This window comes from Roseibium sp. M-1 (genome assembly GCF_054515675.1).
On record NZ_JBTNQU010000002.1, the window covers coordinates 173015 to 229881 of the forward strand.

The following is a 56867-nucleotide window of genomic DNA, read 5'->3' on the forward strand; positions in this document are numbered from 1 at the left end:
TTGACGTCCAGGACTTGGAATGCAGCGCGGACCCGCTGCATCGGGTCAATGTGAGATTGATTGCGCAATACAGCTGGCACGCTCTCTTTCTTCGACATCTGCTGCGTCGACCATCACGCGACGAGCTTAAGACGTACATACCTGAGTTTACCATTGTGAATGCTCCCGGCTTTCACGCGGATCCGGAAAAGCACGGCACAAATTCGGAAACCGTAATAGCACTTTCCTTCGATCAAAAGCTCGTATTGATCGCCGGAACAGAATACGCGGGCGAAAACAAGAAGTCCGCCTTCACGATCCTCAACCACATCTTTCCGGATCGAGGAATTCTGCCGATGCATTGCTCGGCGAACCACGCGCCTGGGGATGAAAGTGACACGGCAATCTTCTTCGGTCTCTCAGGAACAGGAAAGACAACGCTTTCTACAGAGCCTTCCCGCGTTCTGATTGGTGACGATGAACATGGATGGTCCAACGACGGCGTCTTCAATTTTGAAGGAGGCTGCTATGCGAAGACAATCAATCTGTCGCGCGAAGCTGAGCCGGAAATCTGGAAGGCGACTCACGCGTTCGGCACCGTATTGGAAAACGTTGTCCTGGATCCTGAAAGTCGATCATTGGTTCTTGATGACGCTAGCCTGACGGAAAACACTCGTGCGGCCTACCCACTGACCTATATGGCGAATACCTCAAGACGGGCGACAGGAGGAACACCACGGAACGTGTTTCTCCTGACTTGCGATGCTTTTGGGGTCACTCCCCCGATTTGCCGTCTGACTCCCGCCCAAGCTGAAACGATTTTCTTGCTTGGCTTCACCTCGAAGGTCGCCGGCACAGAACGGGGTGTCACCAGCCCAACCCCAACATTTTCAACATGCTTCGCTGCTCCCTTTATTACGAGACATCCAGAAGTCTACGGAGCTATGTTCGCTGAGAGGCTCCAAGCTAGCGGCGCGAATGTATGGTTGCTCAATACAGGTTGGACTGGAGGAGACGCTTCAACAGGAAAAAGAATGCCCATAAGCATCACCCGGGCGCTGCTGCAAGCCGCGCTCGCCGGAGAACTTGATGCTGTCAGCCACCGCACCGACCCGGTTTGGGAGCTAGAAGTTCCTGCAACCGGGCCTGACGAGGCGATCGCTTACCTCGACCCCAAAGAGACTTGGCGCGATAAAGCAGGCTTTGACGCTGCTGCGGGAACACTTAGAGCTATTCTAAGCAATCAAATCAAACGTTTAGGCATAAGAAACAACCTACCTGCGTTCCGGCAGACGCAGCTGGCGGGCTAGACCCGCCTTCTTTGTCCTTTGATTTTTCGGAGACTTGAAATGGAAAAACTCGCGAATATCACCGCACAGGAAGCTCTAGATTATCACGCCTATCCCGTTCCCGGGAAAATTGACATTTCCTCGCCCAAAACACTCGCAACGTTGCGAGATCTTGCCCTCGCTTATAGCCCTGGCGTTGCTGAACCAGTGAAGAAAATCGCGGAAGATCCACTTCAGGCATATCGCTACACATCAAAGGGGAACCTGGTCGCGATCATTTCAAACGGAACTGCCATATTAGGGCTAGGGAATCTCGGCGCCCTGGCAAGCAAACCTGTGATGGAGGGAAAGTCAAACCTCTTCAAAATGTTTTCGAATATTAACGCTATCGATATCGAACTAGATACCGAAGATCCGGAAGATTTTATACGTGCTGTCAAGCTAATGGAGCCGACCTTCGGCGCCATAAAACTTGAAGATATCAAAGCACCAGAATGCTTCATAATAGAGGAGCGACTCCGGGATGAGTTGGACATCCCGGTCTTTCATGACGACCAGCACGGGACAGCGGTAATCTGTGCCGCCGGGTTGATCAACGCGCTAAAGCTGGTCGACAAGAAAATTGAAGATTGCAAGATTGTGATGAATGGAGCCGGAGCGGCTGGCATTGCTTGCATAGACCTAATCAAGTCTCTCGGTGCGAAGCCCGAGAATTGTATCGTCTGCGATAGCCGAGGGGTCATATCTAGAAATCGGAAAGAAGGCATGAACCGCTGGAAAGAGCGGCATGCAGTAGAGACTGAACTTGTGACGCTCACCGACGCACTTTCAGGCGCGGATGTCTTCCTTGGGGTTTCTGTAAAGGGCGCACTCACCGAGAAAATGCTGCGCTCCATGGCTCGCGACCCCATAATCTTCGCGATGGCAAATCCGGATCCGGAAATAACGCCTGAAGAGGCCAAACGCATTCGAGATGACGTCATAATCGCGACCGGCCGCTCGGATTACCCCAACCAAATCAACAACGTATTATGTTTTCCATATATTTTCCGCGGAGCCTTGGACATCAGAGCCCGCAAAATCAACGAGGAAATGAAACTTGCGTGTGCAATGGCATTGGCCGAGACCGCACGTCTCGAGATTCCTGAGGAAGTCAAAAGGCACTACAAGAAACCAATCGAGTTTGGTCCCCAGTACATTATTCCGTCACCTTTGGATAATCGCCTCCTCCATATTATTCCACCAAAGGTAGCAGAGGCAGGCATATCCTCAGGCATTGCCAGGGTTCCCGAATTTGATATTGATCACTATTGCGAGACGCTGAGAAGAATTTACCCTGAGAGGGACTGAAAAGACCTCGTATTTTGGGGCTCTCCGGATCGTAAGATCGATTTATTCTTCGTCATTGGCAGCCCCCAGCGTCAGCATCTCGTTCAACACGTTGCATGGAAGTAAAATCACGACGACCTGAACCGCCCCGGGTTTGCCGGAGACCATTTGGCTTAAGTTGTGCGGCCACGGTTGGTGCGTCTAGCATGGCGTAGAATCGTTCTTCGGCTTCAGCCGGAGGGATGTTTCCTATGGGCTCCAGGAGGCGCCGGTGATTGAACCAATTGACCCAATCCAAGGTGGCGAACTCAACAGCTTCGAAGCTGCGCCACGGGCCACGCCGATGAATAACCTCGGCCTTGTAAAGGCCGTTGATCGTTTCGGCGAGATCATTGTCATAGGAGTCGCCTAAGCTCCCGACCGAGGGTTCGATGCCTGCTTCTGCCAACCGCTCGGAATAGCGAATGGACACGTACTGGCCACCCCTGTCCGAGTGATGCTCGAGGCCACCGCCATGAACGGGACGTCGATCGTGAAGCGCTTGCTCCTGGGCATCAAGAACGAAGGTCGCATGCGCCGTCCGGCTAACGCGCCAGCCGTGGCCGCATTACTTAAACCAAATGGTCTCCGGGAAACCCAAGCGGTTCACGCGCAATCCTGAGACATCTCGTTTGCATAATGCCGACTATGAAGGGGGCAACGCGATTGTGCACAATCGCCATTACGTCGGCACTAAAAATAAAAATCTCGTAAGCTGAAGCCCATCGGAACTTTTTTGCCATCTTGACAGACTTCTTTGGGAGCAAAACCGATGAGAATTAATACTCTAGCGTTGCTTTTTTGGCTCCTGACTGGATGTTCGACACCACTCAGCAACATTGTTGGCGTCGACAATCCTTCAACTCCCGCATCGAAAGTAAAGGGAACTGCTTTTCAGATAGTTTACGTCGCAACAACTCGAAAAAGATCGTCTGATGAAACGCTGCTCTTTTCTTCAGAGAGAGACCCTACAGGTTTAAGCTTTGCAAAAGTTAGTGTTTCTATCCCGCCCATACGAACACCAGGGCATGTCGTCCGTCCAGCGCAACTCCCACCGGATCCGAGGCGCAATTTTCTTGTACTGAATCCCGTCGTTTTCGCGGGCAAAGAAGCATTTAAGAATGATCTGAACCGGACTCTCAACAATCGAGCAAGATCCGAGCGGGAGGTTTTGGTTTTCATTCACGGTTACAACACGGACTTGCCTGCATCTGTCATGCGGATGGCGCAAATTGTCCAGGACACCGGGTTCAAAGGCGTCCCTATCGTGTTTTCATGGCCGTCCAGAGCGAGAACTTTTCAATACGCCTATGATCTCAACAGCGCATTGCACGCCCGAGACGAGCTATCTGAAACCGTCAGACTTTTGGCATCCACAAATACCACGGGCTTGAATTTTGTAAGTCATTCGATGGGAAATATTCTGGCGGTCGAAGCAATGCGTCAGGATCAGCTCACAGGAGAATTTAACAAGTCGGGGAAGATCAGTTCCATCGTGCTTGCAGCTCCGGATATCGATGTGGAGCTCTTCGAGAAGCAGCTTAAGGCCTTTCCGAAAGGGGCTCGGAATTTCTACATCCTGGTCTCCGAGGATGACAAGGCATTGGCCTTGTCCCGACAAATTGCCGGCGGCATCGACCGTGTTGGCGACGAAGAAGGCGAGGTATTGGCAAAATTGGGGGTCACCGTGATAGATCTTACTGCAATTAGAGACCCTTCAAATCTCAATCACAGCAAGTTCGCGAGCGCTCATGAATTTGTCCAGCTAATTGGCGGATGGCTAAACGAAGAAGATGCGTATCGTGAACCGGATGCGGACGACCTTGCGCGCAAACTGCCGGTAAGTGTGCGAATAATACCCGCCATTACGGACTGATGTGCTCTTTTTGAGATTACTTGCAAAGTCGCTTGCGCGATGGCATCTGTGTTGGCTCAAACGATGTGCGATTTGAACCTAAGGATGCATCCGGTCGTCCGCAAAGCCAATATGCATTCCGCCTCATCCTCGCTCGCTCATGCGCCGGATGAATTTCTGGCTTGCGGCCAAAGTTGCCTCCATCAGGAACGTACCGAATTCTAGCGCTGCGGCGGTCGGTTTGGTCTCTGAGGGAAAGACGAGCCCGAAGACGGAGCTGTACCCCGGCTTCCAGGGACGGATCTCAAGCTTTTTCGGATCAAGAACAATGGGTTGAAGAGCGTCCACGATCGTAATGCCGAGCCCGTGAGCAACGAGATCGCAGGCAATGCCACTTCCTGGAGCTTCGCCGACAATATTCAGTTTTAACCCGGTGCGAGTGAACTCTTCTTCCAGGAGACGTCTGAGCGGGGTTGACCTGCTCAACGCGACGAAGGGCACATTGTCCAGATCCTTTATTTCGATCACGTCGTGACGGAGAAGATCATGGCGCTTGGGCAGCACCACCACGGTATCGACCACTGCAAAACCGCGCGTGCGGATTGATGGCAGTTCGAAGGGCAGCGACGCGATCCCTACATCGAAGGGTTGAAATGACATCCAGTTTCCCATGTAGTTCCGGTTGACGAGCTCCACAGCAAAACGGCGGTTGGGATAGCGTTCTCGGAAGGCGCACAGCGCTGGCGCCAGCACCGTGTTTGCAATGTAAGGCGGTGCCATAATTCGCAGGACCGCTTCCGATCCGGTACGGATCTCCTCTGCGATGCGCCTGAGATCGTCTACGCCGTTGAGCACTCTGCGGGCGTCAAAATAGAACCGCATGCCTCGTTGCGTCGGCACCAGCCTCCGCCTTTCCCTGACGAACAATTCGAAGCCAACATCGGTCTCAAGCTCGGTGATTAGTCTGCTGACCTGGGGCTGTGTTCGGCGCAGAAGTTCGGCAGCGCCGGTAACCGTCCCAACGTCGACCACGGCCACAAAGGCCTCTAAAGACAGCTGCTTCATGATTCATGCATAATAGTTATCAAGATATGAGAATTATGCATTTTTAGGATGATCTCGTCTAGGGCACTGTTTCCAAACAACCAATGAGCATCGAATGGCAGACGGTGACACATCACTGCGCAAGGAGACAAAACTATGCGTCTTTCGCTTTACCTTAACCCGCAAACACTTGCCCCCGAAACGGATTTGGCACAGATCGATTTGAGCATTGAGCAGGCACTCCGGGCAACTGAAGCAGGCTTCGATGGGGTCGCCATGACCGAACATCATGTATCTGGCTACAACACTTTTGGCGATAACATGATGATGGCGGCTTATCTCGCACCTCAGGTACGTTCGGGCACGAGACTTTCCCTCGCAATCGTTGTGCCGCAACTTCACCACCCCATTCGGTTGGCGCAACAATGCAATCTTCTCGACATTATGTGCCGCGGGGAAGTCATCATCGGAATGGGCGCTGGCGGATCACCGGTCGAATTTTTTGCACTCGGACGAAACCCGCAGAACAGGCATCCGGAGATGATGGAAGTCATCGAAGTTGTCGAAGCGGCGCTAGCTAAGAAAGCGAGCGATCCACATTACAATTGGGAAACAACATACGACAGGGGTTTCCTGTCGACACGTATTATGCCCGCTTCTTTTGACGGCGGGCCGAAATTCGCCCGCGCCGCACAGAGTGACGAAAGTGTTATCTGGACCGCGCAGCGCGGCTGGTACCTCATGACCGCAAGAGCTCCGGTCGAGGTTATACTCGATCGCATGGCATTATATAGGAAGGAGCTCGAAAAAACCTCCCTCAACCAGACCCAAAAGGACGAGTTGATTGAGTGGAGTTCGCTGACCAGGCAGGTTGTCATCGCCCAAAGTGACAAAGAGGCCGAGGTGGAGGCCCGAATTATAATCGAAAGACTTGCACAGGGAGTGCGCAGATCCTGGTCGGCGCCTCGTCCAGACGGTCAGGGCTCCCCCTCATTCACACGAGAAGTGCTAGGTGTGAGCGCAGAAGATCCGGAAGCCTTCATCAAGGGAGCAATGATCGTCGGCAGCCCTGATACTGTTTTGGCCAAATTAGAGCAGTGTAAAGCGGGTGGGATCAACCACACTCAATTGTGCTTCAACTACGGCCACATGACCCGCGAACAAGCAAATCGGCAGCTAGATCTTTTCATAGAGGAGGTAATGCCGAAACTTTCGTCCCGACAGCAGCACAAGGTTCCTGCTAATCGCCACGTTGCAGCTGCTGAATGACAACTACCTTTAGTGTCAGGCGCAGGTTGGAATAGCGTTAGGCAAGCGCCTGGCAGCCTTTTTGAAACATCTTCAGCTACCACACTACGCAATAATACGGGAACATGAAGTCGGATCCATGGGAGGAGAACGTCATGAGAAATCCCACGAACGAAGAACCAGTTACCCTGGAAAAACTCGGGGAGCGGATCACACTGAACGCTTATCCGTATTTCGCTGCAATTTCTAAGGGGATCGTCGGCGCTCTCCTCGTTATCGCAATCTATCAGCTAGTGCATTTATCCGGGCTAGTAAATGAGCGGGTTCTACCTTCCGTAACGCTCGTGCTCTCGGAAATACTTAATTTGGCACATTCCACAGACTTTCATTTGGCGGTGCTGCAATCGATTGGACCCGCCTTGTTGGGGCTGGCGATCGCCTGTCTCATCGCCATTCCCCTAGGATTGCTTCTCGGAACAAGCCCTGTCGCAAATCAGTCGACACGTGGTTTGATCGACTTGATGCGGTCGCTTCCCGCAACTGCCCTGATACCAGTCTTCATATTCACGATTGGCGTTGGATTGCAGATGCAGCTTGCTTTGGTCATCTATGTGACCACCTGGCCAATCCTGTTCAACACAATCTATGGCATTGCTTCCGTCGACAAGGTCGCGATTGAAAGCGCCCGCACTTGCCGTGTGAACGGATTCCGCCTTTGGTGGCGTGTGATGTTGCCGTCTTCAGCACCTATTGTCGTCACAGGTGTACGATACGCGCTGCCAATCTCTGTCGTCATCGTTATTGCCTCCGAGATTGTCATCGGAAGCCCGCAGGGCATTGGAGGCTATCTCCTTGTGCAGCAGGCAAATGTTGAATATCAGCCGCACGTTATCTACGCCATCTTGCTCGCAGCCGGGATCGTAGGGTTTTGCATGAACCTGATCGCGGATGCCTTCGCCGATCGCCTCGTGGGTTGGGATACGCGAAAGGGAGAGGCATCATGACAAATATCAACTCAATCGACGTTCCGGCTATTATAGGCAGTCCAGCAGGACGAGTTGCAGCATTCGTTTTCAACTTCTTGAAGGGCTTCTTCCTGAAGTTCGGGCTGATCATCGCAATCGTTGCCCTCTGGGAGCTCGCACTTCACGACAATGCGACATTCCACTTTCATCCGCCGTCTGCAATTTTCGCAAAATTCAAGGAGCTCTGGTTCTCTGGGCCCACAAGCTCCTTCTTCGTCACGCCAGCCTTTTGGGCTGACGTTGTACCAAGTGTTTCCCGAGCCCTCGGAGGATGGGCCTTGGGCGGCACGATCGGCATCATCGTGGGCCTTGTTGCCGGAAGCAACGCGGCGGCGCGAGCTTATATCGAACCGGTCGTAAGCTATCTGCGCTCCATACCCAAAGCAGCCTTGATCCCGACGTTTCTGATCGTATTTGGTGCCACCGATACGACCAGGATCCTCGCTATTTCCTTCGCGACAGTTTGGCTCGTTCTATTGAACACGATGCAGGGGGTCCGATCATTGGATCCGGTAATGCGCCAAACTGGTGAGGCGTTCAAAGTTCCACGCTGGAAACAGTTTACCCACATCGTCCTGCCTGCGGCGTCGCCGAAAATTATTGCCGGGCTGCGCGTAACCCTGTCGCTTTCGCTGATCATCATGCTCGTTTCTGAATGGGTGCTGTCGAGCAGTGGCATTGGGTATTTTTTGATTAACAGCCAGCAGAACTACGACGTTGTCGAAATGTGGGCAGCACTCCTTCTGATCGCATTGATTGGCTACGTGCTCAACACCGGCTTCCTGATGATCGAAAAACGACTTCTTGGATGGCACCGGGGTGCCCACGGACAAAGAAAGTAACGAACCCATGCAGTATCACGCAAACTGGAACATGAAAGCTGCCGTGAAAGCGGATCCGATTCTGTCAATTAAGGATCTCGGCAAGACTTATGGACAAGGCAAAAATGCCTTTGTTGCAGTCGACAACCTTTCGCTTGATGTTCGATCGGGCGAGTTCGTCTGTATTCTTGGACCGTCCGGCTGCGGAAAAAGCACGCTCTTGAAAATGATCTCCGGCCTGATGGCCCCAACAACGGGTTCCGTGGAGATGTTTGGAGTGGAAGTGAAGGGCGTTCCGGACAACCTAGGCGTAGTGCTGCAGGATTACAGCCGTTCGCTGTTTCCGTGGATGCGAGTACATTCAAACGTAGCCTTTGGCCTTCATTCCCTAAAGCTTGATGCCCGAGAGCGAAGGGAAAGGGTGGCAACTTCGCTGAAGTCTGTCGGACTGGCTGGCCACGAGCAAAAGTACCCTTGGGAACTATCCGGAGGCATGCAGCAACGGGTCGCGATCGCCCGGGCAATCGCCTATCGCCCCCAGGTCCTACTTATGGACGAGCCTTTTGCTTCGGTTGATGCACAAATGCGCGCCGAGCTCGAGGATCTGACCCTCGAAATTCATCGAACCTACGGCATGACAACCGTTTTCATAACACATGACATCGACGAGGCCATCTACCTTTCGAACCGCGTCCTAGTGCTGGGCACAAGGCCGGGAAGGTTGGTCGCAGAAATTCCGGTCGAATTGCCGGAAGAACGGGACCAAATCGCAACGAGAGAAATACCGGAGTTTGTGAAATTGAGAGCTGAGGCAGCACGTCTCGTCCGCGAAGCTTCGTTCGGTCGCGTGTGACTGCACGCTTGAGTGCAGGAAAAAAAGCCGATCAAGAGCCTATAATTTCCAACAAGTGGAGGACTTGGAATATGTACCAGTTTGCGAAAACAATAGTGAAATCTGGAGCTTTGGCACTATCAGCCACCGTTTTGGGATGCGCCGGAGCATACGCAGAAGGAGCGCCGGAAGTCACTGACATCCGCTTTGTCGGACTCCCATCTGCAGGCTCATCAATTGTCTGGATCGCCGCAGAACACGGATACTTCGAGGACGAAGGCATCAAATTTGAAGCACAACGCGACATGGCTGCGGGCTCCGTCACCGACAATCTATTGAGCGGATCGTCGGATGTTGTCTGGGCCGGTATTTCCGGTCTAATCCAAGCTGCTTCCAAAGGCGCTCCGGTGTCGCTGATCGCGAATGTCGACTACGACACCCGGTGGGAAATTCTTGTTCAGCCAGATCTCGCAATCGAAACACTTCAGGATCTGGGTGGTCATTCAATGGCAGTGATTTCTCCGAACACCTATTGCGTCATGGCTTTGAAAAAACTCGCGAGAGATCAAGGCCTGCCAGAAGATCACTTTAGCTTCGTCAAGTTGTCGCCCGCCGATCAGGTTGCCGCTTTCGGGGCAAAACGCGTCGATAGTGCATGCATCTTCGATCCGATGCGCAGTCAGATCCGCAAGGAGTTCGCCGGCAAAGTTATCTGGAGCAATCTTGACTCCGAAGACGATAACATCGCTCGCTCTATTGGTGGCGGTCTTGCCGTGACCACGGAGTTCGCGAACAAAAATCCCAACACTGTGGCAGCCATACAAAGGGCGATCACTCGCGCAGTCCAAGACGCCAAGGGAGACCCTGGGGCCGTTTATGAAGCCTTGGCCGAAGCAACCAAACAGGACGTTGAAAAGCTCCGTGAAATTGCGCTGCCGAGTTTCGCTTACCCTCCCTCCATGCCTGATGAAATCAACGAAATGGTCGACGTGATGTACGACTACGGCATCATTAAAGAGCGTCCGGACATGAAAAACTTCGACCGCACCGCTCAACCCAAAAATTGACTATTACTATAGAAGACGAGGGCCAGTCCATGACCGGCGGATATCCAGAAAAAACCGACCTGAACTCAAATTTTGACTACGAAGAGATTGACAGCTTGGTATGCCGCCTGGTCATGGAGACAAGGAAGTCTCAAGATCTCTCAAGTGAGGAAGAGCTCAATCTCAAGACGTTCGTGCGATACAGAGCCGCGCCTGTCCACGATCGTTCGAGTTTCCAGTCTGACAATTTTGTCGTTCATCGACGGGGAATTGTGCACCTGCCTGTCTGGGCCGGTGATCCGGCAGCGAAGTTGGATCATGCCGCTCTTGAAGGACGAGAGAACATTATCAAGGACGTTATCGCCAAAGGAGATCGCGTTTGGTGCATTTTCACAGTGCGTGCGCGTCACGTCGGATTGCTCTACGGAGTTCCGGGCACCGGCAAAATTATCGAAATGACCGAGGTATCGGTCATGCGGTTCGAAAGAGGAAAAATCGCCGAATGCTGGTTCATTGCAGACGAACTTAGCCTCTGCAATCAACTTGGTATCGGTCTTTCCCAGCCATTGCAATAATGAGCCAAGGATTGTTGTCCTTTAGTAGCCACCGGAGAACAGAGTTATGAGTGCATGCGCAACAGGTACAGTGACACTAGCTGGAATACCGGGAAGTCTCCGAAAAGGGTCGTTCAATGCAACGATTCTGCAAAATATTGAAGACTTCATTCCGGTGCGTGCATCCTTGAAAATTTTGTCGCTGAGCGACATACCGCTTTACGACGCCGATCTTGATACGGACAATCCGCCGGAAGCGGTAAGCCGTTTCCGAAGTGCTATTGCTGCGGCAGATGGCCTTATTATTGCGGCCCCTGAGTACAATTTTGGGATGCCCGGTGTGCTCAAAAACGCACTGGATTGGGCTTCCCGCCCGCATGGAAGCTCCGCCCTCGCCGGCCTTCCAGTCCTTGTTGTATCATCCTCAACCGGCGCACTTGGTGGCGTACGCGCGCATTCGCAGATCCGAGAAACACTTGCAGCAACGCGATCCCGAGTTATTCCTCGGCCCCCGGTTACAATTACCCATGTCCGATCAAAAATAGCTGAAGGCAAACTGAAAGATGAGGCAACAATCGCGTTCCTTTGTGACGCACTTGCCGATTTGATTGCCGAGATCGACTTGTTGCGGCGTGGATCGACATCGGACGCGTTTGCTGCGGAATGATATTTGACATCGGATCAAACCCGGAATGACAACACATCGCAACAGTGTGGAAAATAGAAGCCAATCTACTTTTGCGCTCTGCTATTGGATGGTGACTTTCCTCCCCGATACTGAACGCGTTAATAAAGAGATGACCCGCTGAATTCGTCTTGAGCGGCTAATCGAGTTACCGAGTATCTTAGCGCAGCTTATGCACATGTTGCCGAGGGTCTATCAGACGCCGATAACAAGCCAGTTAATTAAGCGTCCCCATATCCGACTTCTGTTACGTAGAGCGCGTTTCTGCGCACCGGACGTTTGATCGCCCAGAGCAATTCAGCCAGTTCCATTTCCCATGCTGTTCTACCGAATGTGAACCGCCGAAACCTGAAAACTGTCCCTGACACCGGCTGCCCTCAATGGATAGCTTTCAAACAGTTTCTCGATTGCGGCCGGGCTTTGGGCCTCCAGAAGAAAGAAGGAACCACGCATGGTGCTTTCATCGTCGGCCACCAGCGGTCTGGAAAGAAGCACCCTGACATCGTACCCAGCCGGGGCGGTGTCGAGAAAACGACGATGCGTTTCGAGCACTTCCAGCCGTTTCCGGAGCATGTCCGGCTCGTCGATTGCATAGACCACGAACTGCTTGGATGATGTTCCTACTCAAAGAGCAGACTGAGTGCTGGAATAAAGGTGAGAAGCAACGTGACAAATGCCATCATGAGCACAAACGGGAAGGTGCCGATGAAAATGTCGCCAAGTGTTGTGTTCCGGTCCGAAATCGTGGCTTTCACCACATAGACGGTCAGGCCGAAGGGTGGTGTCAACAATCCGATCTCCACCGCAATCACGGTGACAATTCCGAACCAGATCAAGTCGCCACCGAGACCGCTGACGATCGGCAGGGACAATGGCAGCATGATCAGCATGATTGACGTGCTGTCGAGGATCATGCCCATCAAGACCACTAGCAGCAGGTAGATCAGCATAAAGCCCATCAGCCCGAGACCGGCGTCGGAAAACAGCATGGTGATTTCCTGCGGAATGGTGGATAGCGTCAACATTCGGGAATACATTGAGGCTGCAATGATTAGAAGCAGGATCGAGACGGAGACAAGCCCGGTATCGACCAACACGCGCCAGAAACGGGGCCAGGTGAGACTGCCTTTGATGACCGCCACAATAATCGCGGCCGCGGCGCCTGCAGCCCCTGCCTCAGTCGGTGTGAAAAAACCCGAATAGATGCCGCCAAGAACGATAACCATCAGTGCGGTAATGGGCGCCAGCTTGACGGCGGCGGTCCCCCAGGTCTCCCCTTCGATAACGACGGGCCGATCGCTCTGCATCACCATTTTCGGCCGGTAGCGTGCCATTAGGTAGATGCCAACCCCATAAACCAGCGCAAGAAGAACACCGGGCACAATGGCGGCAAGGAACAGCGCGCCGACAGATTGCTCAGCAAGCACGCCGTAAATGATCAACAGCAAGCTCGGCGGTATCAACATACCCAGGACGGAGGACCCGGCGACCACGCCGAGCGCAAAGCGATTGTTGTAACCGTTGGCTACCATCTGCGGCACCGCCACCCGCGAGAAGACAGCGGCTGAGGCAATGGAAATCCCGGTGATCGAAGCAAAGACGGCATTTGCGGCAACTGTCGCCATTCCCAGACCGCCCCGAACCTTTTGAAGCAACCAGGCGGCAACCCTGTAAGCGTCGCGGCCGATATCCGCAGTATCGACGATCAGCCCCATGAGCACGAACAGCGGAACGACGCCGAACAGATAGCGGTTGATGGCACCGTCCGCGGCAAGGGCAAGCGAACGCATGGCGACATTCGGATTATCCCGAATGAGCCAGATACCCAGAAAACTCAAGAGGATCAGGACGACGGCAATATGCGCGCCGGAAAAGATCAGCAGCAACATGAAACCAATGGCAGCAATCCCGATTTCGATGCGGCCAAGATCTGCGATGAAGACGCCGTAACCAAGCACAAGAAGCAAGGCGAAGGCGATCAGGATGGGCAGCCCCTTGGGCGGAAGCGTGACCGAGTGCCGGACAGTGAGATGCTCAACACGTGACGCATTGAGAATATCCTTAATGTCACGCAGAACCTGGGTAGCAAAGGCCAGGCAGGTCAGGAGAGAACCGCCAAAAAGACAGGCCTTGATGGGCCAGACCGGAGCAGTAAAGACACCTTGAGCGCCGAAGAATTCATCCTCGACCCAAGCGTCAATCAGCTTCGGCCACGTTCCCCAGGCAATCAGGGCAAAGACAAAAAGGCCTGCAAGGTGAAAGAAGACGCGCATCGTTGCAGCAGCAAAAGGACGATGATCTTCGACACTGCCGATCAGAATATCGGTGCGGGTCATCCGACCGTTCATGAGCGTATGAGCAACTTGCAGGAAAACGATGGCGACGATGGAGTTTGCCACGATCTCGGCAACGCCTTGCACAGGTGCATTGAAGAAAGTTCGCCCGATAATGTCGGAACAAATCAGCAGCATCAGGCAAAAGATCCAGACCGAAGCTGCGGCACTGACGGCGCCGGTGAGCGAGGAAACCCCGCCCACCGTTCGGTCGACGCCATGACGGAATGCCCTTAGTGAATGGGTCACGGCGTCATCCTCCAATTATCGATTAGCCCAGTCGATGCGGGGAGACAGTTGGGCCTTCTGGACTTTGGCCATGTAGGCCTCGAGCACTTCACCCGCCCCTTTGTCCGCGTTTGCCGCGACCCAATCTTGCGCAAGGTTCGGTAGGCCTGCCGCCCAGGCTTCGATCTCACTTTCGGGCAAGGCACTCACAACTGCGCCGCTTTCAGGAAGCTTTTGAAGAAAATTCCGATATCTGCTGAGCACCTCTTGCGCATGCGCAACTGTGTATTCTTCCCCTAGTTCAGTCAGGACTTTGCGAACATCGTCAGAAAGCCCTTCCCAGACATCCTTGTTAATGCCGAAGCCACCTGTCATCTGTGCGCCGAGACCAACCAAGGTGACATGCGGGGCGACCTCCTGAAGTTTGTTCGGGACGGCACCGGTCACGATCACGACGACACCGTCGGCAACCCCTGTTTGGATCTGGTTGTAATAAGTCGGCAGCGCCCCGTTTACCGGCACCGCTCCGAGGGATTTGATCCAGTTTGCGGAGGGGCCTGGCGCGATGATCTTGCGGCCATCCAGGTCCTTCAGCGTGCTTATCGGGAAGTTCGTGAAAAGGTGATATGTCTCAACGCCGCTCGCGCCGAGGAAAACGACATTCTGGCTCTCCCAGGACTCTTTCAGCTGGGGCATTTCCCGGTGAAGCTCGTTCATGATCTTGAGCGTTTCCACAAGATCGTCAGACACGAACGGCGTAAAATAGGTCATGTTCTGGAGCGGCATTTTCGAGCCTTCCCAGAGTGTTCCAACCCATCCGGCATCCGTCAGACCGTCTCCGACCGCTTCCAGCGTGTCCTTGAAACCGTAAAGCGCACCGCCGTAGGATTCCGTCCACTCGATCCGGTCCGGTGATCCCATTTCCTCAAGGCGCTGATTGGATTCACCAACCACAAGCGTGGACAATTGTCCCACCCAGGGAAGCACCGTTGGATGGCTGGACGAGATGGTAAGCTTATAGGTTTCCGCCTGCACGGAACCGGCGACGGCGACCATGGCGAAGCCGACGGCAAGGGCGCGCAGCGCGCGAATTGAATATTTGTACCTGAATTCCATTTCACGTCCTCCTCAAGTGGTCTTCGCGGCTTCGTTGCATCCTCCTGCAGCGACACCGTACGGAGCCGGATCAGACCCGGCCCGGCCCGGCAAAAGCTTCGGACCAGGCCTTCCGTTCACAGCGTCTGGCAGACTTCTGCGTAGTCCATGCGTGGCAAGCGTCTGAAAATCTTCGACGTGTCGGCGTAGCCGAGATTGACGAGGAAGTTCGATTTGACCGAGGTTCCGTGAAAGAATTCCTCATCGACTTTGCCGTTGTCGAACCCAGACATCGCGCCGACATCCAGCCCGACGGCGCGGGCAGCGAGCATGAAATAGGCGCCTTGAAGCGTTCCATTGCGGAAGGCGTTCACCTGAGCTGCCGTCGCATTATTGCGGAAGATGTCCTGAGCGGACGGGTTGGGCGGAAACAGGCGCGGCAGTTCCTCCCAGAAGTTCAAATCATGAGCGATGATCGCGGTGACGGGGGCGGACCGCATCTTCGGACGGTTGCCCTCCATCAATGCCGGTTCCAGCCGGTCCTTGGCCTCGTCTGAGCGGATGAACAGAACCCGCATCGGCTGCTGGTTCATTGAGGTCGGTCCCATTTTGGCAATTTCGTAGAGGTCCTTCAGGGTCCCTTCCGGCACATCCCTGTCCTGCCAGCCGTAATGGGTTCGAGCTTCTGTGAAGAGCAGTCGTAGAGTGTCCTCGTCCGATTTGAGACCAGCCTGCTGAAGTGTTTTGGCAGACCGCCGGGCAATTTCATCCGCGGCCTGGTTGACGTCGGTCATTTGATTTCTCCGTTTGGATTTCACGAGGCTGGTGCAAGACCGAGAATGTCCCGGGCCTGAGCAGGCGTCGCGACCGGCCGCTCATGGGCCGCACAGACATCTGCCGTGCGTCTGACAAGGGCCGCGTTCGACGGAGCAAGCGTTGCCCGGTCAATGCGAATGTTGTCTTCCAATCCTGTGCGGGCATGGCCACCGGCGGCGATCGACCATTCGTTTAGAGTGAGCTGACTGGCGCCGATCCCGGCGGCGCACCACTGTGCAGTCGGCAAGAGCCGCTCCACTGTCCTGACATAAAAGTCAAAAACGTCCTTGTCGGCTGGCATGGCGTTTTTCACGCCCATCACGAACTGGATGTACATGTCACCGGGAATTCTGCCGTCCCTGTTCATGGCGGCTGCCTGCAGAATGTGGCTAAGATCGAAGGCCTCGATCTCCGGTTTGACACCGTGGCTTCTCATTTCACTGGCGAGCCAATCGACCAGATCCGGCGGGTTCTCGTAAACCCGGTTCGGAAAGTTGTTCGAACCGACGGAAAGAGACGCCATATCCGGCTTGAGTGGAAGCATTCCGCCGCGTTCCTGGCCGGCACCCGAGCGGCCACCGGTCGAGAACTGAACAATGATGCCCGGACAGTGCTTTACCAGCCCCTCCTTCAGCCGCGCGAATTTCTCCGGATCGGAAGACGGCGACTGGTCGTCGTTGCGCACGTGGGCGTGGCAGATCGTAGCTCCGGCCTCGAAGGCTTCCTGGGTGCTTTCAATCTGTTCGGAAACCGTGATCGGCACGGCAGGATTATGCTCCTTGCGCGGCAACGAGCCGGTGATCGCAACGCATATGATGCAAGGCTTTCCCATTTCACGCCTTCTTCGGTGCCAGAACGAAGTCGAATTCGACGTCCCAGTAGGATCTGCCATCGAAGCCGGCTGCTGAGATCTTGGCTGGATCTTCGATCTTCCTGAAATCCGCGATCAGGCTCTTCTTGACACCAAAGACGCTGTCGGAATCGATGTAGGGATCGTCCGGGTCGAAGATGTGCGTGGTGAGTTCGTCATAACCGATCTTGGAGACGATGTAATGCAGATGTGCCGGGCGGAACGGGTGGCGGCCGAGACGTTTCAGGAGGTCGCCGACAGGGCCATCCGCCGGGATCGAATAGTGCTTCGGTTTGACCGCTTTAAACCAGTATTTGCCGTCGGCGCCGGTGCGGAAGACGCCGCGCAGATTGAAATCCGGCTGGATGCCTTTTTGCTGGACGTCGTAAAAGCCCTCGTCATTGGCCTGCCAGACATCGATCTTGACGCCTTCAAGCGGCTTGCCGTCGACATCTGTCACCTTCCCCCAGACGAGCATGTCCTCGCCCTTTTCGTCGAGGCAGATGTTGTGACCCATCTCGTATTCCGGCGCGTCGCCAACGTGAAACGGACCGAGCACCGTGTTCTCCGATGCCCCACTTGGCCGACGAGAGTTCACTGCGTCAACGAGCATCGACACACCCAGAACGTCGGAAAGGAGAATGAATTCCTGGCGCCAGTCGTCGCATTTGTGGCCTGTCGCGGTCAGGAACTGAATCGCCTCAAACCATTCTTTCTGAGTAGGCTCGATCTCTTTGACTGCTTCGTGGAGCTTCCGGGTCAGGATCTCCATAACCTGTTGCAGGCGCGGACTATCGGAATTCCTGTTGCGGCCGGTGACGACTTCGGCGGAGTTTTCTTCGGTGAAATATCCGAGTTCGTGAGCTTCCATCATGGCCTCCTATCTGGCGAGAATGTTTTTGAAGACCCGGTGCAGATCATTTACCGGATCGCTGGTCAGGCCGGAACTGCGCCAGGCGACGTGCTGGTCCGGGCGCACCAGAATGCAGCCCTTGTCGCCGACTTCGCGGGCGCGGGCCCAATCGCCGGTGTGGTCGACGTATTTTCTGCGCGGGCCAATGACATAGACCGCCACGTCAAGCCCGAGTTCCGCGCCAACCGACTTGACGGCGTCTTCCCATGCTTCGCCGCCAATGCCTGTGAAGAGCGCGAACTTGCCGCCGCCGCTGAGATCGAGCGTCGAGTGCCTGTCGCCGGTCTCGTGATCGAACAGCCAGCAATGGGGGATTCGCGCGCCGGGCCAGGTCGTGGCCTGATAGTGCAGCTCCGCATCACGCTCGAAGGCAGGTTCAGGCTGTCCATCAGTGACAACGGCATTCGACTTGTAGCGCTGGTTCATTTCTACGCCATGGGCGTCGAATTCATATTTCTTGAACGCAATCGCTTTGCGGATGGTATCGCGCTGGGTTTCGGCGGCATCGGTGCTGTCACAGCGCGCCACCAGGTTCTTCTGCATGACGTCCGGATCGACTCCTTCGCCCATGCCCAAGGCCTCGAAAATAGGCCCGAATTCCGTTATCGACTTGTTGGCGCGCGTGACGATCTGCTTGGCGACCGGGGCCCGTTCTGTGCTGTAACTGTCCAGAAGCGTTTCGCCAGCTTGTCCCTTCAGGACTGCCGCGAGTTTCCAGGCGAGATTGAAGCTGTCCTGAATGGAGGTGTTGGAACCCAGACCGTTGGACGGCGGATGGCGATGGGCGGCGTCGCCCATGATGAAGACCCGGCCCTTTTGCATATGGGTCGCGTACATGTTGTTCACGGTCCAGGTGTTGGCGGACAGAAGCTCGATTTTCAGCTCCGGGTCACCCACAAGTTGGCGCGCAACGTCGGTCGCCATGGCTTCATCGACTTCAGGCGCCGGCTGGCTGATGTCGTAGCCCCAGACGATCAGCCATTCGTTCCAGGGACGCACCATGCGCACCAGGCCCATGCCGATACCTCCGACATCCGCGCCCGGCTGCATTATCCAGTAGAGAACGGATGGACGGTGCGCGACATGTTTCGAAAGATCTGCCCTGAACAGGATATTCATCGAACCGCCGACGCCCATTTTCCCTTCGAAAGGCAAACCCGCGTGCTCTGCAACAAGAGAATTACCGCCGTCCGCGCCGACAAGGTACTTTGACCGGATAGTGAATTCTTTGTTTGACAGACGGTCCAGGCAGGTCGTCGTGACACCTTCAGCGTCCTGTTCGTGCGACACATACTCGGTCGACATACGTGCCTGTGTGCCGCGTGAGCAAGCAGTCTTGAACAGAAGCGGTTCCATGAATGTCTGCGGGAGATCATTCATCATGGTTGGTGAAGCCAGCTGGTGTTCGGCCCTGGAGAGCGGGTGATTGCCCCAGCTTTTCATACGACCGATTTCTTCACCGGCCAGGCTCTCGCAGAAGACATTTTCGCCCATCAACTCTTGATGCGAGGCAAAGAGATAGGCTTCCTCTTCGACGTCGTGGCCGAGATCCCTCAGAACCTCCATGGTGCGTTGGTTGGTGATGTGCGCACGGGGGGTATTGGCAAGCCAGCGATAGCGATTGATCGCCATGTTTTCAATGCCATAGGTCGAAAGCAATGCCGCAGTTGCAGATCCTGCTGGACCAGTGCCAATGATCAGCACATCGGTTGTAAAATCAGCCATGAGGACCTCCCTTGGATGACTGTTTGAGGAAGCCGCCAGTAAGCCTGCGGCGAATAGGAAAGAGTTCGAAGCCTGTTCGGTCGGTGAACAGACCCCATAGCCCGCGTGGGGCGAACAGCATGATGAGTATGCCAAGCAGGCCGAGGACCAGCAGGTACCAGGAGCCGTAACCGGAAAGGGAATTCTGCAGGGCGAAGAAGATCAGGACGCCAAGGATCGGCCCCTCAATCGTGCCGATGCCGCCAATCACCACAATGAAGATCACGTAGGCGGTCCAGTCCAGGACCGAGAAGGCGGCATCCGGCGAAATCCGAGCCTTCTGTACGTAAATCAACGCACCGGCCAGTCCGGTGATGAAGGCCGCGCTGAGGTACACGATGATCTTGATGCGCTGCGCGTCGACGCCGATGGACCGGGCGGCATTCTGGTTGTCGCGAACCGCGGCAAGACCCAGTCCCTGACGCGATCTCAATAGTCGATAGACGACCCCGATCGTGATCACGGCGAGCCCCAGCGCCAGCCAGAAGGTGATCACGTCCATTGCGGCGGAGCTCTTGAAGCCGAAGGTATCTTGGAGAAAATCGAGGCCAAACATGTCGCGGGTGGCGCTGCGCGGCAACGAGGTGCCAGTGCCCCCGCCAAGAGCTTTCCACTGGGCAACGCTCAAGCGGACGATTTCCGCGACCACCCAGGTGCCGATGGCAAAATAGGCCCCTTGCAGGCGGAAGGTGAAATAGGCGGTCGGCACCGCCAGCAAGGCCGCTGCGGCACCACCCAGCAGGATCGAGAGCAGCGGGTCCAGATCAAGTAGAACCACCCCCGAGAACATCGCGTAGGCTCCAATGCCGACGAAGGCCTGCTGCCCTACCGACACAAGTCCTGCATAGCCAGCCAGCAGGTTCCAGCCCTGTGCCAGGACGAGCATGGTCAGGATAAAGAAGAGATCCTGGATAAAGCTGCGCGAGGCGTAGAAAGGTGCCAGCGCGAGCACGACGACGAGCGCCGCGGCGATCCCCAGAAAGCTTGTCGATGTCCGGGTTCTGGTTTCGACGGTCCAGGCAGTGTCTACGGGCATGATCATGATGGTTCTCCCTCAGTCCACGGCCCGCGGAAAAAGCCCGCGCGGTTTGAACAACAAGACGATGACGAAGGCGACATGCCCGGCTAGGATCTGCCATTCCGGATTGATGGCTGCGCCGAGCGTCTGGGCGAGGCCGATGATGATGCCGCCGGCGAGAGTGCCCCAGAGAGAGCCTAGCCCACCGATGATCACCGCCTCGAAAGCGTAGATCAGTCGAGCTGGTCCGATTGTCGGGTCGAAATTCGCCCGCGTGCCAAGATAGAGCGCGGCAACGGTAACGACGACCATGGCGATGCCGCTGGCGGTTGCGAAGATGGATTGAGGGCGGATGCCCATAAGGCTTGCGGTGACGGCATCGTCCGAGGTTGCCCGGAACGCCCGACCGAGCGACGTACTGTAGAACAGACGGTTGAGGGCAACGATGACCAGGATCGCGGAGAGGAAGGTCAGCAGCGGCATGACACCGACATTGACGAGCCCAAGCGCAAGGGACTCCGTTTCGAGCGGGCCGAGCGTCAGGCGTTGGCTGTCCGCTGAAAAGCCTTCCAACAGTGCGTTCTGGATGACGATCGAGAGGCCGAAGGTTACCAGCAGCGGCGGCAGGATATCCGGTCCCAGCGTCCGGTTGAACACATGCATCTGCAAAAGCCAGCCGATACCGAAGAGGAAAGGCGCTGCGATCAGAGCCGCTACGAACGGATTGATCCCGAGAAGAGAAACCAGAACCAGGATCAGATAGGCTGCCATGACAATCAGGTCGCCATGGGCCAGATTAACCAACCGCATGATGCCGAAGACCAGGCTGAGGCCCGCGGCAAACAGAGCATAGAGACCGCCCAGCAGGATGCCCTGCACGATGGTGTCGATCCAGATCATGCCGAAGCTCCGAAATAGGCGTTGTGGATGGCATCGCGGCTGAGACTGGACGGAGTGCCCTCCAATGTGATCCGGCCTTCCATCATGCAGTAGACGCGATCGGCAATTTTCAGCGCTTGTCCAGTGTCCTGTTCGACCACGATGATGGAGGTGCCCGTCTCCTTGATCCTGGGAAAGGCGGCGTAAATGTCCTTGATGATGACGGGTGCAAGGCCGAGGCTGATCTCGTCGCACAGGAGCACGCGCGGATTGGACATCAGCGCCCGGCCGATCGCGACCATCTGCTGCTGGCCACCTGAAAGTGCGGTTCCCGGATTGCTGCGCCGCTCCTTCAGAACCGGAAACATCTGGTAGATGGTATCCAGTGACCATTGCCCACGGGTTTTGCGACCATAAGCGCCAATCAGGAGATTTTCCTCGACGGTCAGTGACGGAAAAAGCTTGCGCCCCTCCGGCACCATGGCGATGCCCTTCTTAACGATATCAGCGGCATGGATGGCGCCTATCTCAGTCTTATCGAACAGAATGGCGTCCACCCGGTTGCGAAGAACCCCGGAAATAGAGCGCATCAGGGTCGTTTTGCCAGCTCCGTTGGCGCCGATGATGGCGACCGTTTCGCCTTCTTCCAGACGGATATTGACACCGAACAGAGCTTGGAAGTCGCCGTAAAAGGCCGTGAGATCTCGGGTTTCCAGCAGTGCCATCAGACGTCGAGCCCCAAGTAGATTTCGCGCACTTCCCTGGAACTCATGATCGCGTCCGGTGCGCCGATGCCAATGACCTTGCCAAAGTCGAGGACCAGCAGCCGTTCAGCCACCGAGGTCAGGGCGTGCAGGACATGCTCGATCCAGATGATCGACATGCCGCTCGCATGGATTTCTTGAATGGTTGCGACGAGTGCCTGGCATTCTCCCTCCGTCAGTCCGCCCGCGATCTCGTCGAGCAAAAGAAGCTTGGGCCGGGTTGCCATCGCGCGGGCAAGTTCAAGACGCTTGCGCTCCAGAAGACCGAGCCGCCCAGCAAGCTCGTTGGCTTTGCCGATCAAACCGGTTTCGACGAGGATCTCGGCGCAATGCTCGGAGACGGCTCTTTCCGGCAACCGGTTGCCGAAAGCCCCGGCAACCACGAGATTCTCAAACACCGTCAGCTTTTCAAACGGCTGAGGTATCTGGAATGTACGCCCCAGGCCACTAAGGCAGCGGTCCATCGGCGGCACTTGCGTGACCTCGCGGCCGAGGAAGTCGATCCGGCCTTCATCGACCGCGATATTGCCGGTGATAAGATTGAACAGGGTCGACTTGCCGGCACCGTTCGGACCGATCACGCCCAGGGCTTCGCCTTCGGAAAGCTCAAAGGTGATGTTCTGAGACACACGCAGCGCGCCAAAGGATTTTGACACGTTATTTAAAGCGAGAATTGCCATGAGTGTGGTCCTCGAAGGAGCGCAGGCATGGCCTGCGCCGAAGCTTCCTCAGGTAATCGGTTCCATCTTTCCGCCGGTCGGTATGATCGGAAACGTTCCATTGTCAGTGATGATGAGGTCGTAGCCGCCGCCCTCCCTCAAGCGCCATTGACCGCCAACCAGAGGTGTCTTCGCCACGTTTCGTGCAGCGACGCTCGGCAAGCCAGCGCCGTTCCAAATAACCGGGCCAACGATTGTGGAAAGCTGTGTTGCAGCGATCACCTCGGAAACTTCATCTGCATCCGTCGGGTCGTTTGCACGCTTAATGACATCTGCCGCGACTTCAAAGAGTGCGTGGACGAAGCCGATCGGCTGCGTCCAGGGCCGGCCGGTAGCTTCCGTGAAGCCCGACGCAAGCTCGGCCGAGCTTTCGCCCGTGAGGGATGAGGAGAACGGGTGCGTCGGGCTCCACCAGACTTCGGATGACAGGTTGTGACCGGCATCGCCAAGCGCTTCGACCGACTGAGGAAACAGGATTGCCTTGCCGATCGAGGCGATCTTCGGCGTGAAGCCCTGCTGCTTTGCCTGGGTCCAGAAAGTGGTAAAGTCGGGCGGGATCATCACGCCTGTGACGATCTCTGTATTGGCCTGTTTAAAGGCGTTGATCTGGGCGGTGAAATCGTCGGTCAGGTTCTGATAGCGGCCCGGATCCGTTAGGCCAAAACCAAGTTTTTCGAGCACGGGCGGGAAACCGACATTCGGATCGCCCCATGCATTGCCGTCGCCATCATTCGGGAACAGGCCACCGACCTGCTTGTTGGTCTCCAACTGGCCCCACATGTTGGTGAAGACGGCAATCACGTCCTCGAGGCCCCAAAAGAAGTGATAGGAATAATTGAATTGTTCCCAGCTTGACGGATCTCCCGGATTGCCCTGCTGCCCGATGAACCAGGGCTGCCAGGGCGCAATGGTCGAGATGCAAGGAATCTCTTCGCTTTCGCAAGTCGTCGTGACCGGGTTCGTGGTCTCCGGAGTGGCGGCCACCAGCATCAGGCTTATCTCGTCGTCGATGATCAATTCACGCGCGACTTCAGCGGCCCGGTTAGGATTGGACTGGCTGTCCTTGACGATCACCTCGATGTTGAGACCCTGCGCCTTGGCCGCGGCCTGGAACCCGTTGATGATGTAATTGTCTGCTTCGGCGAAGGAGGCCAGCGGGCCTGTTTGTGGGCTTACGTAACCGATCTTGACCGGAGAACCCTGTGCCCGGGCGGGCAAGGCCAGGCCTGCTGCCCCCGCGACGGCTGCAGTGGCTGCGGTTGATTTCAAGAACGAGCGTCGATTCAACATGTCGGTTCCTCCCAGAACTACAAGGTCAAAGCGCGGGACGGGTTCCCTCCCAGGCGTCCTGCAGCAGGTTGCGAATGGATGAGCGATCAATGGGTCGCGGGTTCCAATAGGGGTTTTCGGTCGCGATCTCTGCCGCGCGGTCGAGATCGGCCTCGGAAAGCCCGAGATCCTTGAGCGCCTGGGGAGCGCCGATGTTGGCGGAAAAATCAAACAGGCCCGCCCCCGGTGTTGCGCCGAAGATGTCGGTTACCGGCTTGAGGTCACCCGGCACCGCGGCCGCGTTGAAGCCGACCGTGTGCGGCAGCATGATGGCATGGGTTTCTGCATGCGGGGTTTCAAAGCTACCGCCGAGCGTGTGGCAAATCTTGTGGTGCAGGGCCATGCCGACCGTGCCGAGCACGGTTCCGCAGAGCCAGGCCCCGTAGAGGGCATCAGCACGGGCCTCTTTGTTGGACGGATCGGCCACAAGGGTGGGCAGCGCGGACTTGAAGGCTGCGAGGCCTTCCGCTGCCATCAGGCTGGACACCGGATTCTTGTCCTGCGCGTAAAGGGCCTCGGCGGCATGGGCCATAGCATTCAGGCCGCTTGTGACGCTCATGCCAACAGGCAGCCCCGTCGTCAGCTCCGGGTCGTAGATGACAACTTCCGGCAGAATGCTGTCTCCGCGCACCGTGGTTTTGCGACCGCCTTCCGTTTGCCCGAGGATCGGCGTCACCTCGGACCCGGCATAGGTGGTCGGAATGACAACCTGTGGCAGATCCGTGCGATAGGCGATGGCCTTTCCGAGACCGGTCGTCGAGCCGCCGCCAAGTGCGACGACACAGTCCGCACCGCTGGATCTCACCGTTTCCATGGCCTCTTCGGTCACGTCGACAGGCGTATGCATGGCCGCCTTGGCAAAGACGCCGACACTGAGAGCGCCGAGACGATCGGACAGGGCAGCGGCATCCTGTTCCTGGTGAGGAGTCGACAGGACCAGCGCCCTGGAACACCCGAGTTTTTCGATCCAGATACCGGTGTCGTGGCGCTGGCCAGCACCGAAGACAATGTGGGCAGCACTGCCCCGGTAGGTGAAAGCGCGGGTCATGAACGCGGCTCCTGACGGTGGGGATTGAGGTAAAAGGTGAGATCAAGCGAAAGCACCGATGCGCCTTCCCTTTTTGGGCGAAATGCGCCGATCAGTCCCGGTTTGACGCTGAAGAGTGGATCTGAACTGAGGTTCGGGTCATCACCGTCGAAGATCTGGGTGGTCAGCGTTTCGAAACCAGGAGCCATTACCTGAAAGCAGATATGTGCCGGCCGGCAAAGTGGAGCACCGAGCTGGCCCAGAAGATAGCCGAGCGGTCCATCCTTGGGTACTTCGTAACCAGCTGGCCGGATGGTCCGGTATGTCAACCTGCCGGCGTCATCGGCGAGGAAATGTCCGCGCAGATTGTGTTCCGGTTGCAGATCCGGCTGCTGGTTCTCGTAATAACCAAGCGCATTGGCCTGCCAGGTCTCGACACGAGCACCCGAAACAGGTGCGCCAGTCAGATCAAGAATGTGCAGTCGGACCTCTACCAGCGTACCAAGGCCATCCAGGCTGATGCTCTCGCCGGCATTCATTAACGGCACGTCGGGACGGTAGAACGGTCCGCGCATCGTGTTCGGGGTCGCCCTGACCGGACGGTCCGAGTTGAGAGCATCGACGAGAGACGACGTTCCCAGGAGGTCGGAGACCAGCACCCATTCCTGCCGGCGCTCGTCCGTCAGGTGACCGACTTCGGTCAAAAACGCGATCGCGGCGCGCCAGTCGCTCAGGCTCGGCTTTGTTTCGCGGACAATGGCGTGAAGGTGCTCGGCGACTTTCGTCAGCACATTCGCCAGGCGTTCATCATCCGCATTCTTGAGGCGGTCTGCGAACAGCTGGTCTGACTGTTCCACCTGAAAATACGCAATGTCGGGCGTGCCGGCCATGTTTCCTCCCATCGGTCAAAGCCTGACCTTGAGGGGAACCTAACTGACGAAACGGCACAGTTGATGATTTTTGCTGCCGAGTTTATAACAGATCGCTATGAAGCTGGATGAACGCCATCTCATTCAACTGGCAGCCGTGGTGCAGACAAGCAGTGTCACCGCAGGAGCAGAGTTGCTGGGCATGACCCAGCCAGCCGTTTCCCGCACCCTTGCGATGCTGGAGAAACGGCTGGGAGAGCCTTTGTTCCTCCGTGGTCAGCGCCCCTTGCAACCGACGCCGTTGGGCCGTGCGTTGGCGGACCAAGGGCAGGTGATGCTGGCGGCCTCGCGCAAGGCCTCTGAAACCGTGCGCAATTTCCAGGAAGGCAAAGCAGGTGCGGTCCGTGTGGGCGGGACCCCGTTTTTTATGGATGCCCTCATTTCCAGCATGACAGCGGACTTTCAGAACGACTTTCCGGAGATCCGGGTCGATCAGAGTTATGGTTATGTCAAGGATCTTCGCGAAGCTGTCTATGCGGACAGGATCGACCTCGCCATTTGCCCGATCGACATCCTGGGCGAAGGCTCAGGCCTTGTATTTGATGAAATTCTGCCAGGGCGCAACGTCGTCGCTTGCAGCGCTCTGCATCCGCTTCTGAACAAGCGCAAACCGACCGCGCAGGAACTGCTGGAGTACCCCTGGATTGCGCCTCCACCCGGCAGCCCTCTTTACGCAGACCTTCACTCAATCCTGTTGTCGCTTGGCTCGACAGAAATCAAGATCCGGTACTCCGGCGGGTCTCTCGCCAGCGTCATCAATTACATGACACGCTCCAATGCCTTGACGGTGCTGCCTCACGGTGCGGTCTTTGCTTATCGCAAGGAGCGCACCATGACCGCGCTACCCTTCAAGATCCCCCACCCGGATCGCGCACTTGGTATCTTGCGCCTGGCCGGCGCGCCCTATTTGCCGGCTGTCGATAAATACGCCCGGCACATTTCGAAGGGCTTCAGTGACCTGCGCCACCTGATCAAACGGCATGAGGATTCCGTGGTTTGGGGTGGGTAGAAAACGAAGCAGAGTCCGCCTTCTTCATCGTATGAAAGGTGGTCGTCGCTGCATCTTCGATTCTGGTATTTTGCATTTCCCCAAAAACCCGCCAGTCCATACACCAGAAGGGTTTCGGATGTCGTCAGGCGTACGAAAGCTCCCGCGGAAGGAACCCAGGGTCCACTAGTTGTGGGCTATGGAGATTTCGCTTTGAGGCAGATGTCGGCGACGTCGCGTTGTTGTTGCCCGCGAGTTAATAGCGTTGAGGCCAACTGCGTCACAAACGATCGTTTCCGACACGTCCCCTCTGGTAGCTCCGAGGGATTTGCGAACGCGATGGCGTCGATCTCCGCGCCCTACGCAAGCGGGATTGTCTCCGATGGCGGTATGCCTTCGGCTGGAGGTTGTGCGATGCCATGCCGGGTCATGGCCAATCCTCCCGGTTCTACTACGGCGTGACGCTCGGCCAGGCCGAGTTCCCGGAGCGCATTGCCTATGCGCGCGCACCGCGCAAGCTGCCGGAAGTTCCTTCTGCTGACGAGGTCGTGCGCTTTCTCGAGGCGGTGCCGAGCCTGAAGATGCGCACGGCACTGACTGCGGCCCATGCGACGGGTCTGCGTGTTTCCAAGGTTGTCGGGCTCAAGGTGCTTGACATCGACAGCCAGCGTGGCAAGGGCGGCAAGGACCGTTACTTGATGCTGGAGCGGCGGATATTTTCCGCCGTCATGGCCAAGCCTACCGGCAGATCCATCACGATCATCTGCGCCGCGTCGAGCGGCGCGTGAAGAGTGCGATCGAGCTGTGCCGCATCGCCACTCTCGGCGGCCATATCGAAGGATGCCGAGCCTGCGGAACGGTGCGTGTGGCCTACAATTCCTGCCGCAACGGGTATGCAGGGAAGCGAAGGTTCCCGTCCAATGACCGTTTGGAATTTTTCGCGAGAAAATGACCCAGAGTCGATGTATTTTCGGGCTGATTGCGACCTTCAATCCGTCTGATATTTCCCTCTCTGTGTGGTCTGTCCTGACCGAACAGGTGCGAGAAAATGCCTGATCTTTGGCGGCTCCGCCTCGCGATGGAACTTTCGCACCCTAGCATGAATGTCCCGATCGTGGCTTGTCACCCGTTCGTGTTGCCGGAGGTGCTCGGCCCAGCTCGGCAGCAAGAACCACTCGATCCAGACGCCCGGGTCGGCCGCATCCTGGTAGACGCCCCAGTTGTGGGCACCGTCCCTGTACCGTTCATCGGAAAGGTCATAGATGGCATCCAGAAAAGCTTGCACGTTGTCTTTTTCAATCCGATAGGTGATCGTCACCATCACCGGCCCGCGATCGTGTGCCGCGTCAATGTTCTCGCTGACAATCGGTTCAGGCCAACTCAGTGCCGGGTTCAGGTCTAGTCTATCGCCTTGGCCAAGTTTCGCGCGCCACGTGAGCGGAATAGCCAACACGGCACCGGCTGCCGCGATCAGCAAAGCAGCCGGGACCGATGTCAGCGTCGCTACCTGGCCCCAGCCGGCAGAGCCCGCTGACATGCAGCCGAAAAACACCATCAGAGAAATGGCGAGGCCCCGCGCACGCACCCAGTTGGGAAGCGCGGTCTGAGCCGAGACGTTGAGGCTGGTTAGGACTGTGATCCAACCCAAGCCCCCCAGCACGGCTGCAGGCAAGGCCAGGGCGGTGCTGGTTGCAAGGCTCAGGAACACCATCGCAGTCGAGATGACAACAGTACCAAGTGCCACTAAACGGTTTGCCTCGAGATATTTGCGAATAGAAGGCAAGGCCAAGGCGCCTGCTACCGCCCCAAAGCCGATTGCCGCCAGCAACAGTCCGTAGGCCTCAGCGCCCCCACCTTCAAGTCTGCGCACGACGAGCGGCAAGAGTGCCCAAAAGGCACTAGCGAAAACAAAGAATCCGAAGGATCGAACCAGTGTCATCTTGAGCGCGCCATTGCGACGGGCGTGCCGCAGCCCAGTCGCCATCGAACCGAACAGTGGCTCGGGCGGCAGGGTCCTCGTCGGTTTTGCCTCAGGCTTCCAGATCAGCAGTGCCGTAAGGATAACGAGGTAGCTAGCAGCATTGACGACGAAAGGAGCCGATATCGCCAGGCTTGATATCAGGAAGCCCGCAATGGCCGGACCTATGGCCCGGGCGATATTGATGCCCATCGAGTTGAGCGCGATTGCAGGCTGCAAGCTTTCGCGCGACACGAGGCTCGGAACCAGTGCTTGCCAGGCCGGCGCCATCAGGGCTGTACCGGTGCCGATGGCGAAGGTGAAACCAAGGAGCAGCACTGGCGTCATTGCGCCGATAGAAGTAAGCGCCGCCATCGTGCCGGTGACGCCAAAAAGAGTGAGATTGACGAGGAGCAGAAACCTCCGCCGGTCGACTCGGTCGGCCAGCGCACCTGCGAATAACGCCAGGAGAAAGATGGGAGCTGTGGTCGCAGTCTGCACCAGAGCGACGATAGCAGGCGACGGATTCAGCGTCGTCATCAACCAACCCGCACCAACATCGTGCATCCACGTGCCAATGTTGGAAATCAGGGTTGCTGTCCAAAGCAGCGTGAAAGCGCGATAGGAGAACGGTGACCAGGCCGATGCAGTCTCGGCAGGTGGCTTTCCATTTTCTCGAACAGCGTCCATCAGACGCAACTCCTTTACTCATTGCTTTGCGGAGCTTCCGAATTCCGTATCGAAATTTTGGTGACCCGTGACTAAATTCGGGTTGAGAAACCGGCGGCATCCACGACTTTCGGCTTCACCTTGGAGAGTCGCGACAAAGCCGCGCCAACAGGATTTGGGGATGAAACGTGGACGCCGTTCAAACTGCAAAACACGAACAGCCGAGCGCGCCCCAGAAGGACTTGAGATCCTTTGTTGGGATTGGACTGTTCCAGGCGATACCGTGGTCATGGCCGTGCATGGCGCAGGAGCTGGCGCAGCCATCATGACAGGCCCGGGCGAACTGTGTTCTACTTCCAAGGGATGCCTTCCGCTCGCCTGGGCTCGGCACTACTCCAACCGGACTCCAGTCAGGTGATGCAGGCGGCAGCGGCGGCGCGAGATCGGCATACGCACCCTCGCCATAAACCACCCTGCCACCGACCATGGTCAAGACAGCGTTGATCCGTCGGAGCTCCTCGGGCTGCACTACAAGATAGTCCGACGAAAGCACTGCGAGATCGGCGTACATTCCGCTCGCAAGCGTACCCTTCACGTTCGCCTCGCCTGAGAACCATGCCGAACCATGGGTCCAGAGGCGCAGCGCATCTTCACGCGAAAGCACGTTTTCCTCACCATAAAGAGGCATTCCCCCGAGTGTCTTACCTGTGGTCAGCCAGTAAAGCCCGACCCAGGGGTCATAGCTTGAAACCCGCGTCGCATCTGAACCAGCACCGATCGGCACCCCCATTTCGAGCATACGACCAACAGGTGGGGTAGCTTGTGCCGCTTGCGCGCCATAGCGATCAACGAAATACTCGCCCTGAAACGCCATACGGTGCTGGATTGCGATGCCGCCACCGAGTGCCTTGATGCGTTCAATATTCTTCGCCGAAACGGTTTCTGCGTGGTCGATGATGAACCGGGTCTCAAACGGTTGGCGTCCGTTGACCCGTTCGAAGACCGATAGAAAGCGGTCGATCGATTCGTCGTAAGTGGCGTGAATCCGGAAAGGCCATTTGTGGGTTGCCAGAAGCTCTACAATGGGCTCGAGTTCGCTTTCCATGGTTGGTGCGAGATCGGGGCGAGGTTCGAGGAAGTTCTCGAAATCCGCCGCCGACCAGGTCAGGTTTTCACCGCCGCCATTCATCCGCAGCATAGCCGATCCCGCACCCGGTTCGGTTATCGATACCCAACGCTCGTAATCGGAGAGCTCTGCTCCCGCCTTTTGAGCAAACAGGTTGTAGGCGATCCGGACCGTGAGCAGATCCTCGTCATGGAGCTTTTGAATAACCGCATAGTCGTCCGGATAGTTCTGCCCGCCGCCACCGGCATCGATCACACTGGTAATGCCCAGACGGTTCATTTCGCGCATGTAATGACGGGTGGAATTGACCTGGTCTTCAACGGGCAGTTTCGGTCCCATGGAGAGCGTGGAATAGAGGATGAGGGCCGAGGGTTTGGCGATCAAAAGTCCGGTGGGGTTTCCGTTCGCATCCCGCTGGATTTCGCCACCCGGCGGATTCGGTGTGGCCTTGTTAAAGCCCAGCACTTTGATTGCGGCGCGATTGAGCAAAGCCCGGCCATAAAGATGCAGGATGAAAACCGGCGTGTCCGGAGCTGCTGCATTGATCTCGTCAAGCGTTGGCATACGCCGCTCGGCAAACTGGAACTCCGACCAGCCGCCGACGACACGGACCCATTGCGGCGCGGGCGTGCGCGCGGCTTGGTCTTTCAGCATGCGCAACGCATCGGCAAGCGAGGGGACGTTCTCCCACCGCAACTCCATATTGAAATTCAGCCCCCCCCGGATCAAATGGGTATGACTGTCGTTAAGGCCGGGAATAACGCGTCGGCCGCCAAGGTCTATCACTTCGGTCCCGGGGCCTTTCAGGCGCATGATCTCGGCGTTAGGCCCGGTCCCAAGAACTTTCCCGTCGCTGATGGCGATCGCCTCTGCTTCAGGCATCTGTGGATCGAGTGTGGTGATGCGCCCATTCATCAGGATCGTGTCGGCCATGCCAACCTCCTTGTTGGATTGCGCGTGCGCCCATACCGGTCCGAAGACAGCAAGCGCGGCGCCAGCCTTCGTTACCTGCCTGCGAGTAACTGTCGGCAAGCCGGCCAAGGGCTTTCCTTGATTTTCGCTCATAATTCGCCTCCATGCGGTTTTGTTTCCCCTTGAGGAAGGGCGGGTCTGCCGGTCAGGCAGACCCGCTAAGTGCACCGATAGGGAGGAAAGGCGGCAGGGGGCGGGCCGTCTCTTTCGGCGCTTTGTAAAAACGACTACTCCGCAGCAGCTGCCGAAACAGCGGAAACAGGCTCCATCCTCGGACCGTGGGAAACCCGTTCTGGTGCGTTGTGAACCATGGTGTAGGCGTAATCGACACCCATACCGTAGGCTCCCGAATGTTCCTTAACGATCGCCATCACGTCGTCATAGGTATCGCGATGCGCCCAGTCGCGCTGCCATTCCAGCATCACCTGCTGCCAGGTCACCGGGACCACGCCCGCCTGGATCATCCGTTGCATCGAATAGTCATGAGCCTCTTTCGAGGTGCCGCCCGATGCATCGGCCACCATGTAGATCTCGTAGCCACCTTCAGCCATCGCGCTGAAGGCGAAGGTGTTGTTGCACACCTCGGTCCACAGACCCGAGACGACCACCTTCTTCTGGCCGTTCCCGGCCAGCGCGTCACGCACCTTCTGGTCATCCCAAGAGTTCATCGAAGTGCGCTCGAGCAGCGGATGATCGGGAAACACGGCGAGCAGCTCCGGATAGGTGTGCCCCGAGAAGCTTTCGGTCTCGACGGTCGTGATCGTCGTCGGGATATTGAACACCTTCGCCGCCTTGGCCAGCGCCACGACGTTGTTCTTCAGAACCTGACGATCAATCGATTGCACGCCAAAGGCCATCTGCGGCTGCTGGTCGATGAAGATCATCTGGCAGTTTCGGGGTGTCAGCAGTTCAGGTTGGGTCATCTCAAGCCTCTTAACTCTTGTTCAAGTCACCTTGTTTCAAGCTCGCAGTGCCGCCGGGGCGATGAACGAAAATCAAGCTGCAAGCTTGGCGGCCAGCCGGGCCACATGCCGGCCCTGGTCCGCGGCCAGCTTCAGTTCTTTTTCACTCGGCATGCGAGAGCCGTCCGGACCGGCGATGGTGGCAGCGCCATAGGGGGATCCGCCGCGTACCTCGCTCACATCGGTAAGTTCCGCGCTGGAATAGGGCAGGCCCGCAATGATCATTCCGTGGTGAGCGAGGGTGTGCCAGAAAGAGGTGATCGTAGTTTCACCTCCGCCACCGGTGCCAGTGGAGGTAAAGACCGATCCGACCTTTCCGATAAGATTGCCGGCAAACCACAGTCCGCCGGTCTGGTCGAGGAAACTACGCATCTGGGACGCCATGTTCCCGAAACGGGTGGGAGTGCCGAAAATGATCGCGTCATAGTCCTTCAACTCGCCAGGTGTCGCGATTTCGGCTGCCTGGTCAGTCTTGAAACCAGCCGCCTTGGTGGCCTCTTCGCTCATGATCTCGGGCACACGTTTCACCGTGACCGTGGTGCCCGCGACCTCGGCGGCGCCCTTGGCCACGGCCCCGCTCATCGCTTCGATGTGACCGTAGGAAGAATAGTAAAGGACAAGGATCTTGGTCATTTCCGGAACCCTTTCGATTTCGGGTCAATGTTCTGGAAGCCTGACAATTATTCAGACTGCCGTGGCGGTATCGAAGGCGTGTTCCATCCCCTGGAGAATGGCGGGGCCAGTAACAAACACTGACCCCGTGAAAAGGACACTTCGGCGATTGAGGGATAAGCTCTGCGTAGAAGTAGCCAACATTGAAGATCTCCGTGTTTTCGTGAGACGTGGCGTGCCGATCCCGGTCATCCGGCCCTCCCGCTTTCCTGACCAATGGCCGAACGGATGCAGGTCAGAAGTTCATCTGGCCTGAGGGGCTTTGCTAGGTAGGAATGAAATCCGGCGTCCAATGCACGAACCTTGTCCGCCTCGTCGGGGTATGCGGTGATCAGAATGGCTGGGGGCGGATTTCCCGCCGTCTTCAAATGCCTGTACAGTTCGGGGCCGGACATTCCCGGCATCAGAACATCGACTATCAGGCATGTGGTCTGCGGCAGCTTTTCGGATTGCAGAAAGTCGCCCGCGCTCTCGAACATGGCGGCAACAAAACCGAATGACCTGACGAGGCCGGCAACCGCTTCTCGGGCAGCTTCGTAATCATCGACAATGGAAATCAGAGACTTTTCAGCCGCCGCCATGATTTCGTCCACCCGTTCTCCGCGTCGCTAGAACCGACGGCCGCATCACGTGACACGGCAACCGGCTGTGCCTTGAAAAGGTGAACGATTCAGGTGGCTAAGAGCAATTATACAGGGGTGTCGGCAGCCTAATACTTTGTGTTACCGAGACCGAGTCTGTCGGCGGAGCGGACCAAGTCGGGCAGACCCTTTGCATCCATCTTGCGCATGACCTGTGCGCGGTGGACCTTGACCGTGATCTCGCTGAGATCAAGCTCATCGGCAATCTGCTTGTTGAGCCGTCCCGCGGTTACGAGCGCCATGACTTCGCGTTCACGCGGGGTCAGTGCGCTGAAACGATGTTGCAGTGCCGCTAGAGCCTGCGCCTCTTTCCGCCGGAATTGATCGATTTCGAGCCCTCGATGGACTGCGTCGAGGAGGTCTTGATCACGGAATGGTTTGGTCAGAAACTCGATCGCACCGGCCTTCATTGCCTCAACGGACATGGGTACGTCGCCATGGCCCGTAATGAAAACGATGGGAAGCTGGATGCCTGATCGGGCGAGCTCTTGCTGCAACTCAAGCCCGCTCTGGCCTGGCAATCTGATATCAAGGATCAGACATCCAGCTGCATCGAGCTCTTTGCAGCCGATGAAACCCTGCGTGGACGCAAAGGTTCTTACGGAATGGCCGACCGAACGCAGCAAGCTCTCTATCGAGGTCCGCATGGAAGAATCATCTTCGACAATGAAGACTAGAGGCTGGTCCATACTCATTTAGCGGTCTCCTTGACGAGCGAAAAATCAGCATCGATACTTGGCAAAATAAACTGGAAAATCGCGCCGTGGGGCTCGTTGTCGGTGACCCACAGCCGTCCGCCATGGGCCTCGATAACCCAGCGGCAAAAGATGAGACCCATGCCCATTCCGTCGGGTTTCGTCGTATAGAACGGCTCAAACACCCGCTCCTTGCTGGCGCGGTCCATGCCGACACCTGAATCCTCTACCGAAACCACGATGGTACCATATTCGTAAATGGCAGACTTCACGCGTAAGAGACGCTTGCGATCCTTGACGGTGCTCATAGCGTCAATGGAGTTCGTAACGAGGTTTGAAATCGCTTGTTCAAGCTGAATCGGATTCGCAAATACCGATGGCAATTTCTCGAAGAGCTCGGCTTCGAGAGCAACGCCGGACAGCTGCGCTTCCGCCTGACTACGCTGCACGGTGTCCGCCAGAAGCCGATTCAGATCTGCTGCAACCCGTTTCTGAGTTCCTTTTTTGAACATCGTCCTGATGCCAGCAATGACGTTGGAGGTGCGATGGCCGTCATTGACAATCCTTTGCAATGCCGCATTTGCTTCCGCCAAATCGGGCTCAGGCCTGGCCAACCAGCGTATACCGGCATCGGCATTTGTCACCATGCTTGCCAGAGGCTGGTTGACCTCATGTGTGATCGATGCAGACAAGGCTTCGATTGCCGTAATTCGAGCATCGCGCGCTCGGCGCTCAGCCAGAACCGACCGGGTAAGCCTAGCATAAAGTGTCATCGTTTCTGACAGAAGTACCAACAAGACGACGCTTGCGGAGATCAGTCCGTAAAAACGCCCCGCCCACCAGCCGACGCTGAGTCGAAGACCTGCACTCAGGTAGGATAGAAGCGTGATCTCGATGAGAAGCGTAAAGAGCACGACCATCAGGCAGAGGTCGAGCACTGAGAGCCTCCTGGACCACAGAACGGCGAGGCCAACCATATAAAGGCTGACCGCCGTGGCCGGTACATATTGCCAGAGGGGCGAAACGCGCGTCTCGTCGCGCATGAACAGCGGCAACACATCGTCGCTGGCGATGACCAGCCAAGAGATCCCGCACGCAACCAATAAGACAGCTGCGATGCTTCCAAGAATGACACCCCGTACCGCCCCTCGGGGAATGCACCAGGCCGGACCGCGCTCCTTCATCAATGCATAGGCCAGCACGCAGAGTGGAAAGCTGACGCGCCGAAACGTGGCGATCACGGCAGTGGTTTGAAGCCCGGCGTCGGGCCATCCGAACAAGGCTGCCACGTTGGGAAACGTAAACGCCCACGGCAGGACCATGACGCCCGAAAAGATATATCCGATCGATAGGGCAAGCACGGCCCACGAACGTTGGAGTGAAAATAGCGATAGCAGTAGGGCTGCGGTCACCAGATCGATGATAAGTACTGCAGTCGCATATACAGGAATAAATGCTTCGGTTTTCTCAAGCGGAACTCGTGCGAATGGCGCAGTGAAAAGCAGGGCTGCAACGAGCACTGCAAGCACTGCTATAGCAAGTCGCCAATGCTCCCGACGGTTGGGCGCTGTCGTTAGCAGAAAAAGATTATCCTCTCCCGCTGTGCTTCTCTTACTCAATGACTTGCCTCAACAGTTCGCCGATCCTAGACAAACTCAATCGTTGAAAACAATCGAAAAGAGCTGGTTAGCCGGCGCCAGCGACTACTAAACGCAGCTAATACCCTGTGTAACGCCATCACACGAGGAGGCCAAGGGTATCGGCGCCGCAGGCGAAAGTGGGAGTGAGGCGACCGCAAACGGAGATGATCTCTAGACGATCGCATCGTGCTCCAGTTCGTTGCCCGAGGCGTGTGAGCTGCTGCCGGTTCGTGGACGCCGAGTTAAGGTGTTTCCGATGAAACTGGAGCGCATTAATGCAACGAAGGAAGCTCAAGCGAGAATTCAAGCTTGAGGCTGTGAAGTTGGTGCGGGAACGCGGTGTCAGTGTTGCGCAGGCAGCCTGCTAATCAACGCTGGTCTCTCGACTTTGTCTCCGATGCCCTGATGGATGGGCGCAGGTTCCGTATCCTGTGTGTCATTGACGACTTCAGCCGCGAATGTCTGGCAACCGTGGTCGACAACTCGATCTCCGGAGCCCGGGTAGCGCGGGAACTGGATGGTATCGCGGAACGTCGGGGCCGCTATCCCTTAATGGTGGTCAGCGACAATGGTACGGAACTCACCTCAAACGCCATGCTCAAATGGCAGCGGGACCGCAGCGTCGAATGGCACTACATCGCGCCGGGAAAACCGATGCAAAATGGTTTTGTCGAGAGCTTCAACGGCCGGCTTAGGGATGAATGCCTCAACGAACATCTGTTCCGCAGCTACCGACACGCCCGGGACACTATCGAAAACTGGAGGATCGATTACAATCTGAACCGACCGCATACGAGCCTCGACGGGCTCACTCCCCATGAATTTGCAAACCAGTCCAGCAAAGATCACACCGTGAACAGAGCTAACTTATAAACGCGGACAATCAGGGGAGCAGGTCACCACCCGCTAAAATTCCCCCGACCAGGGCCAGAGTGTTCTGCGATGACTGTGAAGCGCAGGCACGAGGAGGTTTCTGCGATAGAGATTTGCCGTGATGCCGAGAACACGAATGTCAATTGTTCCAGCTGGCGCCAGAAAGTGCTGCATCTCGGAACCGAACGAAACGTCCATAGGCCAGGGCGGCGCAAATATGAAGTCGGGGCAGCTTCAAAACCTGTCAGGCCCATTTCTGGCCGGAGCGTTACAGGGTTACTTAAGATCAATAGCGTCCTGAACGTAACCGAGTAGGACCTCTGGACTAAATGGCTTGCGCAGAAACGCGTAGCACCCTCGAGCGATTGCTTGCCTTTCAAGTCCCTCGTCAGTCAGCGCGGTAATGACTATGACGGGCACGCGCGGGCAATAGCGCTCCTTGAGCAGGTCAAGGAGATCGAGCCCGTTAATCTCCTGCATCTGGATGTCCGTGATGATCACATCCGATGTTTGGGTCGCACCCGACTCGATAAATTTCTCGCCACTGCTATAGCCGATGGAGTCCCATCCTGCGGAGTCCAGCAGGTCGACCAAAGCAGCCCGCATGGCGGCGTCGTCGTCTACGACGCTTACTAGGGACTTACGCGAAAGAACGCCGATGCTAATATCTTCCATCTTTAAAGGCCAGCTGCTTCAGCTAAGCGTGTCAACTCGATGAGAGACTTCGCGCCGAGCTTTTTCATGGCGGTCGCACGATGGCTCTTAACCGTCACCTCACTTATGGAAAGTTCAAACGCAATCTGTTTGCTGAGTTGACCTTTAATCACGAGATTGATGACGTCCCGTTCCCGAGACGTCAGGTTCGAGAAGCGCTGCTGGGCTTCTCGGACGCGCTGGTTGAGTGCTGCGCGCTGTAGCCCTTCTTCCACTGCACAGGCAACAGCATCAAGTAGATCCTGGTCGCGGAACGGCTTTTCAATGAAGTCGATGGCGCCGCCTTTGATCCCGCGAACGCTCATAGGCACATCACCAAACCCGGAAATCAATACGACCGGCAAGGTGTAGCCTTGAAGCACCAACTGATCCTGGAAATCCAGGCCATTCGTTCCTGGCAGGCGTACATCCAAGATGAGGCAGCCCGGCTGATCCACGTTGTCACCGTGTAGAAAGTCCGCGGTGCTTCCATAGCTCGCAACTACGTATCCAACAGATTGCAGGAGATCTTCAAGCGAGCTTCGCAATCCGTGGTCATCGTCAATGATACGTATCAGAACATCCTGGATCGATGCATCGGTTGTCGCCTGGTCAATCATGAGGGTGCCTCCACTGGTAGGAGAAGTCGGAAAACCGCGCCATCTTCATTCGTGGGCTCTACCGTGAGCATTCCTCCATGAGCGATAGCGATCTTCCTAGAAATAGATAGCCCGAGCCCCATGCCCGACGCCTTGGTAGTAAACAGAGGCGAAAAGAGGCGTTCTATATTGCTGTGATCTATGCCTGGCCCGGTATCGCCGACGCGAAGTGAAAGCATTGCGTCTTCCATACCCGTCGAGATAGAAAGCACGCGTCGACTGTCTGTCGAACGCATCGCCTCAATTGAGTTTCTAGCCAGGTTCATCAAGATTTGCTGAACTTGAACTCGATTACCGATCGCAGACGGCAAGTCTGATGCATAATCGGTTACAAGAAGTACTTTCTCCCGGATCAATTCGCCCGTTAAAAGCGTGCAAACTTCTCCTATCGCGGAACTGAAATCGAAAGGCGTCGGTTCAACGGAGTCACTCTGAATGAGCGATTTCAGGCCATCTACAATAGCTGCCGCACGGCGACCTTCGGCGACAATGCGATCAAGCGATGTCAAGGCACGGTCAGTTGTGCTGGATTCAAGCTTTATCCAGCGTCGACAGGCTTCCGCGCTGGCGCTGATGGCTCCAAGCGGCTGATTAACCTCATGGATGATCGCACCGGCCAGTTCCCCCATCGAGGCAAGTCGTAAAGCACTTGCCAGTTCCGCTTCCATAGCCCGCTGCGCTTCTTCAGCTTCCCGACGCTCTGTTATGTCGGTGAGAACACCAAAATAAGTCAACTCACCGGCATACTCACGATCGAGCTCTCCGTCGCAGCGTATGTGCTTCATCACCCCGTTTTCGAGCGCAATGCGGTAGTCAAGACGCATGTCCTCACCATTCCTGATGATTTCGAAGAACCGGCGCTCTATCCGATCCTTGTCATCGGCATGGAGCTTGGCAAGCCACTCGTCTACTGTGCATCCCCGTGTGCCTGCCGGAAAGTGAAACATCTTGAATACTTCTTCGGTTCCACGAATGGCGCCGGTAACTGTATTGTACCGAAAGTTGCCGCATTTGCCGACTTGTTGATGTTGAATCATCGCGGCAAGTGTCTCGCGCAATTCTTCTTCGGCAACCTTTTGTCCGATCCGTGCCTGGTCGATCTCCGTCTGAAGCCTGGCAAGCGAAAGCTCCAGTTGCCTGACCGTTGAGGTCGGCGGCTGCTTGCGAGGCTTGCTGCTTCTCGGTTTCCCGTCCATGTGTCCTTCCGCGACGCATTCCGACTCTTGGCTACCGCGGGAGATTACCATGCATGAATCCGGCGCCAAGGTTGAAGCTTGACACTCATTATCGTCGCTGCTCGCAAGGGTTGCTACCCATACTCAGGGATGGGTTGAACATCTACAGGTATTGGGAGAGGGACGTGCCTTGCGAACTTTGTCCGGCAATTCATCTCTAATGCCAATGCAGTATGGGCATGCAACCATCTAGAGTATGCATGCCCACAAATTCTCTCTGCGTTTCTACTTCTCTTGAGTCACAAGGACTTATCAACGACAGCCCGAAACGCGATCTCTATGAGCTGATCGGGCAACGCCAGTCGTGTCACTCCGACGAACGTGCTCGCACATTGAGTACTCTCCAATCCGTACATTTCTTTCCGAACCTTGCCGGCTACCTTGAAAGCCGACGGCACGTCCAGAACGTAGAGCGTTTCCTCAACGACATCATCCAGGCTCGCATCAAACCGTGCGAGAAGTTCTGCGGCGTTGATGTAGGTCTGCCTCATCTGTTGTTCCATCGTCGAAAAATCAACAGGTTTGCCTGACTCATCAAGTTCTGCCGGAGCGATCATGTTTCCGTTGTGATCATGGCTAAGCTGACCAGAGAGATAGATGACGTCTTTTACCTGAACGGCCTGCGGGTAACCATAAGCCGCCTCCCAGGGCACCCCAAACTTTTCAAGCTTTCTTGCGAGTTTCGAGCTACTCATTGGGCATTCCTTTTTCTGAATGTTGAAGGATGTATTTTATTGGTGGCCTTATTTGCGTCCGTCGGGGCCACACAAATACGCTCCGAATCAATACTATCCGGCGCTGTTATCGTTTCGTTTTCTCCCTTGTGGGAGATGGCCGAAAACATGCGGCTTTACTTGATGCGACCAAGAGGTTGCTGTTTCGCGGCTCAAGAGTGATTTGGCTAGTGGCACGACCTGCTCACCTACCAGAATGCCCAGCAGGCCTATTAGCGCCACAACAGGTGGGGCGGGGGAACGAACATTGAGGAAACTGTAGATCACACCAACGAGAAGGCCGGCAGCGAGCGAAAGCAAATAAATTTTCATCAGGGTAGCCCTTTCTAGCAAGGACCGCTGCGACCACGTCGGTCGAAGCAGCCGCTATCTTAAATGGCGGGGTTGGGACCAATCCGCTTACCGTGACGCACGCGTTCATCGGCCTTGTGCACCATCGTATAGGCGTAATCGACACCCATGCCATAAGCACCGCCGTGCTCCTGAACCGTCCCGATGACGGCGTCGTACGTCTCCTTGCGAGACCAGTCTCTCTGCCATTCGAGCAGGACCTGTTGCCAAGTCATCGGAACCACACCTACCTGGATCAGACGTTCCATCGCATAGTTGTGCGCTTCTAACGACGTTCCGCCTGAGGCATCAGCCACCATGTAGATCTCATAGTCGGTGTCATGGAGACATGAGAGCGCGAACGTCATGTTGCAGACTTCAGTCCAAAGACCCGCCACGACGACTTTCTTGTGACCAGCAGAGGCGTTCTTGGCCAAGGAATCTCTGACATTCTGATCATCCCACGAGTTCATCGAGGTGCGCTCGAGAATGTCATTTTCCGGAAAGACGCCAAGAAGTTCGGGAAAAGTGTTGCCTGAGAATGAATCCGTTTCCACAGACGTGATCGTGGTAGGGATTCCGAAAATCTTGGCTGCTTTGGCAAGGCCAACGACATTGTTCTTGAGCGTCTGCCGGTCGATTGACTGGACACCGAAAGCCATTTGCGGCTGCTGATCAATAAAGATGATCTGGCTATTCTGCGGTGTAAGCACTTCGAGCTTTGACATGGGAACTCCTCATCTAGATTTTCTTTAGTTACGGCTAAGTGTAAAAAGAAAGTATTTATCGCGCTACAATCTCAAAAAAATCTTGCAATTATCAGTTATGATCGTAGAGAACGCTAATAAATATCACCCTGATCGCCATATATCTAAAAACAGGCTAATATTACTTTTAAATCGACGACACAATCATGTCGTCACTTCGTGCGGCGAGCAATTACTCAAGCGTATAGAGGCCCCATACCGGGGGGTAATAGAGATCCTGCTTACGTTGGGAGCGAAATATACGTGATCTTACATAGTTCGAATTTTCCAACGGTTCGCACTATCATGTTTTCAATCTGGTCTGATCCCGAGCGCATCCACCAAGTAACCGTCCGGTGAGCCTTGCAATTGCCCATAAGTAGTGTGGCGAATTGCTTCACCCGCCCGACTTAGCCTTGCCGGTGAACAAGTAATCATGATTTGTCATGTGACACCGAATGATTGAGGTGCAGGCATGGGGCGGAGTTGGGTGGAAACAGAAACTGCCGAGTGTATCTGGGGGATGTCCGGCTGAACCGGCGCCTGGGGCAATGTTGGAGACTCTCGGAGAACGTCCAGGTAAATCACTGAGCGCGGCGTTTCAGGACTGGTCAAACACCAAGGCCGCTTACCGTTTCTTATCCAACGCGAATGTCCGCGAAGACAAGATCCTTGAGGGGCATTTCGCCGCCTCAGCCCTGCGCATCCCCGCAACTGGCGGTTCCATCCTGATCCTGTAGGACACCACGGAGTTTTCCTTCAAGCGCCAGGCTCCGGACAAGATAGGATAATCGACGGGCCGCAAGCTGAAGGAAGGCCGCGACCAGAAGCATGCGGTCTGTGGGCTCCTGATGCATGCCAGCCAGGCAATCACGGCAGATGGCCTGCCAGTCGGCATTACGGTGCCCAAGCTCTGGTCGCGTGCCAAGTTCAGGGACCGCCGCCCTCAAGCGCAAGATCAATCCGAACCGGGTACCGATCAACCAGAAGGAAAGCATGCGTTGGCTCGACAATCTGCGCCTGTCCACCGAGCTAATAGGTGCGGCCGAGCGTTGTGTGCATGTTGACGACCGGGAAAGCGACATCTACGAGCTCTATTGCCTGGCCGAAGAACTCGGGACGAACTTCCTCCTCCGCAGTTGCGTCGATCGCTTTGCGGAGGATGGCGGCATACTTGTCTGCCAGACACATGCATGCGCGATAATAAAGGTAGGAGCTTCGCGCAATTCGCAGCTGGTCGAGCAGTTCTGGCAAGCGATACACCTTTTTAAGGGCGTCAATCAGCTGTGACTTCTCCCGATTTCTCAAGATCTGCAGATCGACGCCCAGTTCGTTTTTAGGAGTTCGGCGCATTCTTGGTGGGATAACCCAACTGGCGAATGGTCGCATTAGGCCGCTTGCCAAGCCTGATATAGAGCTCAACGACTCGAAGTCTGTCTGCGTAGGAATACATGAACCACCTCCTGGTAGTCCAAGTTTTCGTCCGCACCCCAGGATATTCCACCAAGAATTGAGCCGCCTGTAAGTATTGTTTTCTGATCAGGATTTGGTATAGGGAGTATCTTTTTCTCTTCTTTTGCGCTGCGGTTGAGAATCTGGATTTGAATCCCGAAACTTATACCTGAGCCAATTCGTCCACACGGCCCAGGATTCAGCGATTCTATATAAGGAAGAAAAAGGCCGCCCCTTTTCAACAGAAGCGGCCAAGTCAGACGTCACACTTGGCATCTCCAGCGGAAGGGGGCGGATGCTGGCTCAACTACAGTGCACGTCGTACGCATCACTGGGGAGGGACTGCGATGATGCGAATGACGAAAAGGTAGCAAGAATAACAACTGATTTGTATCATACTCGGGTGTATGTTAGGCGATACGTGAGGCTCAGCTATGCACGACAAATACACGTCCCGTGCATTATGAGTGCGATGGCGAAACGCTGAGCGACTCCCCACTCGTTGGACAGTTTTCGGGGTGATTTAAGCTACTCTCTGCCCCTGCTGGCCGGTTTCGATCTGGTTGAGGTAGACCACGGCGGGCGGCTGTCCGCCACGGGCAGCGTGAGGCCGCTGGTGATTGTAGAAGGCGATCCATTTAGCGACGCCGGTTTTGGCCTTCGATCCGGTCTCCCAGGCGTGCAGATAGACGCATTCATATTTCAAGGAACGCCGCAGGCGCTCAATGAAGATGTTGTCGAGGCAACAGCCCTTGCCGTCCATCCATGCATGTTTACATGCACGAGAGGGGAGATCCGGGTGCCGACCCGCTTTGGCCGGTCGGTCAAGGCGAAGGATGTGAACTAGCTGCCCTGATCCGTATTCATGATCTTGGGCGGACCGAACCGGTGGGTTGCTTCGTTCGACGGCTCGACGCGAAAGTCCGCCTCCTGCGAGTTGGAGATGCGCCAGGACAGAACCTTGCGCGTGAACCAGTCCATGATTGCAACCAGGTAGAGGAAGCCACGCCGCATCAGTAGTGGAGTAAGAAGCGCTGTTGCGCTTTTCCTCCCCGAACCGTACATGCACCTTTCAGCGCATACGGCTCTCCATTCAAACTTGGCCCATGGCCATTGCAACATCATGATAGCGCGGGGTGACGATGCTGCCGGTTTCACTTCGGAAGATGCATGGATTGGCCCCCGGATTGCGCCAACGGAACTGACCGCCACAGCTCCCTTGTCCGTGATGGCTTTGCGCAGGTTGTCCCTGTCGTAGGTGGTATCGGCCATGACGATGTCGGCGGGCAGATCTTGGATCAAGGCTTCGGCTTGCGGCGCGTCGCCCTTTCTGGCCTGCGGTCAGTGCAGCCGAGGCCACGCACAACCATGTGGATTTTCGAGCTCAAGCCTCCACGAGAGTGTCCGAGAGCTTGATCTTCAGTCCTTTTTTTGCGCCGGAGGCGTGCTGATGAGCCCGGACGATTGTTACCCCCCGATGAGCCTCGCGTGCGCTCGTTGCCGTTTATGTGAGGTGAGATCTTCTCCCACTGATCATCTCGAAGAACCCGACGATCCAAAACACCCATGACTGCCCCAAGAGTCCACTCGGCCTAAAGGGATAGAGCTAAAGGTACTGAGGGTGGAGACTCTACATTGTCAGGAACTTAGGAACGGCATCAAGAATGCCGTAGGTCATTCCCGGTTAAAGTCCCCGATCCCAGATAGATCGACGCCAACTTCCGCCTTGTTCGGATCCTGAGCCCACAACTGTTGCCGGAGCTCATTCTTGGGATCCGGCTCCGCGGCTTCGGTGTCTGGCGTCGGTGAGCCTTCCTGTGAGGAGGCTGGCTCCGGAGCCGCCAGTTCAACGCCCTCTCCTGGATTTTTTGCCGTGAACACATACTCCCCGTCAAAATACCCGGTCTGATACGCCTCGATGGCATCTCTGAAGGCCTCCGGAACCGGCGTGCCGTACCACTTCGCCACGATCCTGTAGACCCGAGCAAACAGTTCGGTCCCGATCTTGACGTTGTTGCAGGTGTCGAACACGTCCGTGGAGACCTGGGACTTGTCCGAGATGCCAAAGCCAATCGGATATTGCGTGATTCCGACGCGGACAACGGCTTTGCCGAGGTGATCCTGAACCAGCTTCATCGCCTCTTCAGGTGATTTAGCTTGTCGAACCAGAAACGTCTTCGACCCGGCACGCACGGTCACGTTCAACGCATCCTCCGATCCTGCAGCCGCGATGAACTCTTCAACGATGGCAGGGGTCAAGGAGGGGTCGGCACATTGCTCAATCAGGGCAGCATCAATCATGGGTTCACTCGTTGAATGCGATCACCAGCGGAACATCGAACAGCTTTGCCCATGCTGTGACGCTGGCGCGTTGAATGTCGGTGATGTTGCTTTCACCCGTCCACCAGCCGTTGCCGATCGCAACGATTGTGTCTGAGCCCATGGCCATGGATTGCAGGACGGGCAATACAAGAAGCTGTTCGTAGCAGATCAGAGGCGCGGCGCGGGTGCCTGTGACTTGCATGACGGGATTGTCGAAGAAGTAGGCGTTCGCACCGCCTCCATCGCCCGTGAGCCGACGCCATGGTTGCCACATCGAGACCGGGACCGGCATGCGCTCGCGATAGAGAATTCGCGATCCCTTCCCTGAGATCTCCACCATCACCGTGTCGTAGCCGCTCCGCTGAATGACTGCAGCTCCTCCGATCACTGTCACCGGCAAATCGGACAAAGCGTCCGTCCAAAGCCGTTCGGTCGTCGGGGTCCATAATCCGAATGCGCTCTCGGGTAGGACAGCGACTTTCGCGCCTTGTGCAGCAGACTTGCGGACCATGGCAATGGTTTCCCGCTGCTGCTCGTAACCGGCAGGCTGTCCAGCCCCTTTGTAACCGAAAGTGGTGTTGATGCCGGTCCAGCCCTCCATTACCCTTGGCTCTGTCCAGAATGCGGCGGACCAGGCAGCACAACCGGCCACCACCGGAACCGCGATCCGCCAAAATCTTGTGGCCATCGCAAGTAGCAGGATCGCGGTTGCTGCCAGCCCCAACCAGCCCCATCCCGGCAAGAGCACACCGGCTGCGGTAATCGGGCCGGCCCAACCCATGGTACCGAAGGGTGGCAGGCTCATCAGAACACTTGCGATCAGGTAGCGCAGCATTCGTGGCCAACCGGATCTTCGCGTCCAAAGCGCAGAGTGAACGGCGACAAAGACGAGAGATGCCGCGAACCACAGCCCCAATCCGATCACATATTGGGAGCCGAAGAAGATGCTTGCGCCCTGCGGCAAGCCCCGTGAGGCTCCAAGGAAATGCGCGGCGGCCACTAACGCAGCGACGGAGCGCGACGGAGCGTTTGCCCAGAAAGCCGGAAACAGCATTCCGGCCGGCAACAGGAGCACATACCCGGACCAGCCGATTGTGCCGGTCGCCACGCCTCCCAGGATGCAAAACAGACTGCGCGCAAATTTAAGGCTGGAAGGTGAACACTTCTCGCGCCAGGCCGAGGGTGCCGCCCGCCGGAATAGGTCCAAAATATCTTGAGTCAAAGGAAGCCACATAATCGGAATGAACAAAGAGTGCGCCGGCGGGAACGACGCCCCCGGTAAAAGGGGTCAAGGCGCGTCCCTGCCCGTCCGTCGCTTGAATGGAAGAATGCGCCAGGCGTTCCCCGTCGATGGAAACCTGGCCGCCCTCAATGGCGATGGTTTGCCCGGGCAGGGCGACGACGGTTTTGATGAGCGGTGCCATACCGCCATCACACAGGCCTGCCGGAAGGTAGAGCCGTTCTCGCGCCAGTTCGATCGCCGGCGCATTTACCGGCGGACAGATGAATAGGGTATCGCCCAAACGCACTTCGCGAGGCAATGTCTCGATCCGCCAAAGTCCGAGCGGAAAGCTCGGTGTTGTGTTGATCCGGTATCCTCCGAGGGCACCGGCCGCGGCAATGCCGCCAATTGCCATTCCGGCAAGAGACAGGATGAGCAGAACCCGTCGCCTGTCCTTCCGCCCTACCTCACTTATCACCGGGTCATGCCCTGATCTTTGGAAAGATCCTTTTTCAACGCCAGCGCCTGAGCTTGCTCGTTAGATTGCCTTTTGGCGTTCACTTTCTGGATGGCATTGAACTTCGGCCATGCGTCGGCAAGCCTGGCCCGGTCTTCATCGGCAACCCGGGCAGCCGCCTTCTCAAAGGCAACTCCCTCCGGCTTGGCGGTGCCCATGAACGCGCGCTCCCCGAACCGTTGGTCCAGCTTGGCGGCAACTTCGCCGAGCTCGGCCTCGACCATTTTGTCCGCCAGAAGGAAGGACAGACCACTATTCAAATCGTTCCGGTCGATGGCATCGCGGATCCGCGACAAGACCGTCTCCGCCGCAGGTGACAGCGCTGGAATGTCGACACGTGACAGATCCCGTTCGCGCTCGAGTTCCACGGTACTTGAAGTTACGGTCTCGGCTCTAAGACGGATATAAGTTTTCACATCATCGCTGAGCTGCGGAACGTTGTTCAATGCCTGCTCGCGGTTTTCACGGGCGGCCCTGCCCGCCAGCATGCCGGTCTTGCCGCGCAGCACACCGAACTGCTCGGGCGCATTGGCCAGATCTTCCGCGAGCCTGTTGCGCGCTTCCGTCTGCGCTTCGCCACTCAACGTCACGATGTCCTCGATCCGCATCGCTTTCACGGCTTGGTCCGGCTGTTCATAAACGAGCCGGGCGCGGTTCTGAACTTCGGCCCAATGAGTTGTCAACGTGGCATCCGACTGCAACTTGGCCTCCACAGCGTCAGGAATGGACATGGCCCACATCTTCACGCCCGCGATCCAGGGTTGTGACATGGCTAAATGTTCGCGCGACTGTCTTTGGACGGTATTCGTCTCCCCAGCAAGACCTCGCTCAAGACCGGTCAAGCCAATCCCCAGCTTTTCACCGAGGGACAATAGCCGCTCACCAAGCCCGAAGAGTTTTGCCTTCTGCTCTGCAAACCAGCGGCGCTGGTTCTGGACCATCGCCTTGGCGACCCGAAGTCCATAGAGCCCCCGGCTATTGGCGTAGCTGAGTGCCTGGGCATAGAGCTCCGAGCCGGCATAATCGAGCGTCGTATCCTTGGCGCCCTTCCTGGAAAGCACTTCTATCAATCCACCATTCTTCGCGAAGGACAACGCGCCGTGATAGAGCTTGACGTCTTCCCGGTGCCGGGTCATCGCCACATAAGTCAGATGCCGGTCGAGGGAGAGCGTTGCCAGCACCTTCACCTTGTCGACGGTGGCGCCTTGCGATTTGTGTATCGTTGTCGCGTAGCCATGATCGACATTGCGATAGGTCTTCTGATTGACCTCGACGCGCCGGATCTGATCCGAACCGATATCGCCGATCTCCGCGAGGATGCGCCCTTCGCCCGCCTCGATGACCCGGCCGATCATTCCATTTTTTACGTTCAGGTCACGGTCGTTTTTCAGAAACACGACCTGGTCGCCGGCGGCAAAGAACCGCTCCCCCTCCTCCGTGCGGAATTTTTCTCCCGTTTCGATCACATCACGCTCGATCAACACGTCGCGCGCCATGCGGTTCAGCCGGTGAACATCTTCCCGCAAATGCGCCAGCATCAACATCGACTTCGACGGATCGTAGTCGCGTGACCAGTCGTCGATCATCGCCCCAAAGACCTGATCCTTGAGCGGCATGCTAACGACGTGACCATTGGACTGATAAGCGCGGATCGCGTTCGCGACATTGCCGCGGGCAAGATCCATGGAAGCGTCGCGCATCCATTGTTCGCGCTGCCGGTAGATCGTACCAAGTTCCGCGTAACCGGTTCGCTCGGTCAACGAGCGGAAGGCGGCGCCCGCTTCAATCGGCTGAAGCTGCTCTGCATCCCCGATCAGAACGAGCTTGGCTCCGGCCTTGGCGATCGTCTCGACAAAGACGCTCATCTGTCGGCTGTCGACCATGCCGGCTTCATCGATCACGAAGACGGTCTTTCCACTGGGAAGACCTTCGCCCCTACCCCAGGACAATTGCCAGGACGCCAAAGTGCGCGATGCGATCCCGGCTTCCTTCTCCAGTCCTTCGGCCGCCTTGCCCGCAAGTGCGGCGCCGACGACCTGATAGCCGTTTGCCTCCCATACCTCGCGCGCGGCTTTCATCATCGTCGTCTTGCCCGCACCTGCCCGGCCGACGACCGACGCCATGCGCTCGTCACCCGTGATGCGCTCGATCGCAACACGCTGCTCATCGGAAAGTTTGTGGACGCTCGAAAGTACTCGGTCGCGCAAACGCGTGTCCACACCATGCGAGGAAACGGACACAAGATGATCCGCCCGCCGCGCCATCTCTGCCTCAAGCCGCATCATCTCCCGGCTGGTAAACTTCGCCGGTTCCATTTCGCCAGTTTCCGGATCAACCGCTTCGGCCGCAAGCTTCACGACATCCGGAGAATTCAGAACGCGTGCAAGCAGGTCCTGGAATCTGCCCGGATCGTCCACGTAGCGGTGAAGGTATTTGGCAATGTCTTGGGTCTCGAAAACGCTCTTCTCGCGTGTGATGGCATCAATGACGATTTCCGGCCGTCGCGTGATCCGCCTGACATTCTCTAGACGGCTTTCCGCATGCCATGACGAGCGTTCCAGACCGGCATCGCGCCCTTGCGATTTTGCCTGGCTAGCAATGTTGCGCGCCTGCACACCGATCTTCGATGTCGGCAGCAGTTCGATGCCTTGAGCCTCATAGCTGCGATGATCGATCCGCGCTTCATGCCCGGCTTGTTCCAGGCTCTTGTTCGCATGTACGGCCCAAAGCTCACGCCACAGTTTCAGCGTTTCCTTGTCGCCCGCCCAGGCTCGATACTGAAGCTTTCCATTCTTCTGGCCGCCCTTCCGAACCGGCTCACCTTTCTCATCGACAAGCGTTTCCCACTTCGACCCGAAGCCCTTCTCGGTCAGCGGCGCCATCGTCAGCATGACATGGACATGAGGATTGTTTTCCTTGTCGTGATAGACCCAATCCGCAACCATGCCCCGCGATGTGAAGGCTTGCTCTACATAGCCCTGCACCAGGGCAATGTTCTCCTCCCGGCTGAGTTCAGACGGCAGCGCCAAAACGATCTCACGGGCAAGCTGTGCGTTGACGCGTGTCTCATGCGCCTCGACCGCATTCCAGAGCGCTTCACTGGCACCCGCTACACTTCGCCCATCGATCAGCGTCCGGAACCATTCCGGCGTCTGATCAGGCAGCGCCAGCTCCTCATGAACCAGATCGCCGTCTTTGTGGGCGTAGTCGAATGTCTTGTGATCGGAGTCGTTCGACACCGTCATTTGCGCTCGATGCCGGTAAGCGGCCGCAGCAACACTCGACCGGCCTTCGCTCCGGGTGATTACCTGGACATGGAAATGGTAGATGGCCATCGAGGGCAGGGATTCCGGCTGTGAAGAGGCTGACGGGGACGATCAAAGAGGATAGCGGGGAGACAAAGCGCCAGAACGGCGAAGACGGGATTACAGCCCAATGGTTGCAATTAAATTCTCGTACCAGCATAGGATAGCAGATGCAATCCTAAAAGTGCGCTCTACACTCAACGATTGAAAATCGTTTCCGCTTGAGAGCTATCGCCGTTGGCGGCGATAGGGCGCTGGAAGCACTGTCCTGGCTTCAGCAAAAAGTCTGTTCTTTGCCGATCCACCGTGCAGGCGATGAGGCAAGTCCTCCACCGCCCAGACCCGGTTTACCACAGGCTTCGGCTTTCACTTCAGCGCTTTATGGGGAGCGCGTTCAAGCATTCGCCTGCTCCGTCCGGTTTTCCTCAAAACCGGACTGCGGCCCTCACGGGCTGGAAAACCGGATCTTCAGGGAGCGCATCAGTTTGCCGTGAGGCCGCTCCGCTTCTTTCGAAGCGGACTCCTTCTTGGTTGTATCCACGACAAGTTTTGCAACCAAACTCGACTTCGGGATTCTAACACGTTATGAGCGTGCCCCTTGCCTTTAAACAACCCATTTCAAAACAAGGAACATCTGATGGCTCCGCGCAATTCCAAAACCGCCTCCGAGCAGATCGACGACATCGAAGCGCAGATTGCCAAGCTCCAGCAGAAGAAAAGGCAGGTGCTCAAAAAGCAGTCCGAGCGCGTTGCCAAGCTCGTCATGGAGAGCGGCCTTGCCGAACTCGACATCGATGAGGCCGACCTCGCCAAAGCCTTGAATGACCTTGCGGCCCGATTTCAAAAGCCGGCCGCTTCACAAGCTCACGCTGCAGCTCCGCAGAATTGAGGGGCAATTCAGAAGTCTAGAAAACCGGATAAGGCGAACGCGATTGTTGGATCGAAAAAAAGACGCACGCGAGAAAATCCAGCTTGGCGGCCTCATCGTCAAAGCCGGTCTTCGCGAGACAGACAAGGCCATCCTTCTCGGCATTCTCATGGATGCTTCGTACCGCCTTGGCGACATGAACGAGCGCGACAGATGGCGCGCGATCGGAAAGGCCGCATTCAAGAATGACACTCAAAAGGGCGCTGCTGTTCCTGATACCGATAGCCCTGATGCTGATAGCGCTATGGGGTCTCACCGGGATTGAAACCAGGCTGGCTTCCTTCGCCACGACGCAGAGAGCCTATCTGTTGCTCGGCCGGATCGGGCTCACCCTTCCCTTTCTTGTCTCTGCCGGACTGGGACTAATCGTTCTCTTCTCAGTACGCGGCAGTCTCGACATCAAATGGGCTGGCTTCGGGGTCCTCGGCGGAGGCCTGATGGTCTTTGCTACCACCGCACTCCGAGAGGCGCTACGGCTCAATGCTTTCTCGGAGCAAGTTCAGCCAGGGTCGCTTCTGCAGTACACCGATCTCTATTCGCTCGGTGGTGCAGTCGGGGCGCTCTTTGTCGGTCTGTTCGGTTTGAAGGTCGGGCTGAAAGGCAACAATGCCTTCGGCGACACCCGGCCGAAACGAATTTCCGGCCGCCGAAGCATCCATGGCGAAAGCGATTGGATGGACGGTAAGACCGCTGCGAAGATGTTTGCCGAGAACGGTGGGATCGTCATCGGGGAGCGCTACCGCGTCGATAAGGACAGCGTTTCGGAAATCAATTTCGATCCACGCCACCCAGAGACCTGGGGCAAGGGCGGCAAGGCGCCCCTCATCGCGTTTGATCAGGGCTTTGGATCGACACACGGCATCGTCTTTGCCGGCTCTGGTGGATACAAAACCACATCGGTCGTCATCCCGACCTGCCTCCAGTATCCCGGTTCAATGATCGTCCTCGATCCGTCGACCGAGATTGCACCGATGGTATCGGCAAGCCGCAACGCGATGGGCCAGAAGGTCATTTGTCTCGATCCGAAAAACCGACAAGTCGGGTTCAATGTCCTCGACTGGATCGGACAGTTTGGATCCTCCATGGAAGAAGACATGGCAACAGTCGCCGCCTGGCTCATGTCGGAGAAGCCGCGGATCGCATCCGGCGCAGACGACTTCTTCCGCACAAATGCGGAACAGCTCATCACCAGCGTAATCGCCCATGTCGTCTTTTCCGACCTGGACAACTCCTCTGGAAAACGGTCGCTGCGCACTGTGCGCAGCATTCTCACCAAACCGGAAGAGAACCTGAAAGAGTTCCTGGCGGACATTCACGACACGGCGCCGAACGAGTTCGTCAAGGAACTCGTTGGTCCCTTCATCAACATGACGCCGCAAACCTTCTCCGGCGTCTATGCGACCGCCGCCAAGGAAACCCACTGGCTCTCCTATGATACTTACGCCGCGCTTGTCTCAGGCAACAGCTTCGCAACCGACATCATCGCCAATGGGCGAACAACCATCTTCCTCAATATCGATCTTTCCACCCTGGAAAATCATCCTGGCATGGCCCGAGTGATCATCGGTGCGTTTCTGAAAGCGGTCTACAATCGCGATGGAGACATCAACGGCCAGGTTCTATTCCTGCTCGATGAAGCCGCGCGGCTCGGCTACATGCGCATCATCGAAACGGCACGTGATGCCGGCCGCAAATATGGCATCTCGCTTCTGATGCTGTTCCAGTCGCTCGGCCAGATGCGGGAAGCCTTCGGCGGCAAGGATGCCACATCCAAGTGGTTCGAATCCGCCTCCTGGGTGTCCTTCGCGGCCATCAACGATCCGGACACAGCGCGGTATATTTCCGAGCGCTGCGGCATGACGACGATCGAGGTCGAACAGGTGAGCCGGTCTTCACGTGGCGGGCAGGTATCGCGGAACCGCTCCCGTCAGCTCTCCCAGCGTCCTCTCATTCAGCCGCATGAAGTTCTGCAGATGCGATCCGATGAGCAGATCGTTTTCAGTAGCGGCAACGAGCCGTTGCGATGTGGCCGGGCCATGTACTTTCGAAGGAAGGAGATGACCGGGAAGGTGGAAAAGTCGCGGTTCGGAAAGGAACGTCGCTAGGGATGCGGAGACCAGCCTGGTCCGCGCAAATTGCTGCACAGGTAGATCTTCACCAGAAAAGACAACGGTGAAAGCGGGAATGCAGATTGCCGGTCGTCAAACAAGCCTTGGCCCGGTCGATCCGGGCCAAGGCTTTCCATCGCGAAGACGAGAAACGGCCGCCTTATAAGGGCGGCACGCTTTCGATTGCTCTGTCCTGATCTGCTGCAATGTCCGCGAATTCTGCTCTCAGGATCTCCAGCTCTGCCGTTATCTGGCGGCGCTCGCCGGCATCGACAGCATTGCGGAGCTCTGCGCGAAGTTCTTCAATCTGGATTTCAAGGTGCATCGTCATCTCCTCTTGATTGTCTTCGAAAGATGACGCCCGAAGGTGTGGTGGTGAGGCTGGGTCAAGGATCGCGCGAGCGACCGCCGGCGGCGGCGCGCGGGGGTGCCGATTTTCTGGCGCAGCCGGAAAATTGGGGGGACCGCGCGTCCTTGGGGCAGACTTGCCGCCGCACTACACTCGGGCGAACTGAGCAGACCAGGCCTCACCTGGTTTAGGCACAAAAGAAGGCTGTCGCGCTCGATGCGCGGCAGCCTTCTCAGCATTCGGAAACTGAAACACGGATGAATGGCGTGAATCGACTGAACGTAATCGATTCATAGTATTCATTGGACGGAGCCTGCCTCGTCAGCGAGACTCCTTCCATGCATTTACAACAACGCGGACCGGTCCATCTTCGCCGCATTGACCTGGCCCGGAACATGCGGCGGTTCTATTGCCTCACCGTTCAGCCGACGCTGTTTGGTGGCGCTTCTCTCATTCGCGATTGGGGGCGTATCGGAACCCGGGGACAGACGATGATGGAGACATTTGAGAGCCCGGCCGATGCCACCAATGCCCTGTTGCGGATTGAGCGATCCAAAAAGCGGCGGGGATATCGGGAGACAATCGCGGGGGTCGAATAACTTCTGTGTCGATGGGGAGGCATATTCGCTGCGCTCGGAAAACAACGATCGAAGGCCTCGCTAGTGGCGAGGCCCTCGTGCTGGCCGCTTAGTCGCGGTTGCCAGTCGGGCGGGACCAGATGAGCTGCAGGCCTTCCTGACCTTCGACCTCGATGAGGGTAGCGTAGATCGGAGCGGGGAAGCTCGGATCGTCCAGCTTGACCGAGATATAGTCGCGCTCGGTGTCTTTGGCCTGCTTCTGCCATCCGGCTCCAAGTTCGACCGAACCGGAGTAGATGCGGAATTGCGGGCCGTTTTCGGAGGGGTTTTCGACGCGCTCGAGGCGGGCCTTGACGTTGAGGGCCAGCGTCTTGATCTGACCGGTGAAGCCGTTCTTCGTGGTGGTGAATGTGCCGATGTTTGCCATTGTCTTCATTCCTTCGATGTTTCGGGCCACGACCATCGCGGCCTCGATGGCTGTCGAAGAGACCGGGAACGATCGGCGCGCATTCCTGCGGAACCGAAATGAAATGGAGGACGGCGGAAAGACACTTTCTTGGCTACCCGCGAGGAATTCGAACGCCAGTTCGAAGGGGAAGAAAGTATCTAGCCGCCGTTGCGTCAAGCCGAGCGAGGCGAAGCCGGGTCCCGGTCAGACATGCCTCAATCGAGACCGCTTTGGGCGGCGCGTATTTGACATTTTAAGGAAATGAAGACCTGCAATCGTCGTTTCCGGACCACCGATCCACGGCGGCGCACGAGACGAGAATGAGCGTGCGTTATTGGCGTTGATGCCGGTCCGGGGAATTGTCGATCTTTAAGCTCCGAACAGACCGGCAATTCTTGCTTTGCCACGTATGTTCAATGGCAGGTCTGGATGGTCGAAGCAGGCGAATGAAAACGGGAATAGGCACACATTGGTTCAGCGCCTCTGACACCGGCTCTCGCTTTGCCCGTGCCGTTTCAGTCGAATGGTGGTTCAGTGATCTCCTGCTGCCCTGGACCAGAACGAGGAAATCGGCCGACTGCGCCGTGCGCCGCCATCAAGGCAAGCGTCGTCGATTGTACGCCGACGCCGAGCGATAGCAGGCAAGTGTGATTGACGGAGGACTCACCTCCCTCGACAGTCACATTGGGAATGGAAAGCATCAGGCTGCCTCCCGCTCTTCGCTGACCTGTGTGGGCTGAAGTGCGTGCAGATAAGTCACCGCGCGCTGCGCATGGGCCGCCGCCTGAAAGATTGCCCGCTTGTCGTCTCTGAGCACCTTGAGCCAGGACTGAAGGTAGCTGGCGTGATCCGGCCGGGGCTCGAGCTCCGGCACGATGCCGAGATCGGCGCAGAGGAAACAGCTTCCGAGTTCGGCCACGAGCTCTTCGCGTGCACGCTCGGTGTGGCACTTGTGATAACGCGAAAGATCGCGTCCGACCCTGCTCCCGGGTGCAGTCCAGTGAACATGCTCGTGACTGAGGACAGCTACGTAGGATGCAGCGTCCCGAAACGTCTCGAAGGGCGGCATCTGGATGTGATCGCTTGCTGGCGCGTAGAATGCTTTCGATCCGCCGTGGCGGATGATCGCACCGGTGTTGGCGAAGAACCGGTCCGCGTGCTCGATCCGTTCGACCGGATCGATGACCTTCTCGGGCTGGTGGTAATAGTGATCCGGAAGCCCCTCGATCTGGTCGCAGTTGAAGACTGTGTATGTCTTCAGAAACGGGATATCCCGTTCGACCTCATCGCCGCGGGAATCCGTTTCGGTCTTGGTGAAGCGGCTGGCATAGACGACGGTTGCGCCGGTTTCGCCCTTGCGGACCTGCGCGCCGATCTGGCTGGCCTGACGGTAAGTCATCCAGAGCGGAGCTTCAAAGCCGCGGGTGAGGCTCTCCGACCAGAGCAGCAAAACGTTGATGCCCGTGTATGGCTCGCCGGTATGTCTGAGCGGCCGTGTGATCCGGCCTTCGAGCCTTACCGCGCTCCACGGTTTGATCCAGGGGCGGGCTCCTGTCTCAAGATCGGCGACGATTTTCTCCGTGATCCGTTCGTAGATGTCGGCGCGCGGACTTTTCTCTTTTCTCTTCATTTTTCA

Annotated in this window: 50 protein-coding genes and 8 pseudogenes (1 of these 58 cut by a window edge); 19 read left to right on the forward strand and 39 right to left on the reverse strand. The window is 56.7% G+C overall.

All coding sequences use genetic code 11. The annotated features are described in order from the left end of the window. Window positions 1-1289, forward strand: partial view of a phosphoenolpyruvate carboxykinase (ATP) gene (gene pckA, locus ACX3M4_RS30625; RefSeq protein ID WP_459359729.1) — the 3' portion only. It extends 373 nt beyond the left edge of the window; 1289 of the gene's 1662 nt are visible here — the last part of the coding sequence; its start codon lies off the left edge, out of view; the stop codon is at window positions 1287-1289. 39 nt (window positions 1290-1328) lie between these two features. Further along, window positions 1329-2594 (forward strand): annotated as a pseudogene (locus ACX3M4_RS30630) (malic enzyme-like NAD(P)-binding protein); the annotation flags it as partial. Between the two features lie 76 nt (window positions 2595-2670). On the opposite strand, the pseudogene ACX3M4_RS30635 reads toward ACX3M4_RS30630, so the two are convergent. Next, window positions 2671-3195 (reverse strand): annotated as a pseudogene (locus tag ACX3M4_RS30635) (DDE-type integrase/transposase/recombinase); the annotation flags it as partial. A gap of 213 nt (window positions 3196-3408) precedes the next feature. On the opposite strand from ACX3M4_RS30635, the gene ACX3M4_RS30640 reads away from it, so the two are divergent. After that, a complete protein-coding gene (locus tag ACX3M4_RS30640; RefSeq protein ID WP_459359570.1) occupies window positions 3409-4512 on the forward strand; it encodes an alpha/beta hydrolase in 1104 nt (367 codons plus the stop codon). Window positions 4513-4635: 123 nt separating this feature from the next. On the opposite strand, the gene ACX3M4_RS30645 is transcribed toward ACX3M4_RS30640, so the two are convergent. After that, window positions 4636-5556 (reverse strand): LysR family transcriptional regulator, encoded by a 921-nt coding sequence (locus tag ACX3M4_RS30645; RefSeq protein ID WP_459359571.1) that lies wholly within the window; start codon window positions 5554-5556, stop codon window positions 4636-4638. Window positions 5557-5691: 135 nt separating this feature from the next. Here ACX3M4_RS30645 and ACX3M4_RS30650 point away from each other — a divergent pair, with 135 nt between their 5' ends. From ACX3M4_RS30650 to ACX3M4_RS30680, 7 genes are all read left to right on the forward strand, one after another. Then, the gene (locus tag ACX3M4_RS30650; RefSeq protein ID WP_459359572.1) at window positions 5692-6804 is read left to right on the forward strand and encodes an LLM class flavin-dependent oxidoreductase; all 1113 of its coding nucleotides are present in this window, start codon (window positions 5692-5694) and stop codon (window positions 6802-6804) included. 134 nt (window positions 6805-6938) lie between these two features. Then, complete coding sequence (locus ACX3M4_RS30655) at window positions 6939-7787, forward strand: ABC transporter permease (RefSeq protein ID WP_459359573.1); 849 nt, start codon at window positions 6939-6941, stop codon at window positions 7785-7787. Further along, the gene (locus tag ACX3M4_RS30660) at window positions 7784-8650 is read left to right on the forward strand and encodes an ABC transporter permease (protein ID WP_459359574.1); all 867 of its coding nucleotides are present in this window, start codon (window positions 7784-7786) and stop codon (window positions 8648-8650) included. Before ACX3M4_RS30655 ends, ACX3M4_RS30660 begins: the two co-directional genes overlap by 4 nt. A 7-nt stretch (window positions 8651-8657) precedes the next feature. Further along, window positions 8658-9482: an ABC transporter ATP-binding protein gene (locus ACX3M4_RS30665; protein ID WP_459359575.1), complete on the forward strand. Its 825-nt coding sequence runs from the start codon at window positions 8658-8660 to the stop codon at window positions 9480-9482. Between the two features lie 71 nt (window positions 9483-9553). Next, complete coding sequence (locus ACX3M4_RS30670) at window positions 9554-10528, forward strand: ABC transporter substrate-binding protein (RefSeq protein WP_459359576.1); 975 nt, start codon at window positions 9554-9556, stop codon at window positions 10526-10528. Between the two features lie 29 nt (window positions 10529-10557). Beyond that, the gene (locus tag ACX3M4_RS30675; protein WP_459359577.1) at window positions 10558-11082 is read left to right on the forward strand and encodes an ester cyclase; all 525 of its coding nucleotides are present in this window, start codon (window positions 10558-10560) and stop codon (window positions 11080-11082) included. A gap of 46 nt (window positions 11083-11128) precedes the next feature. Then, on the forward strand, window positions 11129-11728 hold the full coding sequence (locus ACX3M4_RS30680) for an NADPH-dependent FMN reductase (protein WP_459359578.1): 600 nt from the start codon (window positions 11129-11131) through the stop codon (window positions 11726-11728). Window positions 11729-12070: 342 nt separating this feature from the next. Here ACX3M4_RS30680 and ACX3M4_RS30685 read toward each other — a convergent pair whose 3' ends face one another. The 14 genes from ACX3M4_RS30685 to ACX3M4_RS30750 form a co-directional block, all read right to left on the reverse strand. Then, window positions 12071-12319, reverse strand: a complete 249-nt coding sequence (locus ACX3M4_RS30685) for a YciI family protein (RefSeq protein WP_459359579.1) — start codon at window positions 12317-12319, stop codon at window positions 12071-12073. A 47-nt stretch (window positions 12320-12366) separates the two neighbouring features. Next, complete coding sequence (locus ACX3M4_RS30690) at window positions 12367-14328, reverse strand: TRAP transporter large permease subunit (RefSeq protein ID WP_459359580.1); 1962 nt, start codon at window positions 14326-14328, stop codon at window positions 12367-12369. A gap of 15 nt (window positions 14329-14343) precedes the next feature. Continuing rightward, window positions 14344-15423: a C4-dicarboxylate TRAP transporter substrate-binding protein gene (locus ACX3M4_RS30695; RefSeq protein WP_459359581.1), complete on the reverse strand. Its 1080-nt coding sequence runs from the start codon at window positions 15421-15423 to the stop codon at window positions 14344-14346. A 116-nt stretch (window positions 15424-15539) separates the two neighbouring features. Further along, a complete protein-coding gene (locus ACX3M4_RS30700) occupies window positions 15540-16196 on the reverse strand; it encodes a malonic semialdehyde reductase (protein ID WP_459359582.1) in 657 nt (218 codons plus the stop codon). A gap of 20 nt (window positions 16197-16216) precedes the next feature. Next, window positions 16217-17050 carry a beta-keto acid cleavage family enzyme gene (locus tag ACX3M4_RS30705; RefSeq protein ID WP_459359583.1) on the reverse strand — a complete coding sequence of 278 codons (834 nt, stop codon included), beginning with the start codon at window positions 17048-17050 and terminating at the stop codon, window positions 16217-16219. A 1-nt stretch (window position 17051) separates the two neighbouring features. After that, window positions 17052-17942, reverse strand: coding sequence for an intradiol ring-cleavage dioxygenase (locus ACX3M4_RS30710; protein WP_459359584.1), 891 nt, complete (start codon window positions 17940-17942; stop codon window positions 17052-17054). 6 nt (window positions 17943-17948) lie between these two features. After that, window positions 17949-19706 (reverse strand): FAD-dependent oxidoreductase, encoded by a 1758-nt coding sequence (locus tag ACX3M4_RS30715; protein WP_459359585.1) that lies wholly within the window; start codon window positions 19704-19706, stop codon window positions 17949-17951. Beyond that, on the reverse strand, window positions 19699-20781 hold the full coding sequence (locus tag ACX3M4_RS30720; RefSeq protein WP_459359730.1) for a branched-chain amino acid ABC transporter permease: 1083 nt from the start codon (window positions 20779-20781) through the stop codon (window positions 19699-19701). The genes ACX3M4_RS30715 and ACX3M4_RS30720 overlap by 8 nt, the downstream gene beginning before the upstream one ends. Before the next feature lie 18 nt (window positions 20782-20799). Further along, entirely contained in the window at window positions 20800-21663 is an 864-nt protein-coding gene (locus ACX3M4_RS30725; protein ID WP_459359586.1) for a branched-chain amino acid ABC transporter permease, read from the reverse strand. After that, a complete protein-coding gene (locus tag ACX3M4_RS30730) occupies window positions 21660-22367 on the reverse strand; it encodes an ABC transporter ATP-binding protein (protein WP_459359587.1) in 708 nt (235 codons plus the stop codon). Before ACX3M4_RS30730 ends, ACX3M4_RS30725 begins: the two co-directional genes overlap by 4 nt. Further along, on the reverse strand, window positions 22367-23086 hold the full coding sequence (locus ACX3M4_RS30735; protein ID WP_459359588.1) for an ABC transporter ATP-binding protein: 720 nt from the start codon (window positions 23084-23086) through the stop codon (window positions 22367-22369). Before ACX3M4_RS30735 ends, ACX3M4_RS30730 begins: the two co-directional genes overlap by 1 nt. Window positions 23087-23134: 48 nt before the next feature. Beyond that, window positions 23135-24415 (reverse strand): ABC transporter substrate-binding protein, encoded by a 1281-nt coding sequence (locus ACX3M4_RS30740; RefSeq protein ID WP_459359589.1) that lies wholly within the window; start codon window positions 24413-24415, stop codon window positions 23135-23137. A gap of 25 nt (window positions 24416-24440) precedes the next feature. Further along, window positions 24441-25502, reverse strand: a complete 1062-nt coding sequence (locus ACX3M4_RS30745; protein WP_459359590.1) for a maleylacetate reductase — start codon at window positions 25500-25502, stop codon at window positions 24441-24443. After that, complete coding sequence (locus tag ACX3M4_RS30750; protein ID WP_459359591.1) at window positions 25499-26371, reverse strand: dioxygenase family protein; 873 nt, start codon at window positions 26369-26371, stop codon at window positions 25499-25501. Before ACX3M4_RS30750 ends, ACX3M4_RS30745 begins: the two co-directional genes overlap by 4 nt. 97 nt (window positions 26372-26468) lie before the next feature. On the opposite strand from ACX3M4_RS30750, the gene ACX3M4_RS30755 reads away from it, so the two are divergent. The 3 genes and pseudogenes from ACX3M4_RS30755 to ACX3M4_RS30765 all read left to right on the forward strand — a co-directional run. After that, entirely contained in the window at window positions 26469-27419 is a 951-nt protein-coding gene (locus ACX3M4_RS30755) for a LysR family transcriptional regulator (RefSeq protein ID WP_459359592.1), read from the forward strand. Between the two features lie 422 nt (window positions 27420-27841). Then, window positions 27842-28114 (forward strand): annotated as a pseudogene (locus ACX3M4_RS30760) (site-specific integrase); the annotation flags it as partial. Beyond that, window positions 28114-28302 (forward strand): annotated as a pseudogene (locus ACX3M4_RS30765) (transposase zinc-binding domain-containing protein); the annotation flags it as partial. The pseudogenes ACX3M4_RS30760 and ACX3M4_RS30765, both read left to right, overlap by 1 nt. A gap of 84 nt (window positions 28303-28386) precedes the next feature. Here the strand turns inward: ACX3M4_RS30765 and ACX3M4_RS30770 are convergent. The 7 genes from ACX3M4_RS30770 to ACX3M4_RS30800 form a co-directional block, all read right to left on the reverse strand. Continuing rightward, window positions 28387-30045: an MFS transporter gene (locus ACX3M4_RS30770; RefSeq protein WP_459359593.1), complete on the reverse strand. Its 1659-nt coding sequence runs from the start codon at window positions 30043-30045 to the stop codon at window positions 28387-28389. Window positions 30046-30223: 178 nt separating this feature from the next. Next, window positions 30224-32083 (reverse strand): amidohydrolase, encoded by a 1860-nt coding sequence (locus ACX3M4_RS30775; RefSeq protein WP_459359594.1) that lies wholly within the window; start codon window positions 32081-32083, stop codon window positions 30224-30226. Between the two features lie 266 nt (window positions 32084-32349). Next, window positions 32350-33045, reverse strand: coding sequence for a hydrolase (locus tag ACX3M4_RS30780; protein ID WP_459359595.1), 696 nt, complete (start codon window positions 33043-33045; stop codon window positions 32350-32352). 72 nt (window positions 33046-33117) lie between these two features. Next, the gene (gene wrbA, locus ACX3M4_RS30785; protein WP_459359596.1) at window positions 33118-33717 is read right to left on the reverse strand and encodes an NAD(P)H:quinone oxidoreductase; all 600 of its coding nucleotides are present in this window, start codon (window positions 33715-33717) and stop codon (window positions 33118-33120) included. Between the two features lie 227 nt (window positions 33718-33944). Beyond that, a complete protein-coding gene (locus ACX3M4_RS30790; RefSeq protein WP_459359597.1) occupies window positions 33945-34337 on the reverse strand; it encodes a response regulator transcription factor in 393 nt (130 codons plus the stop codon). Window positions 34338-34465: 128 nt separating this feature from the next. After that, window positions 34466-35092: a response regulator transcription factor gene (locus ACX3M4_RS30795; RefSeq protein WP_459359598.1), complete on the reverse strand. Its 627-nt coding sequence runs from the start codon at window positions 35090-35092 to the stop codon at window positions 34466-34468. Next, on the reverse strand, window positions 35089-36612 hold the full coding sequence (locus ACX3M4_RS30800) for an ATP-binding protein (RefSeq protein WP_459359599.1): 1524 nt from the start codon (window positions 36610-36612) through the stop codon (window positions 35089-35091). The genes ACX3M4_RS30795 and ACX3M4_RS30800 overlap by 4 nt, the downstream gene beginning before the upstream one ends. 477 nt (window positions 36613-37089) lie before the next feature. On the opposite strand from ACX3M4_RS30800, the pseudogene ACX3M4_RS30805 reads away from it, so the two are divergent. Then, window positions 37090-37605, forward strand: a pseudogene (locus tag ACX3M4_RS30805) (integrase core domain-containing protein); the annotation flags it as partial. Window positions 37606-37881: 276 nt separating this feature from the next. On the opposite strand, the gene ACX3M4_RS30810 reads toward ACX3M4_RS30805, so the two are convergent. From ACX3M4_RS30810 to ACX3M4_RS30835, 6 genes are all read right to left on the reverse strand, one after another. Next, on the reverse strand, window positions 37882-38280 hold the full coding sequence (locus ACX3M4_RS30810) for a response regulator transcription factor (protein WP_459359600.1): 399 nt from the start codon (window positions 38278-38280) through the stop codon (window positions 37882-37884). A 2-nt stretch (window positions 38281-38282) separates the two neighbouring features. Then, window positions 38283-38918 (reverse strand): response regulator transcription factor, encoded by a 636-nt coding sequence (locus tag ACX3M4_RS30815; protein WP_459359601.1) that lies wholly within the window; start codon window positions 38916-38918, stop codon window positions 38283-38285. Continuing rightward, the gene (locus ACX3M4_RS30820; protein WP_459359602.1) at window positions 38915-40153 is read right to left on the reverse strand and encodes a sensor histidine kinase; all 1239 of its coding nucleotides are present in this window, start codon (window positions 40151-40153) and stop codon (window positions 38915-38917) included. The genes ACX3M4_RS30815 and ACX3M4_RS30820 overlap by 4 nt, the downstream gene beginning before the upstream one ends. A gap of 278 nt (window positions 40154-40431) precedes the next feature. Continuing rightward, window positions 40432-40887, reverse strand: coding sequence for a RidA family protein (locus ACX3M4_RS30825; RefSeq protein ID WP_459359603.1), 456 nt, complete (start codon window positions 40885-40887; stop codon window positions 40432-40434). A gap of 93 nt (window positions 40888-40980) precedes the next feature. Continuing rightward, window positions 40981-41238, reverse strand: coding sequence for a XapX domain-containing protein (locus tag ACX3M4_RS30830; RefSeq protein WP_459359604.1), 258 nt, complete (start codon window positions 41236-41238; stop codon window positions 40981-40983). A gap of 59 nt (window positions 41239-41297) precedes the next feature. Continuing rightward, window positions 41298-41984, reverse strand: coding sequence for a hydrolase (locus ACX3M4_RS30835; protein ID WP_459359605.1), 687 nt, complete (start codon window positions 41982-41984; stop codon window positions 41298-41300). A 569-nt stretch (window positions 41985-42553) separates the two neighbouring features. Between ACX3M4_RS30835 and ACX3M4_RS30840 the strand changes: the two genes are divergently transcribed. After that, complete coding sequence (locus ACX3M4_RS30840; protein ID WP_459359606.1) at window positions 42554-42742, forward strand: IS4/Tn5 family transposase DNA-binding protein; 189 nt, start codon at window positions 42554-42556, stop codon at window positions 42740-42742. 421 nt (window positions 42743-43163) lie between these two features. Here ACX3M4_RS30840 and ACX3M4_RS30845 read toward each other — a convergent pair. From ACX3M4_RS30845 to traA, 7 genes and pseudogenes are all read right to left on the reverse strand, one after another. Next, a pseudogene (locus tag ACX3M4_RS30845) lies at window positions 43164-43340 on the reverse strand (IS3 family transposase); the annotation flags it as partial. 637 nt (window positions 43341-43977) lie between these two features. Continuing rightward, entirely contained in the window at window positions 43978-44217 is a 240-nt protein-coding gene (locus tag ACX3M4_RS30850; RefSeq protein WP_459359607.1) for an integrase core domain-containing protein, read from the reverse strand. A gap of 440 nt (window positions 44218-44657) precedes the next feature. After that, a pseudogene (locus ACX3M4_RS30855) lies at window positions 44658-45022 on the reverse strand (transposase family protein); the annotation flags it as partial. Between the two features lie 106 nt (window positions 45023-45128). Continuing rightward, window positions 45129-45755, reverse strand: a complete 627-nt coding sequence (locus ACX3M4_RS30860; RefSeq protein ID WP_459359608.1) for a lysozyme family protein — start codon at window positions 45753-45755, stop codon at window positions 45129-45131. Between the two features lie 4 nt (window positions 45756-45759). After that, window positions 45760-46884: a conjugal transfer protein TraB gene (locus ACX3M4_RS30865; protein ID WP_459359609.1), complete on the reverse strand. Its 1125-nt coding sequence runs from the start codon at window positions 46882-46884 to the stop codon at window positions 45760-45762. Window positions 46885-46918: 34 nt separating this feature from the next. Continuing rightward, window positions 46919-47413 carry a conjugative transfer signal peptidase TraF gene (traF, locus tag ACX3M4_RS30870; RefSeq protein WP_459359731.1) on the reverse strand — a complete coding sequence of 165 codons (495 nt, stop codon included), beginning with the start codon at window positions 47411-47413 and terminating at the stop codon, window positions 46919-46921. Between the two features lie 59 nt (window positions 47414-47472). Then, on the reverse strand, window positions 47473-50850 hold the full coding sequence (gene traA, locus ACX3M4_RS30875; RefSeq protein ID WP_459359610.1) for a Ti-type conjugative transfer relaxase TraA: 3378 nt from the start codon (window positions 50848-50850) through the stop codon (window positions 47473-47475). A gap of 607 nt (window positions 50851-51457) precedes the next feature. Between traA and ACX3M4_RS30880 the strand changes: the two genes are divergently transcribed. The 3 genes and pseudogenes from ACX3M4_RS30880 to traG all read left to right on the forward strand — a co-directional run bounded on the left by ACX3M4_RS30880 (window position 51458) and on the right by traG (window position 53853). Then, entirely contained in the window at window positions 51458-51709 is a 252-nt protein-coding gene (locus tag ACX3M4_RS30880; protein WP_459359611.1) for a TraC family protein, read from the forward strand. A 28-nt stretch (window positions 51710-51737) separates the two neighbouring features. Next, window positions 51738-51944: pseudogene (traD, locus tag ACX3M4_RS30885) on the forward strand (conjugal transfer protein TraD); the annotation flags it as partial. Continuing rightward, complete coding sequence (traG, locus tag ACX3M4_RS30890; RefSeq protein ID WP_459359612.1) at window positions 51934-53853, forward strand: Ti-type conjugative transfer system protein TraG; 1920 nt, start codon at window positions 51934-51936, stop codon at window positions 53851-53853. The pseudogene traD and the gene traG, both read left to right, overlap by 11 nt. A gap of 163 nt (window positions 53854-54016) precedes the next feature. Here traG and ACX3M4_RS30895 read toward each other — a convergent pair whose 3' ends face one another. After that, window positions 54017-54181: a hypothetical protein gene (locus tag ACX3M4_RS30895; RefSeq protein WP_459359734.1), complete on the reverse strand. Its 165-nt coding sequence runs from the start codon at window positions 54179-54181 to the stop codon at window positions 54017-54019. A 362-nt stretch (window positions 54182-54543) separates the two neighbouring features. On the opposite strand from ACX3M4_RS30895, the gene ACX3M4_RS30900 reads away from it, so the two are divergent. Then, window positions 54544-54804, forward strand: a complete 261-nt coding sequence (locus ACX3M4_RS30900) for a WGR domain-containing protein (protein ID WP_459359613.1) — start codon at window positions 54544-54546, stop codon at window positions 54802-54804. An 88-nt stretch (window positions 54805-54892) separates the two neighbouring features. Here ACX3M4_RS30900 and ACX3M4_RS30905 read toward each other — a convergent pair whose 3' ends face one another. Both ACX3M4_RS30905 and ACX3M4_RS30910 read right to left on the reverse strand, forming a co-directional pair. Then, window positions 54893-55210 carry a DUF736 domain-containing protein gene (locus ACX3M4_RS30905; protein WP_459359614.1) on the reverse strand — a complete coding sequence of 106 codons (318 nt, stop codon included), beginning with the start codon at window positions 55208-55210 and terminating at the stop codon, window positions 54893-54895. Between the two features lie 721 nt (window positions 55211-55931). Then, the gene (locus ACX3M4_RS30910; RefSeq protein WP_459359615.1) at window positions 55932-56861 is read right to left on the reverse strand and encodes an ArdC family protein; all 930 of its coding nucleotides are present in this window, start codon (window positions 56859-56861) and stop codon (window positions 55932-55934) included. Window positions 56862-56867 lie beyond the last annotated feature (6 nt).

Excerpts from the sequence above, each read along its gene's own strand:
- ACX3M4_RS30640 (WP_459359570.1), top strand. The coding sequence starts at position 3,409 with ATGAGAATTAATACTCTAGCGTTGCTTTTTTGGCTCCTGACTGGATGT.
- ACX3M4_RS30645 (WP_459359571.1), bottom strand. The coding sequence starts at position 5,556 with ATGAAGCAGCTGTCTTTAGAGGCCTTTGTGGCCGTGGTCGACGTTGGG.
- ACX3M4_RS30650 (WP_459359572.1), top strand. The coding sequence starts at position 5,692 with ATGCGTCTTTCGCTTTACCTTAACCCGCAAACACTTGCCCCCGAAACG.
- ACX3M4_RS30655 (WP_459359573.1), top strand. The coding sequence starts at position 6,939 with ATGAGAAATCCCACGAACGAAGAACCAGTTACCCTGGAAAAACTCGGG.
- ACX3M4_RS30660 (WP_459359574.1), top strand. The coding sequence starts at position 7,784 with ATGACAAATATCAACTCAATCGACGTTCCGGCTATTATAGGCAGTCCA.
- ACX3M4_RS30665 (WP_459359575.1), top strand. The coding sequence starts at position 8,658 with ATGCAGTATCACGCAAACTGGAACATGAAAGCTGCCGTGAAAGCGGAT.
- ACX3M4_RS30670 (WP_459359576.1), top strand. The coding sequence starts at position 9,554 with ATGTACCAGTTTGCGAAAACAATAGTGAAATCTGGAGCTTTGGCACTA.
- ACX3M4_RS30675 (WP_459359577.1), top strand. The coding sequence starts at position 10,558 with ATGACCGGCGGATATCCAGAAAAAACCGACCTGAACTCAAATTTTGAC.
- ACX3M4_RS30680 (WP_459359578.1), top strand. The coding sequence starts at position 11,129 with ATGAGTGCATGCGCAACAGGTACAGTGACACTAGCTGGAATACCGGGA.
- ACX3M4_RS30685 (WP_459359579.1), bottom strand. The coding sequence starts at position 12,319 with ATGCTCCGGAAACGGCTGGAAGTGCTCGAAACGCATCGTCGTTTTCTC.
- ACX3M4_RS30695 (WP_459359581.1), bottom strand. The coding sequence starts at position 15,423 with ATGGAATTCAGGTACAAATATTCAATTCGCGCGCTGCGCGCCCTTGCC.
- ACX3M4_RS30700 (WP_459359582.1), bottom strand. The coding sequence starts at position 16,196 with ATGACCGACGTCAACCAGGCCGCGGATGAAATTGCCCGGCGGTCTGCC.
- ACX3M4_RS30705 (WP_459359583.1), bottom strand. The coding sequence starts at position 17,050 with ATGGGAAAGCCTTGCATCATATGCGTTGCGATCACCGGCTCGTTGCCG.
- ACX3M4_RS30710 (WP_459359584.1), bottom strand. The coding sequence starts at position 17,942 with ATGATGGAAGCTCACGAACTCGGATATTTCACCGAAGAAAACTCCGCC.
- ACX3M4_RS30715 (WP_459359585.1), bottom strand. The coding sequence starts at position 19,706 with ATGGCTGATTTTACAACCGATGTGCTGATCATTGGCACTGGTCCAGCA.
- ACX3M4_RS30720 (WP_459359730.1), bottom strand. The coding sequence starts at position 20,781 with ATGCCCGTAGACACTGCCTGGACCGTCGAAACCAGAACCCGGACATCG.
- ACX3M4_RS30725 (WP_459359586.1), bottom strand. The coding sequence starts at position 21,663 with ATGATCTGGATCGACACCATCGTGCAGGGCATCCTGCTGGGCGGTCTC.
- ACX3M4_RS30730 (WP_459359587.1), bottom strand. The coding sequence starts at position 22,367 with ATGGCACTGCTGGAAACCCGAGATCTCACGGCCTTTTACGGCGACTTC.
- ACX3M4_RS30735 (WP_459359588.1), bottom strand. The coding sequence starts at position 23,086 with ATGGCAATTCTCGCTTTAAATAACGTGTCAAAATCCTTTGGCGCGCTG.
- ACX3M4_RS30740 (WP_459359589.1), bottom strand. The coding sequence starts at position 24,415 with ATGTTGAATCGACGCTCGTTCTTGAAATCAACCGCAGCCACTGCAGCC.
- ACX3M4_RS30745 (WP_459359590.1), bottom strand. The coding sequence starts at position 25,502 with ATGACCCGCGCTTTCACCTACCGGGGCAGTGCTGCCCACATTGTCTTC.
- ACX3M4_RS30750 (WP_459359591.1), bottom strand. The coding sequence starts at position 26,371 with ATGGCCGGCACGCCCGACATTGCGTATTTTCAGGTGGAACAGTCAGAC.
- ACX3M4_RS30755 (WP_459359592.1), top strand. The coding sequence starts at position 26,469 with ATGAAGCTGGATGAACGCCATCTCATTCAACTGGCAGCCGTGGTGCAG.
- ACX3M4_RS30770 (WP_459359593.1), bottom strand. The coding sequence starts at position 30,045 with ATGGACGCTGTTCGAGAAAATGGAAAGCCACCTGCCGAGACTGCATCG.
- ACX3M4_RS30775 (WP_459359594.1), bottom strand. The coding sequence starts at position 32,083 with ATGGCCGACACGATCCTGATGAATGGGCGCATCACCACACTCGATCCA.
- ACX3M4_RS30780 (WP_459359595.1), bottom strand. The coding sequence starts at position 33,045 with ATGACCCAACCTGAACTGCTGACACCCCGAAACTGCCAGATGATCTTC.
- wrbA (WP_459359596.1), bottom strand. The coding sequence starts at position 33,717 with ATGACCAAGATCCTTGTCCTTTACTATTCTTCCTACGGTCACATCGAA.
- ACX3M4_RS30790 (WP_459359597.1), bottom strand. The coding sequence starts at position 34,337 with ATGGCGGCGGCTGAAAAGTCTCTGATTTCCATTGTCGATGATTACGAA.
- ACX3M4_RS30795 (WP_459359598.1), bottom strand. The coding sequence starts at position 35,092 with ATGAGTATGGACCAGCCTCTAGTCTTCATTGTCGAAGATGATTCTTCC.
- ACX3M4_RS30810 (WP_459359600.1), bottom strand. The coding sequence starts at position 38,280 with ATGGAAGATATTAGCATCGGCGTTCTTTCGCGTAAGTCCCTAGTAAGC.
- ACX3M4_RS30815 (WP_459359601.1), bottom strand. The coding sequence starts at position 38,918 with ATGATTGACCAGGCGACAACCGATGCATCGATCCAGGATGTTCTGATA.
- ACX3M4_RS30820 (WP_459359602.1), bottom strand. The coding sequence starts at position 40,153 with ATGGACGGGAAACCGAGAAGCAGCAAGCCTCGCAAGCAGCCGCCGACC.
- ACX3M4_RS30825 (WP_459359603.1), bottom strand. The coding sequence starts at position 40,887 with ATGAGTAGCTCGAAACTCGCAAGAAAGCTTGAAAAGTTTGGGGTGCCC.
- ACX3M4_RS30830 (WP_459359604.1), bottom strand. The coding sequence starts at position 41,238 with ATGAAAATTTATTTGCTTTCGCTCGCTGCCGGCCTTCTCGTTGGTGTG.
- ACX3M4_RS30835 (WP_459359605.1), bottom strand. The coding sequence starts at position 41,984 with ATGTCAAAGCTCGAAGTGCTTACACCGCAGAATAGCCAGATCATCTTT.
- ACX3M4_RS30840 (WP_459359606.1), top strand. The coding sequence starts at position 42,554 with ATGTTGGAGACTCTCGGAGAACGTCCAGGTAAATCACTGAGCGCGGCG.
- ACX3M4_RS30850 (WP_459359607.1), bottom strand. The coding sequence starts at position 44,217 with ATGGACGGCAAGGGCTGTTGCCTCGACAACATCTTCATTGAGCGCCTG.
- ACX3M4_RS30860 (WP_459359608.1), bottom strand. The coding sequence starts at position 45,755 with ATGATTGATGCTGCCCTGATTGAGCAATGTGCCGACCCCTCCTTGACC.
- traF (WP_459359731.1), bottom strand. The coding sequence starts at position 47,413 with ATGGCAATTGGCGGCATTGCCGCGGCCGGTGCCCTCGGAGGATACCGG.
- traA (WP_459359610.1), bottom strand. The coding sequence starts at position 50,850 with ATGGCCATCTACCATTTCCATGTCCAGGTAATCACCCGGAGCGAAGGC.
- ACX3M4_RS30880 (WP_459359611.1), top strand. The coding sequence starts at position 51,458 with ATGGCTCCGCGCAATTCCAAAACCGCCTCCGAGCAGATCGACGACATC.
- traG (WP_459359612.1), top strand. The coding sequence starts at position 51,934 with ATGACACTCAAAAGGGCGCTGCTGTTCCTGATACCGATAGCCCTGATG.
- ACX3M4_RS30895 (WP_459359734.1), bottom strand. The coding sequence starts at position 54,181 with ATGCACCTTGAAATCCAGATTGAAGAACTTCGCGCAGAGCTCCGCAAT.
- ACX3M4_RS30900 (WP_459359613.1), top strand. The coding sequence starts at position 54,544 with ATGCATTTACAACAACGCGGACCGGTCCATCTTCGCCGCATTGACCTG.
- ACX3M4_RS30905 (WP_459359614.1), bottom strand. The coding sequence starts at position 55,210 with ATGGCAAACATCGGCACATTCACCACCACGAAGAACGGCTTCACCGGT.
- ACX3M4_RS30910 (WP_459359615.1), bottom strand. The coding sequence starts at position 56,861 with ATGAAGAGAAAAGAGAAAAGTCCGCGCGCCGACATCTACGAACGGATC.